General features: G+C 39.9%; 40 protein-coding genes, 1 pseudogene and 1 riboswitch (2 of these 42 only partly in view). Of the genes and pseudogenes, 20 read left to right on the forward strand and 21 right to left on the reverse strand.

The features are described from left to right. Positions 1-849, forward strand: partial view of a coiled-coil domain-containing protein gene (locus PALI_RS08405; RefSeq protein ID WP_193155559.1) — the end only. The gene continues 1926 nt to the left of window position 1, outside the view; only the last 849 of its 2775 coding nucleotides appear in the window; its start codon lies beyond the left edge, outside the window; its stop codon occupies positions 847-849. Positions 850-945: 96 nt separating this feature from the next. Continuing rightward, positions 946-1497, forward strand: coding sequence for a DUF4136 domain-containing protein (locus tag PALI_RS08410; protein WP_193155560.1), 552 nt, complete (start codon positions 946-948; stop codon positions 1495-1497). A gap of 355 nt (positions 1498-1852) precedes the next feature. On the opposite strand, the gene PALI_RS08415 is transcribed toward PALI_RS08410, so the two are convergent. After that, the gene (locus PALI_RS08415) at positions 1853-2341 is read right to left on the reverse strand and encodes a peptide-methionine (S)-S-oxide reductase (RefSeq protein ID WP_193155561.1); all 489 of its coding nucleotides are present in this window, start codon (positions 2339-2341) and stop codon (positions 1853-1855) included. A 176-nt stretch (positions 2342-2517) separates the two neighbouring features. Here PALI_RS08415 and PALI_RS08420 point away from each other — a divergent pair, with 176 nt between their 5' ends. Further along, positions 2518-4371: a TonB-dependent receptor plug domain-containing protein gene (locus tag PALI_RS08420; RefSeq protein ID WP_193155562.1), complete on the forward strand. Its 1854-nt coding sequence runs from the start codon at positions 2518-2520 to the stop codon at positions 4369-4371. A gap of 151 nt (positions 4372-4522) precedes the next feature. Here PALI_RS08420 and PALI_RS08425 read toward each other — a convergent pair whose 3' ends face one another. Continuing rightward, positions 4523-5044 (reverse strand): hypothetical protein, encoded by a 522-nt coding sequence (locus PALI_RS08425; RefSeq protein WP_193155563.1) that lies wholly within the window; start codon positions 5042-5044, stop codon positions 4523-4525. Between the two features lie 93 nt (positions 5045-5137). After that, the gene (locus PALI_RS08430; protein ID WP_077538164.1) at positions 5138-5401 is read right to left on the reverse strand and encodes a YkgJ family cysteine cluster protein; all 264 of its coding nucleotides are present in this window, start codon (positions 5399-5401) and stop codon (positions 5138-5140) included. Positions 5402-5569: 168 nt separating this feature from the next. Here PALI_RS08430 and PALI_RS08435 point away from each other — a divergent pair, with 168 nt between their 5' ends. Both PALI_RS08435 and PALI_RS08440 read left to right on the forward strand, forming a co-directional pair. Further along, entirely contained in the window at positions 5570-6748 is a 1179-nt protein-coding gene (locus PALI_RS08435; RefSeq protein WP_193155564.1) for an efflux RND transporter periplasmic adaptor subunit, read from the forward strand. Between the two features lie 2 nt (positions 6749-6750). Further along, on the forward strand, positions 6751-9900 hold the full coding sequence (locus PALI_RS08440) for an efflux RND transporter permease subunit (protein WP_193155565.1): 3150 nt from the start codon (positions 6751-6753) through the stop codon (positions 9898-9900). A 90-nt stretch (positions 9901-9990) separates the two neighbouring features. Here PALI_RS08440 and PALI_RS08445 read toward each other — a convergent pair whose 3' ends face one another. Continuing rightward, on the reverse strand, positions 9991-10335 hold the full coding sequence (locus PALI_RS08445; RefSeq protein ID WP_193155566.1) for a cupin domain-containing protein: 345 nt from the start codon (positions 10333-10335) through the stop codon (positions 9991-9993). Between the two features lie 15 nt (positions 10336-10350). Beyond that, a complete protein-coding gene (locus tag PALI_RS08450; RefSeq protein WP_193155567.1) occupies positions 10351-11286 on the reverse strand; it encodes a LysR family transcriptional regulator in 936 nt (311 codons plus the stop codon). A gap of 178 nt (positions 11287-11464) precedes the next feature. Here PALI_RS08450 and PALI_RS08455 point away from each other — a divergent pair, with 178 nt between their 5' ends. Then, on the forward strand, positions 11465-12118 hold the full coding sequence (locus tag PALI_RS08455) for a nitroreductase family protein (protein ID WP_193155568.1): 654 nt from the start codon (positions 11465-11467) through the stop codon (positions 12116-12118). Between the two features lie 346 nt (positions 12119-12464). Here the strand turns inward: PALI_RS08455 and ribB are convergent, their stop codons facing one another. From ribB to dapB, 6 genes are all read right to left on the reverse strand, one after another. Continuing rightward, entirely contained in the window at positions 12465-13118 is a 654-nt protein-coding gene (gene ribB / locus PALI_RS08460; RefSeq protein ID WP_193155903.1) for a 3,4-dihydroxy-2-butanone-4-phosphate synthase, read from the reverse strand. Positions 13119-13258: 140 nt separating this feature from the next. Beyond that, positions 13259-13431: riboswitch (FMN riboswitch) on the reverse strand. Positions 13432-13507: 76 nt separating this feature from the next. Beyond that, a complete protein-coding gene (locus PALI_RS08465; RefSeq protein WP_193155569.1) occupies positions 13508-14566 on the reverse strand; it encodes a S66 family peptidase in 1059 nt (352 codons plus the stop codon). A gap of 175 nt (positions 14567-14741) precedes the next feature. Beyond that, on the reverse strand, positions 14742-15218 hold the full coding sequence (gene greA / locus PALI_RS08470; RefSeq protein WP_007375825.1) for a transcription elongation factor GreA: 477 nt from the start codon (positions 15216-15218) through the stop codon (positions 14742-14744). 48 nt (positions 15219-15266) lie between these two features. Beyond that, a complete protein-coding gene (gene carB / locus PALI_RS08475; protein ID WP_077538186.1) occupies positions 15267-18485 on the reverse strand; it encodes a carbamoyl-phosphate synthase large subunit in 3219 nt (1072 codons plus the stop codon). Between the two features lie 16 nt (positions 18486-18501). Continuing rightward, on the reverse strand, positions 18502-19638 hold the full coding sequence (gene carA / locus PALI_RS08480; RefSeq protein ID WP_077538187.1) for a glutamine-hydrolyzing carbamoyl-phosphate synthase small subunit: 1137 nt from the start codon (positions 19636-19638) through the stop codon (positions 18502-18504). Positions 19639-19999: 361 nt separating this feature from the next. After that, positions 20000-20803 (reverse strand): 4-hydroxy-tetrahydrodipicolinate reductase, encoded by an 804-nt coding sequence (gene dapB / locus PALI_RS08485; protein WP_138585188.1) that lies wholly within the window; start codon positions 20801-20803, stop codon positions 20000-20002. Positions 20804-21175: 372 nt separating this feature from the next. On the opposite strand from dapB, the gene PALI_RS08490 reads away from it, so the two are divergent. After that, positions 21176-22489, forward strand: a complete 1314-nt coding sequence (locus PALI_RS08490) for a Na+/H+ antiporter NhaC family protein (RefSeq protein WP_077538189.1) — start codon at positions 21176-21178, stop codon at positions 22487-22489. A 133-nt stretch (positions 22490-22622) separates the two neighbouring features. Next, entirely contained in the window at positions 22623-23411 is a 789-nt protein-coding gene (locus tag PALI_RS08495; protein ID WP_193155570.1) for a nucleoside-binding protein, read from the forward strand. A gap of 127 nt (positions 23412-23538) precedes the next feature. Here the strand turns inward: PALI_RS08495 and PALI_RS08500 are convergent, their stop codons facing one another. Beyond that, positions 23539-24336 (reverse strand): M48 family metallopeptidase, encoded by a 798-nt coding sequence (locus PALI_RS08500; protein ID WP_193155571.1) that lies wholly within the window; start codon positions 24334-24336, stop codon positions 23539-23541. A 275-nt stretch (positions 24337-24611) separates the two neighbouring features. On the opposite strand from PALI_RS08500, the gene PALI_RS08505 reads away from it, so the two are divergent. Further along, on the forward strand, positions 24612-25814 hold the full coding sequence (locus tag PALI_RS08505; RefSeq protein WP_193155572.1) for a Bcr/CflA family efflux MFS transporter: 1203 nt from the start codon (positions 24612-24614) through the stop codon (positions 25812-25814). A 30-nt stretch (positions 25815-25844) separates the two neighbouring features. Here PALI_RS08505 and grpE read toward each other — a convergent pair whose 3' ends face one another. Together grpE and PALI_RS08515 are read right to left on the reverse strand one after the other, a co-directional pair. Beyond that, positions 25845-26456, reverse strand: a complete 612-nt coding sequence (gene grpE, locus PALI_RS08510; protein WP_182701091.1) for a nucleotide exchange factor GrpE — start codon at positions 26454-26456, stop codon at positions 25845-25847. A 58-nt stretch (positions 26457-26514) separates the two neighbouring features. Then, positions 26515-27480, reverse strand: a complete 966-nt coding sequence (locus PALI_RS08515) for an HrcA family transcriptional regulator (protein ID WP_193155573.1) — start codon at positions 27478-27480, stop codon at positions 26515-26517. 318 nt (positions 27481-27798) lie between these two features. Here PALI_RS08515 and nadK point away from each other — a divergent pair, with 318 nt between their 5' ends. The 4 genes from nadK (at position 27799) to PALI_RS08535 (ending at position 31495) form a co-directional block, all read left to right on the forward strand. Further along, positions 27799-28683, forward strand: a complete 885-nt coding sequence (gene nadK / locus PALI_RS08520) for an NAD(+) kinase (RefSeq protein ID WP_077538195.1) — start codon at positions 27799-27801, stop codon at positions 28681-28683. 73 nt (positions 28684-28756) lie between these two features. After that, positions 28757-29302 (forward strand): hypothetical protein, encoded by a 546-nt coding sequence (locus PALI_RS08525; RefSeq protein WP_077538196.1) that lies wholly within the window; start codon positions 28757-28759, stop codon positions 29300-29302. 75 nt (positions 29303-29377) lie between these two features. Then, a complete protein-coding gene (recN, locus tag PALI_RS08530; RefSeq protein ID WP_193155574.1) occupies positions 29378-31051 on the forward strand; it encodes a DNA repair protein RecN in 1674 nt (557 codons plus the stop codon). A gap of 132 nt (positions 31052-31183) precedes the next feature. Then, positions 31184-31495 (forward strand): hypothetical protein, encoded by a 312-nt coding sequence (locus PALI_RS08535; protein ID WP_193155575.1) that lies wholly within the window; start codon positions 31184-31186, stop codon positions 31493-31495. A gap of 19 nt (positions 31496-31514) precedes the next feature. Here PALI_RS08535 and PALI_RS08540 read toward each other — a convergent pair whose 3' ends face one another. The 4 genes and pseudogenes from PALI_RS08540 to gltB all read right to left on the reverse strand — a co-directional run bounded on the left by PALI_RS08540 (position 31515) and on the right by gltB (position 39575). Beyond that, positions 31515-32534 carry a GGDEF domain-containing protein gene (locus tag PALI_RS08540; RefSeq protein WP_226894522.1) on the reverse strand — a complete coding sequence of 340 codons (1020 nt, stop codon included), beginning with the start codon at positions 32532-32534 and terminating at the stop codon, positions 31515-31517. A gap of 620 nt (positions 32535-33154) precedes the next feature. Beyond that, positions 33155-33417, reverse strand: a pseudogene (locus tag PALI_RS20115) (transposase domain-containing protein); the annotation flags it as partial. Positions 33418-33692: 275 nt separating this feature from the next. Continuing rightward, the gene (locus PALI_RS08545) at positions 33693-35108 is read right to left on the reverse strand and encodes an FAD-dependent oxidoreductase (protein WP_193155576.1); all 1416 of its coding nucleotides are present in this window, start codon (positions 35106-35108) and stop codon (positions 33693-33695) included. 9 nt (positions 35109-35117) lie between these two features. Then, positions 35118-39575, reverse strand: coding sequence for a glutamate synthase large subunit (gltB, locus tag PALI_RS08550; RefSeq protein WP_193155577.1), 4458 nt, complete (start codon positions 39573-39575; stop codon positions 35118-35120). A gap of 1109 nt (positions 39576-40684) precedes the next feature. Between gltB and PALI_RS08555 the strand changes: the two genes are divergently transcribed. From PALI_RS08555 to PALI_RS08580, 6 genes are all read left to right on the forward strand, one after another. Beyond that, entirely contained in the window at positions 40685-41938 is a 1254-nt protein-coding gene (locus tag PALI_RS08555; RefSeq protein ID WP_193155905.1) for an efflux RND transporter periplasmic adaptor subunit, read from the forward strand. 50 nt (positions 41939-41988) lie between these two features. Beyond that, positions 41989-42699, forward strand: coding sequence for an ABC transporter ATP-binding protein (locus PALI_RS08560; protein WP_077538203.1), 711 nt, complete (start codon positions 41989-41991; stop codon positions 42697-42699). Positions 42700-42702: 3 nt separating this feature from the next. After that, on the forward strand, positions 42703-44016 hold the full coding sequence (locus PALI_RS08565; protein WP_182701098.1) for an ABC transporter permease: 1314 nt from the start codon (positions 42703-42705) through the stop codon (positions 44014-44016). Between the two features lie 11 nt (positions 44017-44027). Next, complete coding sequence (locus tag PALI_RS08570) at positions 44028-45236, forward strand: ABC transporter permease (RefSeq protein WP_193155578.1); 1209 nt, start codon at positions 44028-44030, stop codon at positions 45234-45236. Positions 45237-45307: 71 nt separating this feature from the next. Further along, positions 45308-46639 carry a sigma-54-dependent transcriptional regulator gene (locus PALI_RS08575; RefSeq protein WP_182701100.1) on the forward strand — a complete coding sequence of 444 codons (1332 nt, stop codon included), beginning with the start codon at positions 45308-45310 and terminating at the stop codon, positions 46637-46639. After that, entirely contained in the window at positions 46639-47952 is a 1314-nt protein-coding gene (locus PALI_RS08580; RefSeq protein WP_193155579.1) for a sensor histidine kinase, read from the forward strand. Before PALI_RS08575 ends, PALI_RS08580 begins: the two co-directional genes overlap by 1 nt. Before the next feature lie 77 nt (positions 47953-48029). On the opposite strand, the gene PALI_RS08585 is transcribed toward PALI_RS08580, so the two are convergent. Beyond that, positions 48030-48368 (reverse strand): Grx4 family monothiol glutaredoxin, encoded by a 339-nt coding sequence (locus PALI_RS08585; RefSeq protein WP_004335359.1) that lies wholly within the window; start codon positions 48366-48368, stop codon positions 48030-48032. Between the two features lie 265 nt (positions 48369-48633). On the opposite strand from PALI_RS08585, the gene PALI_RS08590 reads away from it, so the two are divergent. Continuing rightward, positions 48634-49215, forward strand: a complete 582-nt coding sequence (locus tag PALI_RS08590) for a superoxide dismutase (RefSeq protein ID WP_193155580.1) — start codon at positions 48634-48636, stop codon at positions 49213-49215. 382 nt (positions 49216-49597) lie between these two features. Here the strand turns inward: PALI_RS08590 and pbpC are convergent, their stop codons facing one another. Both pbpC and PALI_RS08600 read right to left on the reverse strand, forming a co-directional pair. Next, the gene (gene pbpC / locus PALI_RS08595; protein WP_226894523.1) at positions 49598-51931 is read right to left on the reverse strand and encodes a penicillin-binding protein 1C; all 2334 of its coding nucleotides are present in this window, start codon (positions 51929-51931) and stop codon (positions 49598-49600) included. 10 nt (positions 51932-51941) lie between these two features. After that, positions 51942-57671 carry the 3' portion of an alpha-2-macroglobulin family protein gene (locus PALI_RS08600; RefSeq protein WP_226894524.1) on the reverse strand. It continues 168 nt past the right edge of the window, so the window shows 5730 of its 5898 coding nt (coding positions 169-5898); its start codon lies off the right edge, out of view; the stop codon is at positions 51942-51944.

Raw genomic sequence — 57671 nt, forward strand, 5'->3', positions numbered from 1 at the left:
AATTTTGACATAAACGTGCGTAATACCTATCTGCATGTATATAACGCCGGTATTACTAAATTCGACAACGAAAACGACGAATATACTAAATACCAAAAGCTGATAAGCGCCTTTCATAATATTGATAACGAACGCGACGCAGTTGAGCGCCAAGCACGCGTTGCGCTTACCGAAGTGGCCGCAACTATAAAAGGCTTGCGAGAAGATTTAGACCGACTTCGCCGCGAAATGAACAGCTTTAACAAAGGCATAAGCCAGCACCGAATTTCAAACCTGCAAGCGTTTAAAATTAACGTCATACCGCGCAAAATGCTGGTTGATAGTATCGATACCATTATCAGCACCTCGCATCAGTTTGAGCAAGGTGACACGCTTGATTTACTGAGCCAAGAACCGTACAGCGAAAGTGCGGTAAACGAAGCAAAAGATCATTTAATTAAACTCGCCTCAGACAAAGCTGGCCTAACACTTACTGATTTATTTGATATTCGTTTTGAAGTAGTTAACCGCGCAGGTGAAACTGAGCACTTTGAAAAAATAGATTCGGCGGGTTCGAACGGCACACGTATTACGATTAAGTTATTGTGTGGCATGTTGTTTATTCGCTACTTATTAAGCGATCAGGAACAAAACCTATACCGTATACCTATTTATATAGATGAAGCAGCTGATATCGATCCACAAAATCAAAAAGCAATTATAGAAACCGCACTAAGTTTTGGCTTTGTGCCTATATTTGCCTCAGTTAAGCCACAAATAAGTTGTGACTATATCGTGCCTATTCGTTCAGTAAAAGACGGCGCACAAAACTGGGTAGATGAAAAAGATTGGATTGAAGTTGAACATTAAACAAAGTGATTAGACTAATATTTAGGACGTTTAAATAATACACATTTTTACTATGTGTGTTATTTTAAATTAATGCATTTTATTGGAGCAAACGTAATGAAAAACATACTTATTGTTGCAGCGCTAGCACTACTAACAGCCTGTACACAAACCCCAGATTGGGATTACGATAAATCGGCCAACTTTAGTAATTTTAAAACATTTGCTTGGGTAGAAAACGCCAGCCTAACCAAAGATACAAATAACTATCAAATTAATGGTCTAATGGAAAAACGTGTTCGCACTGCTGTTAATAAAGAGCTGAGCCAAACATTAGGTATGAGCTTAGTGGATGCAGCAAATGCTGATGTACTTGTTAACTATCATGCATCGGTAGATAAAGAGCTTGAAATAGATACCTTTAACGTAGGTTACCGCCACAACTGGGGTTACTGGGGCACTGGATTTGAACGCGATACAACCGCGCGTGAATACGAAGTGGGTACGTTGATTATTGATATTGTAGATCGTGAGTCAAACCAGCTAGTATGGCGCGGCGCAAAAGAAGGCCGTTTAAAGAAAAATCAATCGCCAGAACAGCGTGAAGCATCAATTAATAAAACAGTGAGCGAAATTTTAAGTAACTTCCCGCCACAAAAACAGCAGTAACTTTAAAGTTAGTTTGAAAAAGCTCACAGTATGTGAGTTTTTTTATGGGTGCTTGTTTTTGGGACTTTTGAAATAAAGCGCTCGTTACGTCAGCAAGCTGCACGTCTACAAAAAAAACATCGGATAAACTTTACCTGTAGGCGCTAAGCTTGCTTGCGCGAGAAGCGATAGCTTCTAATTACTTACCTTTACCTAACGCTATATTCAACCTTAAATTACGAGCTGCGCTCGTTACGTCAGCAAGCTGTACGTCTACAAAAACACCGAATTAAACTTTACCTGTAGGCACTAAGCTTGCTTGCGCGAGAAGCGACAGCTTCCAATTAGTTACCTAACTTTATTTCAAGTATCAAATTTACGATTTATACTTATTCAATAGCTCAAGCGGTATATGGCAATAGTCATCAGGATGATTAGTTAAACGGTCTTGATGCTCAGGATCGCTTGGTACGTAATTAGTTAGCGGCTCTACACCTACCACAACTTTATCGGCATCACTTCGCTGGCTTATATAATTGCTAGCAACCTTTAAATGATCTTGGCTTTTGCTATAAATGGCAGTGCGATATTTAGGGCCTACGTCATCCCCTTGTTTGTTAATACTATACGGGTCAATAATTTCAAAAAAGAAGCCAATCAGCTCGTTTAAGCTAACCACTTTTGTACTAAATATTACTTTTACACACTCAGCATAACCGTCGTATTCGCCCTGTGTATTATCATTTGTTCCATTAGCCCGCCCTGCTTCAGTACTTATTACACCAGGTAAGTGCTTTAAAAATTCTTGTACACCCCACAGGCAGCCACCAGCAAAGTAAATAGTATTTTGTTGTGTCGTATCCATTATAAATGTTACCCAATAAATAAAGTGTAAATGGTTATCAAATGCAGTTATTAACAAATTAATGTACAATCGCGCACAAAATGACTGCTGTTACATTTAGTTATTTTATCATGCTCAAATATAAGCTTTGAAATTAATTGTAACCGCAGCTACAAATAAAAAATGATGAGAAACACATGAATCGCACACCACACCTTATAATACCTGCAATATTATGCAGCGTTACTGCATTTGCTAATGCTAATACGCTATCTGATGAGTCGGCAATCGAGAAAATAACGGTTGAGGCCTCACCCACTGCAAATAAGTTGCCAGTAGGTACATTCGACTCGCCTATTTCTAATTTAGAATATGACCCCCGAGTTGACCTTCAATCGCGTAATATGGCTGAGGCGCAAGCTGATGTAACTATACGCGGCGGTATTTTCGAAAACACCGGTTTTAGAGTAGGAAGCGCTACCCTGCTTGACCCGCAATCTGGTCATTATTTTGCTGAAATCCCTATTGCACCGCAAATGCTGACAGGACCTTATATTTTAACAGGCGCCGATAACGCACTGCTCGGTATGAATAGCTCTGTAGGCACGGTTTCATTTGGCTGGAAACCAATTATTACAGGCGGCAGTATATCGCTTGGTACTGGCACAAATGACTTTAATCTTCAAAGCATTCATGCTGCTAAAAACACACAACTTGATAGTTTAACTAACTATACTCTGGGCTTTGAAGGTGAGTATTCTCACTCGCAAAGTGATGGAACCATTGATAATGGTGACCATGACTTTTCGCGCGCCTCAGCTCGCGTGCAATTAGCAAGCGAGGACAGCCAAACCGATTTATTTTATGGCTCGCAAGATAAGTTTTTTGGCTGGCCTAACTTGTACACCCCTTTTGGCGTTAACGAAACTGAAGATTTAGAAACCCGCCTTTGGATGCTTAATCACAAGCAAAGCTACGCTGATAACAGTAACTTTGAAGTATCGGCGTATTATCGTACCCATGACGATCACTATATTTACTCGCGCGAAAATCCTAGTGCATTTGAAGCTTTTCATAAAAGCGACGTTAAATCGCTTGGACTTTCGGGTCGCCATGCACAAAGCGATGCACTGGCAATAAATTACTCAGCACAATTTATTGATGACGCGATTGAATCAACAACACTTGAAAACAACTTTACCTCACGAAAGTATTATAAATTAAGCGTATTGCCTGAATACCAAATGGTGCTTGAGGATAATAAACAACTTACATTTCGTTTAGGTGCTGCGTTTGACGATACAAATAGAGACGACTCTGAACTGTCACTCATTGGTGATGTAACGCTAAATACACAAAACAGCGAAGGTTTTGAGCGCACGTTTTATTTATCTTATGCACAAGCAAGCCAAGTTGCAGGCTATACCGCCATTGGCGGCAGTGATTCTGGTGGATTATTTAGAAGTAATTACAACCTTAAGCGCGAAACCACTTCAAACTTGGAGCTAGGTTTATTACTTGAAGAACAAAGCTGGCAGTTAAACTCGGCTATTTTTTATCGCAAAGATAATAACTTAACCGATTGGACCTTTAACTTTGATTCAACTTCAGCGCGCTTTGCAAACCCAGTTGATATTGATACTGCAGGGGTTGAATTTTTAGCGACTAAGCACTTTGATACGGCAAAACTTATAGCAAGCTACACCTATTTACATAAATCAGAAAACTACGGCGTAGCCGATATTGATGCCAGTTTTTACGCATTAAACTTTCCTGATCACCGTTTAACACTTGGCGCTGTGTACAACCCAACTGATATTTTAGAATTTAGAATAGATAACGAATGGCGTACACAACACAAAAATGCACTTAGAAACGGCAATGACAACGCGTTATTTACCCAGCTAACGCTTAGAATAACTCCGCCACAGTTGAGTAATTTATTTATCACCTTAGCGGCAGATAACTTATGGGATGAGTCGTTTGAAGAAATACCTGGTACACCTGGGCGCGGTGAACAATACACGTTAAGTGCAACGTATAGCTGGTAACTAGTAACGTAAGCAAGCTTCACGTCTACACAAACACTCACACACCTCCACGTTGGCGGTAGACGTGGAGCTTGCTCATGTGAAAAGCGCAGCTTTTAATTACTTAAAAGTGTTCAAGTAAATTGGCATCAAACACACGGTTAAACTTCAATCAAAAGAATGATGCTAAAATAAAAGCAATGCTAGAGAAACCAAAAAGCCATGTATAAATTAGCTGTGCAACGGTAAACATAATAGGGTCTTCAGCAATATCTAAGTTGTCGTTTCCTCCATAAGTCCAGCCACTGTTAAATGAGTGAAATAGTAGCCCGCCTGACATGCTCATTAATAGCAAAGAAACAAACACATCAGAGCCATCGAGTGTATTGGGATCTATGGAAAATCCTACAGGAAAGCCAAAAATTAGGCCAAATAAGAACAAACCAAGGATACGCTCTGCTGTGCAGGTGGTTTTTAAAACAACTTGTTTTGCCGCTATCGCAGATTTAGCCTCACTTTTAAGCGTATTTATTTCAGTTTCTCTACGAGAAAACTCAATCATTAGCGCATTAAAATTCTCTGCGTATTTTACTTTATCAATACTCTTTTTTGCTTCGAGTAGTTCATCTAATGAATACTTTGAATAATCGACTTTGATACAATATTTCCTTATAAAGCTGAATAACTTCGGCAAATCCAGTTATCCAAGAGTTTCCCTACTAAATTAGTTAATTATTTTACAGTACACTTTTTTCATTTGTAAATGTATGTGTATTTTAATAGTTCACTAAGTGAGCTCTTCAAGCTCGGTAATAAGCGCTAGAGCTTGTGCATTTGTTGACCCGCACACATCAAGCGTGGCGCTAAAATCACTACATACTTTTGGGCGACTTTCATCACCAAATAACTTACATAAATTACGTTCATCTAGCTGAATGCAACGTTCTCCGGCTTTTTTGCCATTTGGCATACCTGGAATTGGCGAACTAATACTGGGTGCAATACAACATGCACCACAGCCTAGTCTACACTCCATCGATTCAGTTTTCATAATATCCTCTGTATAAAAAGTAACGTCTTTAATTCTTTTTCAGGAACCTAATTAGTCACACGCTTAGTTGTAATGTACATATGTAATGCTTTGTTACATCTTAAAACAGCTTGTAAACACTTTATTGCGTATTATTACTGTGTCACCACCAATAATGAGGAATGCCTTGTGGCTACTAAAAAACAAATAATACTCCCAATTGCAGTTTTAGCAGGTGGCATAGCATTAGCTATCGCTTTTATGGCTATGAAAAAGCCACCGGAAGAAAAGCCTGAGCAAGACATTCGCCCTTTAGTGGCAACCCAAAGCATACTATTAGATTCTATCACGCTCGATGTTAAATCGTACGGCATAGTAAAACCAAAAGACCGTACCGAGTTAATAGCGCAAGTAAGCGGGCAAGTTATTTCGGTATCAGATCAATTTGTCGAAGGTGCGTTTGTAAAGCAAGGCGATATTTTAGCACGAATTGATGCAAATGATTACGAGGCAGACTTTATTGAAGCGCAAGCGGGTTTAGCGCAAGCAAGTTCGGCACTTGAAATAGAGCGTGCGCAAGCGCATGTAGCAAAAGCAGAATGGGAACGTATTAAGTCAGATTCAAGCGAAGCTATTGCCTCAGAGCTTTATTTACGTAAACCGCAATTAGCTGAAAAACTAGCACGCTACCGCTCAGCTCAAGCCAGTGTAAAACGCGCTAGTCGTAATCTTGAACGTACTTATATTAAGGCCCCATACGATGCGATTATTAACGAGCGCACGATTAGCTTGGGCTCAGTAGTTAATCCAGGTAATAGTTTTGGCGCATTAAGTGCGACATCTGTTGCAGAGGTTCGTCTACCGGTTGCCGACCAAGAACTGCAATATTTAGAAAATGGTGGCGTCGGTTCAAACGTTACATTTAATGCAGAATACGCGGGCAAACAAACAATGTGGCAAGCCAAAGTAATTCGCACCGAAGGTGTGGTTGATCAAAAAAGCCGCATGAGCTACCTAGTAGCACAACTTGCCACACCGTATGGCGATAAAACACGCCCTCTTCGTTTTGGTTCATACATTAATGCGACAATTGAAGGCCGCCCACTTGATAACGCAATTGTTGTTGCGCACCATTTAGTTAAAGATAATAAAATTGTAATTTTAAATGACGATTTAACATTGTCCTTTAAAACCCTAAATATTATACGCGAACAAAACGGCATGATTATCGCCAGCCAAGGGTTAAAAAATGGCGAGCAAATTGTCACCTCAGCGCTTGAATATCCAACCGAAGGTATGACTGTAAAAATTGAAGACGTAGCACCTAATAACAGTGATATTACTCAACTTGCACTTAAGGAGGAGTAACCATGAACACTCGTGAAACAGGGCTAATAGCATGGTTTGCCCGTAATCCCGTTGCAGCTAACCTATTAATGATATTTATATTAGTGGGTGGTCTTTTAATGGCAATGACCATTCGCAAACAAATGTTCCCACAGTTTGAAAGTAACTGGATAAGCGTACAAGCGGTTTATCCGGGTGCTGCCCCGCAAGAGGTTGAAGAAGGAATAACGATAAAAGTTGAGGAAAATCTTGAAGGTCTTGAAGGTATTAAACGCCTCATTACCTATTCTAACCGAGGTTTTTCGCAAGCCTGGATTGAAATAGAAGAACAATATAATCCACAAGAAGTACTTGATGAAATTAAAGTACAGGTTGATTCAATAAACACCTTTCCTGCGGGAATGGAGCGTCCTGTTGTACGTCGTGATAAGTTTGAGCAAGAGGTAATGATACTCGCGCTTTACGGCGACATGAGTAACTACCAGCTCAAAGAGCTTGGCAACGATATAAAAGATGAACTCCAAGCCCTACCCCACGTTAACCTTGTTAATTTTAATGGCGGCTTAGAATACGAAATTGGTATAGAAGTCAGCCCCGATAAACTACGCGAATATGGCTTAACATTTAGAGATATTGCAGGCGCTGTGCAAAGCTTTTCAGCCAATATGTCGGCGGGGCAAATACGCTCTGAAAACGGTTATATTTCGATGCGTGTTGAAAAACAAGCCTACCGTGGCTTTGAGTTTGAAAAGCTGCCGCTTATTACCCTTGCTGATGGCGCACAAATTTATTTAGGCGATGTTGCTATCATTAATGATGGCTTTGAAGAAGGCCTACAGTATTCTAAATATAATGGTAAAAATTCACTCTCATTTGAAGTAAATGCATCAAAAGATCAAGACATTACCGATGTAGCAAAAGTCCTTAAAAGCTACATGGCAACTAAAGAGCCACTTTTACCAGCAGGCGTTAAGCTCTCCCCTATTGTTGATTTAACTTACTACCTTGAAGGTCGACTCGATATGATGGTCGATAACATGATTTGGGGTGGCTTGTTAGTAATGATAGTGCTGGCACTATTTTTACCGCTACGCTTGGCATTTTGGGTCATGATGGGTTTACCGGTGTCTTTTCTGGGTGCCTTTTTGTTTATGCCCATTGGCTTTTTAGATGTAACAATAAATCTAGCCTCGCTATTTGCCTTTATACTTGTACTCGGGATTGTTGTTGATGATGCTATTGTTGTCGGAGAATCTGCCAGTGCCGAAATAGAAAAATACGGCCATACACTTGATAACGTAGTTCGCGGCGTAAAACGTGTTGCCATGCCAGCAACCTTTGGTGTATTAACGACCATTGCTGCATTTTTACCACAAACACTCGCAACCGGCCCTGGCGCTGCTTTTTCTAAAGCAATTGGTGGCGTGATTATTTTATGTTTGATTTTTTCACTCATCGAATCAAAACTAATTTTACCTGCCCATATTGCAGCAATGAACCCGCGTAAACCAAACCCTAAAAACCTATTACATCGCTTACGCATGGTTATTGATAGTGGTTTAAAAGGCTTTGTGGATAACTATTACCTTCCTTTTGTTAGTCGCTGTATTCACTACCGCTATACCGTAATAGTTGGCTTTATGTGTTTGCTTATTGTAAGTGCAGGTATGTTTGCAGGTGGTTTAGTTAAGTTTGTACCCAACCCTAAAATACCGCACGACTTTCCACGTATTGATATTGAAATGAACCTTGCTTCATCTGAGCAAGCAACGCTTGAAACAGCGCGTAAAATAGAAAGCGTGTTATTAAAGGTCGATCAGCAACTACAAGAGCAATACGGTAAACCGATGATCCGCGATTTATCGGTAAGCTTACGTGGCCGTACTCAAGCGAATATTATGGCTATTTTAGTAGAGCCTGATTTACGCCCTATTGACACCTTTGCTCTAAGTGCATTATGGCGCGAGCAAATGCCCGCTCTACCTGGTATTAAAACCATGACCATTCAAGACAGCATAATGAATGGCGGTCGAGATGATGGCGATGTTAGCTTTAAACTTGAAGGCAAAAATGCTGACGAACTAAAAGAAGTAGCCGGTAAATTAAAAGCTAAATTACAAACAATGGAAGGTGTTGGCGACGTAAACGACTCAATGCAAAGTGCTACCGATGAAGTACAGCTTGATTTAAAACCACTGGCTTACAGTATGGGTTTAACGCTTGCTGATGTAGCATCGCAAGTAAGCTTTAGTTACTACGGCTTAGAAGCGCAGCGAATATTGCGTGAAGGCGAAGAAATTAAAGTCATGATCCGCTACCCAGAAGACGAACGTAACTCAATTAGCGACATAGCAAGTGTGCGTATTATTACGCCTTCTGGCGCTGAAGTACCACTGAGTGAAGTAGCCGAAGTTAAACTAGTTGACGGTGTAAACCGTATTCGCCGCGAAAACTCTAAACGTACTGTAAACGTATGGGCTGCGGTAAATACCGACCAAGCCGAACCATTTGCTATTGCAGAAGAAATTCGTGATGAATACTTACCAACACTACTTAAGAGCTACCCTGGCGTGACAAGTGATGTAGCTGGGCGCATTCAAGAAGAGATGGATAGTGCTTCAGAGCAGCTTCGTGACTTTGGTATATCAATGATGATTATATTTGCCTTGTTAGCGATTCCACTTCGCTCTTACTCGCAGCCACTTATTATAATGTCGGTTATTCCGTTTGGTGTAGTGGGCGCGATGTTTGGGCATATGATTTTAGGTATGACCATGAGCAGCTTATCTATGTTTGGCATTATTGCTGTAGCGGGTGTGGTCGTAAATGACTCCCTCGTTATGGTTGATTTTGTAAACAAAGCCCGCGCTGAAGGTGTTGCGATTAAAGATGCAGTAGTACAAGCCGGTGCTCGTCGCTTTAGAGCGATATTACTCACCTCAATCACAACCTTTATTGGTGTAATGCCGATTATTTTTGAAACGAGTTTACAAGCTAAAATTGTTATCCCAATGGCTGTATCACTTGCTTTTGGTGTGCTATTTGCCACAGTAATTACACTGATACTTATACCGTGTCAGTACGTTGCACTAGAAGATGCTAAGCGATTAGTACGTAAAATGCGTGGCAAGCCACCACACGTAGATGCCCAACCAGCGCCTATTGAAAGTTAAGTAAAGTAAAATCCCAACCAAAAAAGCTCAGCATACTATATGCTGAGCTTTTTATTTTTAGGGCGCGTTGATCTTTGGTGGTTGGATTTATCACTTGCAAAGTATTTTATCTCCATGACTTGGAGGCGTGGACGTTACTATAAAGACTAAGTCTTCATTTTGTTGATTACTAAGCGTGTGTTTTTTGGTAGCGGGGATATGAAGTCCTTGGTGCGTATGTAGCTTATGTATAACACCTTCACATTCTATTGTTGCAATGCCACTGAGAATATAAAAAAATTGCTCTGCATAGCGATGAAAATGCCTTACTTCACTCTCCCCCCTTGGTACACGTTCTTGAATCACACTTAAAGAAGCCGATTTAACTAGATGCCAACCATCACAATTATTACCCCATCTGTAGTGAGTTGTGCTGTTAGCACTTACTTTATCCATTTTATCTCCATACATTTAGTTTAAAACACACTTATCAATAATGCCTTTATTGACCAACTGCTTTAAAATAGCTTGGGATTTTGCTCTGCAAGCATCACGTAGTAAGCGCACCGCAGGGGTTATTGACTGCCTACTTGGGCAAATAAGCCAGAGTTCACCATCAATATGTTGGTATTTTGGCATCACAGTAATCACCCTATCATTGAGTAAATCATCGGCTATATCAAGTGCCGACTTTACAGCCAAACCTTTACCTGCAACGCACCAGCGCCTAACTAAATCACCATCGTTTGAAGCGCGCCTGCCATCCATTTTAACTTTATATTTTGCCTCACCATCGGTGAACTCCCACGTATTATTTATAATGTCCTGCAACTGATAAAACAAACCTTGATGCGACGCTAAATCGTCAGGATGCACGGGAGTTCCGTTTTGTAAGAGATATTCGTCAGTTGCACATAATAAGCGCGGTACGTTACAAATTTTAAAACCATAAATACTTGCATCATTAGGCGAGCCATAACGAATCGCAATATCAACTGAATCTCGATAAAAGTCGATATTACTATCACTTATATGTGTTCTTAAACTTAACTTTGGGTAATTGTCCATGAGTTCATCAATCCATGGGATCACTAAATTTCGCCCCAAATCAGATGAAAGCGCAACACGCAACTCCCCTTCAATTTCGTCGTGTTCACCTTTTAGATTTTGCTTTGCAAGCTCAAGTACTGCTAAAGCCTGTTCACATTGTGGAATGTAGCGCTCCCCTGCAGCCGATAACCTTAAATGACGGGTAGTACGAACAAACAATTCGCTACCAAGCGCCGATTCTACACGTTTAATAGCAGCGCTTGCTGTGGCTGTACGCATATCTAACTTAGCAGCTGCGAGCGTAATACTTCTAAACTCAGCGACTTTTAAAATAAGTTTTAAATCTTCTACGTTCATATTATCTATTTATATTTGATAATGATTCAATAATTATGCTATTTATTAAATGCAAAGCAAGCGCTATTATCGCAGCCATATGCAACACTGTTGTTTAAAACTGATTGGTCACTATTGAATCTTTTGAATTTGCACCAATTTACAATAATTCGCTCAACCTTATTTATTTGGAAAAATAATGACTCACCCAATTATTAGTGATTTAGAAAAACGTTACACGACTAAACGTTATACAACTAAGCGTATTGTTCAAGATGACCTAGACGTAGTTTTTGAAGCTATGCGTCTTTCACCTTCATCTATTAACTCGCAACCTTGGAAATTTATTGTTATTGAGTCTGACGAAGCTAAAGAACGTATGCATAATACCTTTGCTAATAAATTTCAATTTAATCAGCCTCATATTAAAACAGCGTCGCACGTTATTTTATTTGCTTACAACCCTAAATATACACGCGAAGATTACGCACAAGTCATTGATGCCGACATTAAAAATGGTCGTACAAAAGTAGAAAACCGCGAACAATCATTTGGCGCATTTGCCTTTGTAGATATGAATACCGATGAGCAAGGTAATAACGCAACATGGACTAAAGCGCAAACTTACATTGCGCTAGGTAACACCATGCATGCAGCAGCACGTTTAGGCATTGATTCAACCCCAATGGAAGGCGTAGACGCTGAACTTATTGGTGAAATCTTTGAAAAAGAGCTAGATGGTTATATTTGTGATGTAGCTTTAGTGCTTGGCTACCATGATGACTCTGAGGATTATAATGCTAAGTTACCTAAATCTCGCTTGGCTAAAGAGCAAGTTATTCAGGTTTTATAAGTAATACTTTATACACTTAAATGATAACAATATTAGGGCGTGTTGATCTTTATGGATTGAAATTTGTTCAATATAGGGTCGATTTAATCGCGGCGTGAGGTTTGTAACCTAGCGGGCTAAGTCAAAACCGAGCAACAAAGAGTTAATCGTCCCTAGAAAGAACCCAAAGGGCAGCGCATGTTTGGCATTTATGCTGCGTTATCGCCTATTTATGGGGAATAACCACACTACATAAACTCTGCCTTGCCTAAATACCAAACAATCTGCTGCAAATTCAACCACCAAAGATCAACACGCCCTAAAAAACCACTTATTTAAATAAGTGGTTTTTTTGCTTTGAAGTGCTTTAACTTACTTTGCGCTCTGCAGCTTGAATGTATTGCACTAAATCTTCAATAGAAACCACAGTCATATTATGTTTATTAGCATAATCACTTACCTCAGGTAAGCGCGCCATTGAACCATCTGGGTTGGTTAGTTCGCAAATTACGCCAAATGGTTTTAAGCCAGCAAGTTGCATTAAATCAACTGATGCTTCGGTATGACCACGACGCACTAATACGCCGCCCGTTTGTGCTTTTAAACCAAATACATGCCCAGGGCGCGATAAATCACTTGGTTTTGCGTTATCGGCTGTCGCTGCTTTTATAGTCGTTACTCTATCAGCAGCAGACACGCCTGTTGTAACGCCATGTTTAGCTTCAATAGTGACTGTATAAGCGGTATTATTTTGACTGGTGTTGTTGGTTACCATTTGCGGTAAGTCGAGCTGTTTAATACGCTCATCTCCCATACATAAGCACACAATACCGCTGCCTTCGAGGATCATTTCAGCCATTTGAGGGGTCGTTAAATGCTCAGCTGAAAATACAAAGTCACCTTCATTTTCACGGTTTTCGTCATCAACAACAAGTACGCCTTGCCCTTGCTGTAGTGCAAAAATTGCGTTTTGTACACGGATACGGCTTTCGCCGAATTGAGTTAGTAGAGACTGAATCATCATTATATTCCAAATAAAAAATAATAGATTCAGGACACTGAAAGGCATGGCAAAGCCATACAAATAAAATTGTATGAATTACACCAAAACAGCATTAAAAGTGCTCACCAAAAAGCTACGTTTTGGTGTACATAAATAAGCTATATTCTCTTTCATCCGGACTCTAACCGTCGGCTCTGGCATCTCACCAGATCTGCTTGACCTTTACTTAACCTAAAAATAAGTTAAATAAAGCGCTCGCGGGCTCGTCTGAGTTACAAGTAACATTAAACATACCGCCGGTGGGGAATTTCACCCCGCCCTGAGAATTTACAGTAAGTATTAGCACTTACTGCAGGCACATTATACGCCTGTATTTATTTGTTTTTCAAAACTAAATGCGATAAAAACTACGAAAGATGAATATTTAACGATGCACTGTTTACTATACCTTCATTTATATCAGCAATAAGCGTACACGTAGCGCCGTTAACTAAATTTAAGTTAGGTTGAACATGCCCTATATCAGCATCAAAAATGACTGGAAATAAACACCCACCCAGTGCTACATCAAGCGCATGTCGATAGTCAAAGGCATCATAATGACTTTGAGTAATTTCACTTCGCCCTAAAACCAAACCATTAATGTCGTCAAATATGCCAGCTAATTTTAATGACAGTAAAAATCGTGCAACGGTTGTAGGTGTAAGCTCTGAGTTTTCGAGGTATAAAATAAGTCCTTCGGGTGCACTGTCCTTTTTAAATTCATGTAGTGCTAAAAATGGTGAGTCGAGCAGTAAACCTACTGTATCTAAACATCCGCCAAATAAGCGACCTGACATTTCTATGGTGCGTTTATCTGTGTAGTTTAAACATTGCCACTTTGTTGGCTCACTAGGACTTAGTAATTCATTTGGGTTTTGCGCGTAGCTAGGCTTGTTTTTTTGATATAAAGAGGAAGGCCCCTGCTCAAATTTACTACCCGTTTCGTAGGTAAGGGTTTCAAATATTTGTAAGCTATACGGATTTTTTTCATCAGGATGCAACTGCATAAGGTTAGCACTGTGCAGTGTCGCCCATTGGCACTTAGCCGTTAATGCACAGGCAATAGTACTTACATCAGAAAAGCCAACTAACCATTTAGGCTTTGCTTCTTTAATTGCGTCAAAATCAAGTAGCGGCAGTATTTCCATTGCCAGCTCACCACCCATTGGCGGCATAATTGCGTCAATTTCTTCATCTAATAAAAAGCCCATTAATTGCTGAGCATGTGCTTTAGCATTAAGCTGTTCTCGCGGTTTGTTTTGACGTAAAAACTCGCCTTCAATAACATCATACCCTCGATTTTTTAATCCATTTATAACAATGTCTAAACGTGTATGGTATTTTGCTTTCACACCTGCTGAAAGCGAACAAATTGCTATTTTTGAGCCTACTTTTAAAGGCGCTGGGTAAAGTACATTAGCCATATTTTTCCTTGTTTAATAAGACGCTATAGATTTACCTACCATACCAACATAGAACAGGTTTATAGAATATGAATACTTGCGCGAGCATACTGAGTTTCATAAGTTAAATTACAGGCATAAAAAAACCGATGTAATTACATCGGTTTTTATTTAAAACGTTAAAGTGAGTTATACGTTAAAGATACTCAACTTCAATGATTTCGTACTCAACGATACCTTTTGGCGTTTCAATAGACACTGCATCGTCCATTTGTTTACCAATTAAGCCACGTGCAATCGGTGAATTGACAGAAATTAAATTATTTTTAATATCCGCTTCATCATCGCCTACAATACGGTATTTTACTTCAGCATCAGTATCTACATTGACTATAGTCACTGTGGTGCCAAAAATAACTTTGCCCGTATTTGGCATTTTAGTTACGTCGATTATCTGAACATTTGAAAGTTTAGCTTCAATTTCTTGAATACGACCTTCACAAAAACCCTGTTGCTCACGTGCAGCGTGGTACTCAGCGTTTTCTTTTAAGTCACCGTGTTCACGCGCAACTGCAATGTCGGCGATAATTTTTGGACGGGTAACTGTTTTTAATTCGTTAAGCTCTTTGCGCAGTAAATCTGCGCCACGAACTGTCATCGGAATTGATTGCATACTTTTCTCACTTAACACCAAGGCCCTAGTTGGCCTTGGCACATTTCCTTAGTTCAATCGCAGGTGTAGCTCTTGAACTGACGTCACTTTACTGCGGTCATCTGCTTTATTAGCAGTACAGTTAGCGAATGCCGCGTTCAAGGTTGTCGTATAATTGGTTTTATTTTGCAATGCACCACGACGTAACACCTTCGAATCTTCGATCGCTTGGCGACCTTCGGTGGTATTCACGATGTAGCTGTACTCTTTATTCTTTATAGAATCAAGAATATGCGGGCGGCCTTCATATACTTTGTTTACACGTCGTACTTCAATGCCAGCCTCTTCAAGAGCAGCAGCTGTGCCACCTGTTGCATCAAGTTCAAAACCTAAGTCGGTCATGATTTTAGCTAATTCAACAATACGGGGCTTATCGCTATTACGAACAGATAATAACGCGCGACCACCGCGTGGTAAAGTGTTGCTTGCACCTAATTGCGCTTTTGCGAATGCTTCGGCGAAAGTATCGCCAACACCCATCACTTCACCTGTTGAACGCATCTCAGGGCCACGGATTGGATCCACACCTTGAAACTTAGCAAATGGCAGTACAACTTCTTTGACGCTGTAGTAAGGAGGGATCACTTCTTTAGTGATACCTTGGCTTGCTAAAGACTGCCCTGCCATACAACGAGCAGCTACTTTTGCAAGCGCCACACCTGTTGCTTTAGAAACAAACGGTACAGTACGTGCAGCACGAGGGTTGACTTCAATTAAATACACTTTGCCGTCTTTTACTGCAAACTGTGTATTCATCAAACCTACAACACCAAGCTCAAGCGCCATGTCGGTTACTTGCTTGCGCATTACATCTTGCACTTCTTGTGATAAAGAATGCGCGGGTAATGAACACGCTGAGTCACCCGAGTGAACACCCGCTTGCTCAATATGCTCCATAATACCGCCGATGATTACTTGCTCGCCATCACAAATAGCGTCAACGTCAACTTCAATCGCATTATCTAAGAAACGATCCAGTAATACAGGCGCTTCGTTTGATGCTTGCACAGCTTCGGTCATGTAACGACGTAAATCGTCTTCGTCGTATACAATTTCCATTGCTCGGCCACCGAGTACATACGAAGGGCGTACAACCAATGGGAAGCCAATTTCAACCGATTTAAGTAATGCTTCTTCCGTTGATGTTACTGTTGCGTTTTCTGGCTGAAGTAAGTTTAAACGCTCAACAAGTTGTTGGAAGCGCTCGCGGTCTTCTGCACGGTCAATCGCATCAGGTGAAGTACCGATCACTGGCACACCGTTGGCTTCAAGCTCACGTGCTAGTTTAAGTGGTGTTTGACCACCATACTGCACGATAACGCCTTTAGGCTTTTCAACACGTACAATTTCAAGCACGTCTTCAAGTGTAATTGGTTCGAAGTATAAACGATCAGATGTGTCGTAATCGGTCGATACCGTTTCAGGGTTACAGTTAACCATAATGGTTTCATAACCGTCTTCGCGAAGCGCAAGCGAGGCGTGTACACAACAGTAATCAAATTCAATACCTTGACCGATACGGTTAGGTCCACCACCAATAACAATGATTTTGTCACGATCTGTTGGATTAGCTTCACACTCTTCGTCGTAAGTTGAATACATGTAAGCCGTATCTGAGCTAAACTCTGCGGCGCACGTATCAACTCGTTTATATACCGGCACGATATTTAATAAATGACGCTTTTTACGAATTTCAGCTTCAGATACACCCGCAATTTCGGCAATACGCGGATCAGCAAAACCTTTGCGTTTAAGTTTGCGAAGGAAATCAGCATTTAAGCCTGCCATCCCCACTTCCGCAATTTTAGCTTCGTCTTTTAAAATGTCTTCTATTTGCACTAAGAACCAGCGGTTAACTTTAGTCAGCTCGTAAACATCATCAACGCTCATACCATGGCGCATTGCATCGGCAATATACCAAATACGCTCAGCACCTGGCTCGCGTAGTTCACGGATGATTTTTTCTTTCGCTTTAGGGTCGTCAAGTGCAACTATCGGGTTAAAACCTGTTGCGCCCACTTCAAGACCACGTAATGCTTTATGTAATGATTCTTGTTGGTTACGACCAATCGCCATTACTTCGCCAACCGATTTCATTTGCGTGGTTAAACGATCGTTCGCACCAGCAAATTTTTCAAAGTTGAAACGAGGAATTTTTGTTACAACATAATCAATTGAAGGCTCAAACGACGCAGGTGTTTTACCGCCAGTAATGTCGTTTTGAAGTTCATCAAGCGTGTAACCGACAGCTAGTTTTGCTGCAATTTTAGCAATTGGAAAACCCGTTGCTTTTGAGGCAAGTGCCGATGAGCGTGATACACGTGGATTCATCTCAATGATAACCATACGGCCATCTTCAGGATTAATACCAAACTGCACGTTAGAACCGCCCGTTTCTACCCCAATTTCACGCAATACTGCCATAGAGGCATTACGCATAATTTGGTATTCTTTGTCGGTTAACGTTTGCGCAGGTGCAACAGTGATTGAATCGCCTGTATGCACACCCATAGGGTCAAAGTTTTCAATCGTACAAACAATAATACAGTTGTCGTTTTTATCACGTACAACTTCTGTTTCGTACTCTTTCCAACCAATCAGTGATTCATCAATTAGCAATTCGCTTGTTGGTGAAAGATCTAAACCGCGTTCACAAATTTCTTCAAACTCTTCCATATTATAAGCAACACCGCCGCCGGTGCCACCCATAGTAAAAGATGGACGAATAATACATGGCAGACCTATGCGGGTCATTGTGTCTTTAGCTTCTGCCATTGTGTGAGCAATCTCAGCACGAGGGCATTCTAGACCAATGTTTTTCATTGCAATGTCAAAGCGTTCACGGTTTTCTGCTTTATCGATTGCATCTGCCGTTGCACCAATAAGTTCAACGCCATGCTTGGCCAATACACCGTGCTTATCTAAATCAAGTGCACAGTTTAATGCCGTTTGGCCACCCATTGTAGGCAGTACCGCATCTGGCTTTTCTTTTTCAATAATTTTTTCTACCACTTCCCAATGAATTGGTTCGATGTACGTCGCATCGGCCATATCTGGGTCGGTCATGATAGTTGCAGGATTTGAGTTAACTAATATAACTCTGTAGCCTTCTTCTCTAAGTGCTTTACACGCTTGAGCACCAGAGTAATCAAATTCACACGCTTGACCAATTACAATTGGGCCTGCGCCTAAGATAAGAATGCTTTTTATGTCGGTACGTTTTGGCATTATTACTCCAGTTAAATTAGTGTTTACGCGCTTGCATCAAATCGATGAAGTGGTCAAATAATGGGGCTGCATCGTGCGGACCAGGGCTTGCTTCAGGGTGACCTTGAAAACTAAACGCAGGTTTATCTGTACGATGAATACCTTGCAGCGTGCCGTCAAATAACGATTTGTGCGTGGCACGAAGTGTACTTGGTAGGCTTGATTCTTGCGCAGCAAAACCATGGTTTTGTGCGGTGATCATTACTACATTGCGATCTAGGTCTTTAACTGGGTGGTTAGCGCCGTGGTGGCCAAATTTCATTTTTTCTGTTTTAGCACCTGAGGCAAGCGCTAATAACTGATGACCTAAACAGATACCAAAAATAGGTGTGTCGGTTTCTAAAAAGGTTTTAATTGCATCAATAGCGTAAGTACATGGCTCAGGATCGCCAGGGCCATTAGATAAAAAGATACCATCAGGGTTTAAAGCCAGTACATCAGCGGCAGAGGTTTGCGCGGGTACGACTGTAAGTTTACAGCCACGGTCTACAAGCATACGTAAAATATTACGCTTTACACCGAAGTCGTAGGCAACAACATGAAACTTTTCATCAGCAGCATCAAGGGTTTTAAATCCTTCGCCTAATGTCCAGCTTGATTCGCGCCACTCAAAATTTTCCTTGGTTGAGACAACTTTTGCTAAATCCATACCTTTTAAGCCTGGGAAGGCTTGCGCGGCTTGTAGCGCTTTATTTTCGTCTAGCTCGCTACCAGCAATAATACACCCGTTTTGTGCGCCTTTATCACGCAAAATTCGAGTTAACTTTCTGGTGTCGATGTCCGCAATACCTAAAATATTACGTTCTTTTAAGTAATCATCTAACGATTGCTCGTTACGAAAATTACTCGCTAGCAGTGGCAAATCACGGATCACTAGGCCTTTAGCCCAAATTTGATTCGCTTCTTCGTCTTCGCTGTTGGTACCCGTATTACCGATATGTGGGTACGTCAAAGTTACGATTTGTTCCGCGTATGATGGATCAGTCAAAATTTCTTGATAACCAGTCATAGACGTATTGAATACTACTTCACCGACTGACATACCGTCAGCGCCGATTGCAGTACCGCGAAACACTGTGCCGTCTTCTAGGACTAACAGAGCGGATTTAGTCAAGTTAAACCTCCTAACAGTAAAAAACGGGAGTAAGCAATTGCTTAACACCCCGCCAATACCCAGAGGGATCGTCAAAACCAGATTTCTGTGAGCTTAAATTGTTTTACGCAGTCTTAAATGAAGCCGATGTAAACCACTAAACCTTCAACATTTTTTCTTGCCTAAAACTATTTTCATTCCCACTGAACCCCAGGATTTACTAGCCACTTGGGTATAATTGGAAACACGCATTTAGTAATTTTTGGCAAATTGGCTGTATATTACATTAAGTTGTGATTTAGGTCTAACATTATTTGGTAAATTGTAACAAATAACTGGCTTCAGGTGAAAATGGCTCCAAACAGCTAAAAAAGTAACTAAACTACTTTAAATCTAACACATCTTGCATATCATAAAGTCCTGCAGGTTTATTTCTCAACCAACCTGCAGCTCTTATAGCGCCTAGTGCAAAGGTCATTCTTGAACTCGCTTTATGGGTTAATTCGAGCCTTTCGCCCATTGTAGCGAAATAGGTGGTATGTTCTCCTACTATATCGCCTCCTCTTAGTACCGAATAACCAATCTCATTTTGCGATTTAGCAGTTTCTACTTGGCTGCGGTCGTATACAGCAACTTCGTCGTGATCCCAGCCTTTAGCGTGTGCGATTGACTCGCCTATTGCGAGTGCTGTACCCGACGGCGCATCTACTTTGTACCGATGATGTGCTTCAAATATTTCAATATCTAAATCATCACCCAATTTAGTTGCAGCTGTTTGCACAAGGTTCAGTAATACATTGACGCCTACACTGTAATTTCGCGCAAATACAATAGGAATATACTTAGCTGCATCGTGTAATTGCGCCATATCATCGCTTGTTAAACCGGTTGTACCAATAACCATAGGAATTTTGTGTGCCAAAGCGATTTTTAAATGGTTTTTCATTCCAGCAGGAAGCGTAAAGTCGATTAAAACATCTACATTATCTATTGTGCTGTCATCGCTAAAGCTTATATTTTTATCGGCTGCACTATTTATCTGGTTTACATTAATGCCTAATAACGATGAACTGCTACGAACGTATGCACCTGTAAGTTGTGTTTGCTCTTTAATTGTCGCTGCTTCTAATAGAGCTAAGCCCATTCTGCCATTAGCACCAAAAACGCCTATTCGATTTGTAGTCATTGTTTTTACCTAATTTAAATTTGAATCCGTTTTTTACTAATCTGAGTATATATCCGGAGCATCGCAAATACGCGTTTGGGCATTTTTATGCAATTGGATAAATATTAATCGCTGAAAATCGCGTTACTTTGTAGATATTATCTAAAAGTCATGCAATAGTCAGGTAAGCCTTTAATTAAATAATAATAACAATACCAGTTTACTTTAGCCATCTATACATTTAAACTTCTCTTTCGCGTCGATTTGGTCTTTGGCTTGCGGGCGCTGCATTCCTCTAACTTTGTTATTGATTAACTCAGTTAGGCGGTTTGCTAAATTCAGCTAAAAGAGAAATTTTTGGCTGTTGTAAATTAACTGGTTTCGAGGATTATGATGCAGCCATCATTTAACAAAAACAAAGCAATACTTTCTTTACTCCCTCTTTTAACCTTTGTCGCTCTGTTTTTAGGCTCTGGTTTATATTTGCAATCACAAGGGGTTGATTACGCTTTTTATCAGCTTCCTGCTCCAGTGGCTATACTCCCCGCCATTATGCTGGCCTTTATTTTAAATAAAGGCACGGTTAATCAATGCGTCGAAACCTTTATAAAAGGCGCAGGCCACAACAATATTATTACCATGTGTTTAATTTACTTACTTGCTGGGGCATTTTCTGCCGTTGCAAGTGCAACAGGCGGTGTAGATGCCGTCGTTAATGCTGGCTTATCGCTTATTCCGCCAGCTTTATTGCTCCCTGGTTTGTTTTTAATTGCGGCCGTTGTTTCTACCGCAATGGGAACGTCAATGGGAACGATTGGTGCCATTGGTCCGATTGCCTATGCGGTATCAATTAAAACAGGTATCGATCCTGCTCTTATGGCCGGTACAATCGTATCAGGCGCCATGTTTGGTGACAATTTATCGATTATTTCAGACACGACTATTGCAGCCACACGTACACAGGGCTGTGAAATGAAAGACAAGTTTAAAGAAAATCTTAAAATTGCAGTCCCTGCTGCAATACTGACTATTGGCTTGTTGTTTTATTTAACACCTGCTGCTCAAGTTGTTGAAACCAAGGATTACGATATTTGGTTAGTACTTCCGTATGCCTTTATTTTAGTGTTAGCAGTTGCTGGCTTGAACGTATTTGTGGTGTTATTTAGTGGTATTATTTTCGCTGCACTTATGGGCTTTACAGGAAGTTATGAAGGCGCAAGCTTTGTAAAAGATATTTACAAAGGCTTTACTGATATGCAGGAGATATTTTTACTCTCTATGTTTATTGGTGGCTTATCTGAATTTATTCGTATTAATGGTGGCCTTGATTACATCGCTCAAAAAATTCAAGCAATTACAAAAATCATTGCCAAATGGCACCGCAAAGTGGCAGATCAATTAGGTATTGCAGCACTCGTTATGACAAGTAATGTGTGTATTGCTAATAATACAGTGTCGATTATTGTCGCGGGACCTATTGCCAAAAAGCTTGCTGATGACGGTGAAATAAGCGGTAAACGATCTGCGAGTTTACTGGATATATTTGCTTGTGTAACACAGGGCTCACTGCCTTATGGCGCGCAAGCACTTCTGTTAGGTGCTACGTTTAAAATTAGTCCGTGGGAAGTATCAACGTCCTCTTATTACTGTTTTATTCTAGCCTTTACTGCCATTGCTATTATTTGCTTGCGTCGTAATAAAGCGTAATATATTAACGAGTAATTATGTTGCAGCATTACCGATAGCTGCAACATATGTTAAATTAACACTCAACAAAACAATCACCTCTGCTATAATTGCCGCTTACACAGATAACCTAACATTATAGTTATAAATCATTATGAAATTTAAAACACTACTTCCTCTGCTTAGCGTGTGTTCGCTTGCATTAACATCGTCTGCTTTGGCTGCAAGTTGGAGCAGTACTGCATTACACGTTAATAATGGCGTTCAAAAAAACCCTTTTACTAAGAAAAAATCAAATACAACCGTTTACTCTATCCAGCATGCTTCTGGCTATGAGTTTGGTGATAATTTTTTCTTTATTGATTATAGTAACGACGTAAAGGACGATGGCTACCAAGATGATGACTTTTATGGCGAGGGATACTCAACCGTTAGTTTATCTGCGCTTTATGATGAAAGAGTAGGTACCGGTAGCTTGTTAGATGTTGGTTTAACGGCTGGAATTAATGTTGCGCACGATGCCAAAGTAGTTAAATACTTACCTGGTGTAAAACTAAGCTGGGATGTACCTGGATTTAATTTTTTATCTACACTTGTTACAGCCTATATTGATGACAGCGAGGGTGTTGCTAAAGGCGGCGCACCTATTGAAACAAATAGCTGGATGTTTGATGTCGCTTTTGAATACCCTTTCACTATTGGCTCTCATAAGTTTAGTTTTAAAGGGCATGCCGAATACATTGCAAAGCGTGAAGATGAGTTTGGTAACAACGTAGAAGCGTGGATACTCGCCCAGCCTATTTTGGTCTGGGATATGGGCCATGCCCTAGCAATGAAAGAGAATACCTTACTGCTTGGTATGGAGCTGCAATACTGGCACAACAAGCTAGGTACCGAAGTGACCGAGTCGGTTCCGCAAATACATGTAGAGTGGGCATTTTAAACGCCAACATTAAATATCAAGATTATTCAATACGTTAGAAAACCTCTTAACCAGAGTTCAGGTTAATCAAACTCATATAGAAAGCCCTGAATGTTATTGTATTCAGGGCTTTTTTGACCGTTTTATATTACAGCTTACATTGCGGGTTTTTACCCTGTTTTTTAGCTGTACTTTGCTCGCTAAGTGCTTTACTCATTTGCGCTTGTAAGTTTTTAATACGGTTACTTGGTGCTGGGTGAGTTGATAAAAACTCAGGTGTTGCACCACTGCCTGCTTTTCCCATGTTTTGCCACAGTGTTACTGACTCCTGAGGGTTAAAACCTGCTTGTGCCATTAAATCTAAACCAATTTCATCAGCTTCTGATTCATGAGAGCGACTAAACGGTAAAACAACACCGTACTGCGCACCTAAGCCTAAACCTTGCATAATTTCATTACGGTATTGTATGTTACCCATTTCAAGTGCTGCACTACCAAGCTGCATACCGGTTTGTAAAATAGAACTTTGTGAGACCCGTTCATTTGAATGCTCAGCAATAACGTGACCTACTTCGTGTCCGAGCACGGTTGCTAATTGATCTTGATTCGTGGCTATTTTTAATAGGCCTATGTGCACGCCAATGTAACCGCCAGGTAATGCAAACGCATTGGCTGACTCGTCTTCAAATACAACCACTTCCCAATTTTGAGATGCATACTCTTTAGGTAATACGGCGACTACTTTTTCAGCAATACAATTTACATAAGCATTTGTTTTTGAATCTTTATTGATTGGCTGATTTTTTTTCATATCAGCAAAACTCGCAGTGCCCATTTCACTCATTTGTTGATCTGAGTAAAGTGCTATTTGCGTGCGCCCTGTCGGTGATGTTTTACAGCCAGCTAAAACCGCCGTGGCGAGTACGGCAAGTACTAATTTTTTCATTGTATTTTTCCAACTCATTATTTTTTATTACTTGTAGAATAGCAAACGCAGTGCCCGTTTTAAATATTTGCTTTGTGCGAGGCTACATTAGGTTGTGTTTAGCTTTTAATAAATCATGTCTGTGTCAAATGTTCTTGCCCACAAACAAGCAATAACAACACATGAATACTGACAATATACGATGAAAGGATAAACTTAGCAGGCAAACTAAGTTTATCCAAATACAATGCCCTGTTACACTATAAGCCTTGTTTTAGTAATGATTGAGTTTATACATGGACGCCTCGGTCTCGTCTTTTAATACCCGTATTTTATTGCCTTTGTTAGCCAGTATTGTAGCAATTACCCCGCTGGCGATTGATATGTACTTACCAGCAATGTTGGTCATTGCAAACGATTTACAAACAAGCATGCCAAATGTGCAAATTTCTCTAAGTATCTATTTAGCAGGTTATTCATTAGGTATGCTCTTTTTTGGACCTATAGCCGATCAAATTGGTCGTCGTAAACTTGCTAAAATAGGCTTAACGTTATTTGGTGCAAGCTCACTTGCACTCGCATTTACCACCGAAATACACGCTTTTTGGATACTAAGAGCAGTACAAGCATTCACAGGTGCAGCCGCCACAGTGGTTGTGCCTGGTATTATTAGGCATATTTATCAAAAAAATACGGCTAAGGGCATGTCTTATGTGTCTATGATCATGATGATAGCGCCATTACTTGCGCCTTCTATTGGTTCATTAATTTTAGGGGTTTCTTTATGGTCGACTATTTTTTTAGTGCTAGCTGCATATAGCTTTATTATTTTAGCGTTTGTGCAAGTGTATTTAATCGATATTCCAATCCACACAAATGAAAAAAAAGGTTTAGCGCTTTTCTTCGATAGTTACAAAATAATATTAAGCAATAAAGAAGCTCGTGCAGATATTTTAAGCTCTATGTTTGTATCGTTCGGCTTTTTTTGCTTTTTAACTTCAGTGCCTTTTGTATACCTTGATTTATTTAAAGTATCGGAGCAATTATTTGGAGTATTGTTTGCTTTTAACGTAATGGCGCTTATGTTTGGTAACTTTTTGAACACGCGTATAGTGCCGCGTATTGGCTCGCGTAAAATGCTCTACTACGGCCTAATATGTGGATTGCTTTCAGGTGGTGCGTTGTTAACATTTAGCTTACTGCACATGCCGCTTTATTACATTGTGGCAAGCATTGCACCGCTAATGATGAGTTTAGGTATCACGGCAAGTAATGCCGACTCACTAATTTTAATGAAGTTTGAGAAAAATACAGGGACGGCTACAGCGGTTATCGGCACTCTGCGCTTTGGTAGTGGTGCCCTAGTTGGCCCACTACTGGCCATTATGCATGCAAAAAGTGCTGTGCCTTTTTCGAGCCTGATGTTCAGCGCAGTCGTTTTAACGGTTCTAGTGCAGTGGTTCCACTATTTGAAAGACAAAAAAAATGCCTCGTTATGAGGCATTTTCTAAACTCATTAAAGGGCTAAATTAAGCATCAGCCGCTTTAGAAACCATAACCATCGCAGGGCGTAATAAACGACCATTTAATGTGTAACCTTTTTGCATAACAGCAAGCACTGTATTTGGTGTCACATCATTACTTGGCTGAATAGACATTGCTTGATGAAAATCTGGATTAAACTGCTCACCTTGTGGGTTTACAATTTCAACACCAAATTTAGATACAGCGTCATTAAAGCTCTTAACTGTCATATCAATGCCTTCAAGCAACGGCTTTAACGTGTCGTTTTCTTTATCAGAAAATTCAATAGCACGCTCAAGGTTGTCAATTACAGGTAGTAATTCGTTAGCAAATTTTTCTAGTGCAAATTTATGCGCTTTTTCTACATCTTGTGCTGCACGACGACGAATATTATCTACGTCAGCGGCTGCGCGAACAACACCATCTTTTTGATCAGCAATAGTTTGCTTAGCGGCTTCAAGCTCTGCATACAGCATTGCAATCTCAGCTTCAGGGCTTTGCTCTTGCTCTGCATGTTGCTCGGCGGCTTCTACTGCAGCTTCTACATCAGCCTGCATTTTTGAGATTTCTTCGTTCAATTCTACTTCTTGTTCAGGGTTTTGTGTCTGCTCAGACATAAAATACGTGCTCCAATTCTTTTCATCTGCGGTAATTATGGGGATTGAATAAAAAGATTCAAGAGTTAGATGTCTCAATTAATTTAAATTCTTGAATTATTTCTTCAATTTGCGCTGATTTAGGGCAAATTATACAAAAGCGGCTTTGGTATTCTTGATTTTGAAAATACGGCACACTTATTACAATTAATTCATCGCACTCAGTAAAAGGTAATTTTTCGCTGTTAAGTACCGATAAGCCGTTTTTAAAAGCCAGCTTATCTTCAACATAATTTAAAAATGAAACGCCAACATTTAAGCTTTGTTCACAATCAATTTGTTTATAAAGATAGTTTTCGCCTACGACTATGCTGTTATCTGAACCTAGCTTTTGACTTAGCTGGCGTGTCCATTGATTAAGTGAATCATGACAATTACGGGGAGCCGTATTGGCCATAGCTTGCATACGATACAAGCCTTCCATTAAGGTTTGTTGGCTAAATACAGTATTCAGCCATGTTGCAAACTGAAAACGAACAGAGTCTGATGAATCGTGAGGTTTATCAATACAAATATTATGGCTCTGCCCTGCTCTGTCTATTAATAAAATTAGCCAATCGGTTGAATCAAAATCAAGTACTTCTACTCTAAATACATGCTGCGAGCTTGCTTGTGGTAAGCCAACACAACAACACACTTGATATTTTTGGCTTAACCCATGGGCAAGTTCAACAAGCTGGGCTTGCTCTGGCTGCCAATAATTAGCAATGTCGCCAAGGGTAAAAAACTCATCAAACCAATAGTCAAACCCTTCATTTGTAGGCACCCTGCCTGCGGATGTATGAGGTGAATACAGTAAGCCCACTTTTTCTAAACGAGCCATAGCGTTACGTACCGTAGCCGAACACACTGCCATCCCTTTAAGTTTGGCAATTTTTGTTGATGGTACGGGTAATCCCTCACCATTACAGTACATATTCATAACAGCTGAAAAAATTTGCTGATCTCGTGGATTTATTTTCATGTTATCTACATCTTGTTGCATGATTGATATATCGGGGCGTTTACTATTATTTCAAGTCTATAGCTTGCTGCAACCTAGTAACATAATTAAAAGCTTTACTCGGTTTTTACATTGATGTCAGCCATTAGAGAAACGCAGGAGCAGCTACCGAGCCCACTCGATTACAAACCTCGCGCCGCGATTAAATCTCCCCTAGATTAAACAAATTTCAATCCACAAAGATCAACACGCCCTAGTTAGCGGTGTAATTAAGTCATATTAATTTAGCTAAAATCTGTATTTTCAAACACTTCTCTTTTGGGTTACTCTACAAAGACTAAAACTTACCGTGTGTACATTATGGACTCTCCTTTTAAAACCATTGGCCTTATTGGCAAACCAAATCACCCAGGGGCTGCGGCAACACTACAACGCCTGCATACATTTTTACTTGCGCTTGGTTTTGCAGTTATTGTAGAAAAACGCACTGGCGGACAATTAGTGGATGTGCCTAATAATAAACTTGTTAAGTTAGTTGATTTAGGTGAGCAAGCTGATCTTGCTATTGTAGTAGGCGGCGATGGTAACATGCTAGGAGCAGCTCGCGTGCTGGCCCGTTTTGATGTCGCTGTAATTGGTGTAAATAGAGGGAATTTAGGCTTTTTAACTGATTTGAACCCTGAAGGCTTTGAACCCAGTTTAGAGCAGGTTTTAAGCGGTGATTTTATTGAAGAGAAACGCTTTTTATTAGAAGTAGAAGTATATCGTCATAATGAGTTAAAAAGTGCAAATTCAGCAGTAAACGAAGCCGTTTTACATGCCGACAAAGTCGCGCACATGATTGAGTTTGAAGCCTTTATTAATCATGACTTTGTATTTTCGCAGCGTTCAGATGGCTTAATTGTATCTACACCAACAGGCTCCACGGCTTATTCACTTTCAGGCGGTGGTCCAATTTTAACGCCTGAACTCAATGCTATTTCACTGGTACCTATGTTTCCACACACATTGTCGAGTAGACCGCTAGTTGTTGATGCCGATAACGAAGTACGTTTAAAGCTCAGCCTCGAAAATACAGATAGCTTACAAGTTAGTTGCGACAGTCACGTAGTACTTGCGGTATTACCTGGTGATGAAGTGGTAATTAAAAAAGCCGATAAAAAACTGCGTTTAATTCACCCAAAAAATTACTCTTACTATAACGTTTTGCGCACAAAATTAAATTGGGGTAGCCGTTTGTACTAATTTTATTGCCAAGCGTAATACTTTCGAGCAAAATATACTAAAATAATAAATTATCTTTTAGGAACTAGTAGTAATGACGTATGTTGTATTTTTTACATTCTTATTATTAATAACGCTACTTGGTAGCTACTTAGTCGTAGAAAAAAATCGTCGCATAGCAATTGAAGCTAAGAAAAAGCTTTTTAATGATCGAGTATCCAAAACAAGTCTACGTTTAAAACTCAAACTGAACGATTTATTAGAAGCAAAAGTGATCCGCCCTAAATATGTCCCTAAAATACAAGCCATTGTAAATAATTTTTTTGTGGTACAGGGTCATACAGACGAAAACTTGCAAAAATTAGAAAGTATCACCGATTTACTTATCAATATTTTGTCTCATGAATTGAGTAAAACCTACGAAACATCATCAAGCAGTACTTTCGCTGATAACATACAGTACTTTGTATCTGAGCTTCCACCACAAGGGATCTTATATAACAAAGTTTTTTACACTGAGACCCTCCCCTCATTAATTATTCTTCTTAGGACTGCTGAGCTTGCTGAACCCGCTGAAAATAACATGCCACAACAAATATCAAATGAAGAACAATCAGCTCAAGAAGCCAATGCTGCATAAATAATAAAAAATTAATTTGCAAAAAACCAAAACACTGTATAAATTAACAGTTAATTGACTGGATGGATAAACAGTATGTTAATTGGTTTAGAAGTTAAAAATTTTGCAATCGTAAGTAATTTAAGCACAGAGTGGCAAAGCGGCATGACCGCCATTACCGGAGAAACAGGTGCTGGTAAGTCTATTGCTATTGATGCGCTTTCTTTGTGCTTAGGTGAACGCGCAGAAGCCTCTGCGGTTCGCCCCAATACCGACAAAGCAGAAGTATGTGCTCAGTTTGATTTAAGTGACCTTCCGCTTGCACAAGCTTTTTTAGAACATCACATGTTAGCTAATGCCGATAACGAATGCTTGTTACGACGTGTGGTGTGTAAAAATGGTCGTAGTAAAAGCTACATTAATGGCAGTGCAGTCACTGCTGCTCAATTAAAAGAGCTTGGCCAATACCTTATTTCTATTCATGGGCAACATGCGCACCAGCACCTTTTGAAAGCCGAACATCAACTACAACTGCTTGATGCCTATGCAGGGCATCACCACCTCGTTAGTAGTGTTAGTCAAAACTATAAACAATTTGCGAGTTTACAAAAAGAATTTAAACATCTCGAGCAACAGCAACTACAGCAGGCAGCCCAAAAACAACTCCTAGAATACCAAGTTGCTGAACTCGACGAGTTTGCATTACAAGAAGGCGAGTTTGAACAAATAGAAGCAGAGCATTACAAACTCAGCAATAGCCAAACTATCTTAGAAGCCTGTCAGCGTGAACTACAACATTTATACGAAAGTGATGAACAAAATGCATGTTCGTTATTACAACACAGTGCTCAACAATTTACAGAGCTGGCTCAGTACGACGAAAGCTTAGCCAGTGTTGCTACCTTACTTGCTGAAGCAGCGGTTCAAGTAGAAGAAGCAAGCCGTGAAGTACGTAGTTACACTGAGCAAGCTGATTTAGATCCGGCTCGTTTAGTTGAAGTAGAAAATAGGCTAAGCGGTGCAATGGATTTAGCGCGTAAGCACCATATAAAACCACAAGCCCTTGTTGAGTTTCATCAATCTATTTCACAGGAGTTAGAATCAATTAGTAATAATAACTCTCGGTTGGAACAACTAGAATCTGAAATAGAAAATGCGCTAGTACACTATCAGCAAGCAAGTGAGCAACTAAGTCAAAGCCGTAAAGAGTATGCCAATACACTCAATACCTTGATCAGTGAAAGTATGGCAAATCTCTCAATGGAAAACGGTGTATTCGAGATAGCTTTAATTCAAGAAACAGATCGTGTGCCAAATAATTTAGGCTACGATAATGTATCTTTTTTAGTATCAACCAACCCTGGTCAGCCGCTCCAGCCTCTTGCAAAAGTAGCATCTGGTGGTGAACTTTCGCGTATCAGTCTTGCTATTCAAGTGATCATCGCGCAAAAAGTAACAACGCCAACACTCATTTTTGATGAAGTAGATGTGGGTATATCAGGTCCTACCGCATCGGCTGTAGGCAAACTTTTACGTCAATTGGGTAAGTCTACTCAAGTTATTTGTGTCACCCACTTACCGCAGGTCGCTAGTAGTGCGCACCAGCAATTTTTTGTAGCGAAAGAAATTGCACAAGGCGAAACGTTTACCAATATGTTGCCTTTAAATAAAGATGGTCGAGTAAATGAAATAGCGAGATTATTAGGAGGCGATAACGTAAGTAAAACAGCCAAAGCAAACGCAAAAGAATTAATAAAAGCGCACGCTTAAACCAACAAAATAATTACGGGGCACGCTGTTTAAGTTTTCCTATACATTTGTTCTGTATAAGAAATTTTTTCACGCAGTTACATCCCCTCAATTGATTAAGTATTATTACGGATTGGTATAAGGATAAGTGAAATGGCAAGTGATTTACTTTTTATGTGCGTTGTTGTGGGTTGGTTATTGCTAACATTAAGTATTTTTCTAACTCTCTTTAGTCGCTTTAAACACACTAAATTTAAACAACATTTATTCCGGTTTTTAAATGTTGTTTTATTACTACAAACAGCTGTATGGGTAATCTATGTGATGAATACTTCTGATAATAGCGTTATTGGCTACTGGAGCATTTTAGCTTCGCAAGTAATTTGTAACTTACTATGTTATATGAGCGTAAAGCGCCGTATAGCTAAAATAAAACCGTCTCTTGACTATTTTTCTATGGATTAAGCGACACCCAAAAATATGATCAAGAGCAAGTTCTGTTTTTTCCTTGCTCTTTTGCTGTATAAAGTAATTCATCAGCGTGCTTAATATCAAGATCGATAGAACGCGCCTCTAGACACTGAATAACACCTATACTAATTGTCAAATTGACACTTTCTGGCAGTTCACATATTGAGTTGTTTTTAAGCGAAGCATGTATTTTATTGGCAACCTCTACCCCTTTTTCTTTTACTGCGTTGGGTATTGCAATTAGAAACTCCTCCCCTCCCCAACGAGAAACAAGTGCTTTATCTGGTATATTTTGCTTTAACGTATTCGCTAAATGAGTAAGCGCTTCGTCACCAATATCGTGACCATACACATCATTAATTTTTTTAAAGTTATCGACATCACAAAGCATGATAACAAAAGGGGTTTGGTCTCGTGATAAAGCCAGCTTAAATTCTTCTAGCTTCTTCATTGTATACCGTCGATTCGGCAAGTTAGTTAATGGGTCTATTGTGGCTAACACCTCATTTTTTTGGCTTAAAGCAATAATCTTGTCATTATATTTTTCTCTTGTGTACTCATAAAAAGCACTTAACATCGCAACAATTATAAATGAAAACAGTACTCTATATGTATATTGATTAGGTTCGTAATTATAAATATCAAGGGCGTCAGCAAAATAAAACGCTAAAATTACCGCAATCAAAAATAAAACAATATCAAAAGTACCACGCTTTAATCCTCGAATAGAAAATGTGACTGGAGAAACAATAAATATCCAGATGGGTCCAGTCCCTTCAACACCCCCTGTGAGCACCAAATAAATCATTAAAACGTATAGATTATAAAGAATTGTATTTGCAGATTTTTCAACGTTTATATAACTAATAAATGCCCACATATAAATAAAAGATGAGCACAATAACATCATAAAAAGTAAATGTTCGCCATTAGTAAACGCAATGCAAGACATTGAAAATGTCGCTATAAAGCCTATTAATGAAAACAGTCTTACAATTAGTGTTCTTTCCGTTTTGTCTGAATATTCGTACATAGTTAAGAGAGTTTTCTTTTGTTAAATTATATATTTAGTTTTAGGGCCTGCTTACCTTTCGAGGTTAAATTTGCAGCAGACTGTTTGGTATTCAGGCAAGGCAGAGCCTATGGTAATCCCCCCATGAATAGGCGATAACGCAGCATAAATGCCAAACATGCGCAGCCCTTTGAGCTCGATCTAGGGACGATTAACTCTTTGTTGCTTAGTTTTACTTATTATTACAGGGATGTAAGCCATTAGAGTAGCGCAAGAGCAGTTACCGAGCCCACTAGGTTACAAACCTCGAGCCGCGATTAAATCGCCCCTAGATTGAACAAATTTCAATCCACAAAGGTCAACAGGTCCTAGATTAATGATCTATTCTCGCATCAGATAAACAGGTCAATTACAATATTGACTGCTGTACCTCATTGTTTCACTAATGATTTAGGTTTTACTGCTCAATTTTCACTCGCAAAATGCGTATATTTTTAATTTTGGACTCCCTCGCTTTTTAATTATAGAAATAAGCATAGTCAGTTAATGTATAAACATAAACAATTATGCCGTTATTACTATTTATTTCTTTATATTTATAAACATGGCGGCGTCACCAAGGTTTTTACGACGCTAAGTTAAGCGCTTGGCGCAATAAATCGCTTACCATCTAGGTCAACAACATCGAGCATGTTAACTACATCAGCTATGGATTTCCCATTATAAATAACCATAACTATCAAAAACTAAGCCTGTCCAGTGTTGGTTTTCTTTTTCGTAGTGTAACGGTTTAGCTCAGCGTATAAGCTTCTTAGGTAAGAGATAAAGGAAGTAAATCTGCGAGTGTTTCAACTTTATTAGGTTTTATGTTGTTAATAATATCGAGAGCATTAAAAAGTTGCATAAAAAATCCGAATTCTACAAAAAAATTCGGATTCTTATATACCTAGGACATGTTGATCTTTAGCATAAAAATAAATAACCTGATCTCTGGATAATAAATCTATCTCAAGCTGCTATTTTCAGCGTTAACTACGTTGAATTTACTTGCAATAGGCCAGCTATTGACGCGTAAGTTCGCCTTGTTTTCACTGAAAATCTCTGGCTAGAGAAAAATAAATTTAAATATCATTATGATTATTAGTAAATATCTTAACCAGTTCAGGTTAAATAACGTTATTACACTTTTAAATAATCCATAATACCTTCAGCTGCATTACGTCCTTCAAAAATAGCGGTGACAACCAAATCAGATCCTCTCACTATATCCCCACCTGCAAATATTTTCGGATTAGTGGTTTGATGTGTAAATTCACCGTGCTCTGGGGCGTTAATACCGCCCCAGTGGTTTATCTCTACATCGTACTTTTCTAACCAATCCATTTTGTGAGGTTGGAAACCAAACGCCATAATAACTTGGTCTGCTTCAATAATATGCTCTGAGCCAGGCACCTCTTCAGCGCGGCTTCTGCCTTTTTCGTCAGGTTCGCCTAATTTAGTTTTAACCATTTTAACGCCGGTTACTTTCCCTTTATCGTTCAGTACAATGCCTTTAGGCTGAACGTTATACGTAAATATCACGCCTTCTTCTTTCGCGTTTTTAACTTCGCGTTTAGAGCCCGGCATGTTTTCTTTATCACGACGATACGCACATGTTACTTTAGCTGCATTTTGACGAATAGATGTACGCACACAATCCATTGCCGTATCGCCACCACCTAGTACAACTACTTTTTGATTAGCCATATCTATACAAGATTGATTTGTCTCGTCGTAACCCATCACGCGGTTAGTGTTACCGATTAAGAATGGTAGAGCATCGTGTACACCAGCTGCATCTTCATTTTCAAGACCTGCACGCATACTTTGATACGTACCCACACCTACAAATACAGCGTCGTAATCAGCTAAAATTTGCTCAAGCGTAATATCAACACCTACTTCAATATTTAACTTAAATTCTACGCCCATTTCAGTGAATATTTCACGGCGTTTTTGCATTACTGATTTTTCAAGCTTGAAAGAAGGAATGCCAAAGGTGAGCAGTCCGCCAATTTCTGGATGACGATCAAACACCACTGGTTTAACGCCGTTACGCACTAAAATATCAGCACACCCTAAACCTGCTGGGCCCGCACCGATAATAGCCACTTTTTTGTCGGTCCAAGTTACATAAGACATATCAGGCTTCCAGCCCATTTTAAATGCCTCATCGGTAATATACTTCTCAATATTACCAATTGTTACAGCACCAAACTCTTCATCTAATGTACACGAGCCTTCACACAGTCTGTCTTGTGGGCAAACGCGACCACAAACCTCTGGCAAACTGTTTGTACGATGAGACAGCTCAGCTGCTTCTATAATGCGGCCCGTACGTATTAACTTTAACCATTGTGGGATGTAGTTATGCACTGGGCATTTCCACTCACAGTATGGGTTACCACAATCTAAACAACGGTCAGCTTGTGAGTTAACTTGATTTTCAGAAAAGGGTTCGTAAATTTCTACGAAAGACTTTTTACGTGACGAAATTGGTTTTTTGCGCGGGTCTACACGCTGCACGTCTATAAATTGATATACATTTTCGCTCATACGGCCCCCTTATTGCGCTTGAACACGTAGTTCAGCACTACTGCGGGCGCGGTGCCCGAGTAAACTTTTTACGTCACTGGATATTGGTTTTACTAATTTGAACATCGGTAAGTACAATTCAAAGTTAGCCAAAATGCTCTCTGCTCTGCACGAACCCGTAAGCTCTAAATGCTCAGCAATTAAGCCGCGTAAATGCTCTTGATGCGAGGTTAACTTTTCAAGTGTGACTATTTCTACTAGCTCTGGATTAATGCGTTTTTCAAAGTCATTACGTTCATCTAAAATGTACGCAAAGCCACCGGTCATGCCCGCACCAAAGTTAACGCCTACATTGCCAAGTACACATACAACGCCGCCAGTCATGTATTCACAACCGTTATCACCCACGCCTTCAACAACGGCTTGCACACCTGAGTTACGCACTGCAAAACGCTCGCCAGCACAACCTGCAGCAAACAGTTTGCCGCCTGTTGCACCGTATAAACACGTGTTGCCTGCAATGGTGGCTTTATGGCTTTCGAAAGACGAGCCTAGTGGTGGGCGAATAACTAACTTGCCGCCCGCCATCCCTTTACCTACGTAGTCGTTAGCGTCGCCAACCAGTGTCATTTCAAGGCCACCAGCATTCCATACACCAAATGATTGGCCCGCTGTGCCATGCAATTCAATGGTTACTGGATCTGCTGCCATGCCTTGGTTACCGTATTTATCAGCAATGTAGCCCGAAAGCATTGCACCGACCGATCTGTCGGTATTACAAATACGGCTCACCAGTGAAATACCGCTTGAAGCATCAATTGCCTCTTGCGCCTTAGCAAGTAGGCTCTCATTAAGCTTTCCTAAATAATGCGAGCTATTAGGTGCACTACAATACAGTGTTTCACCTGTTGGGTTATTCGGCTGAGCAATAACAGATGATAAATCGATTTTCTTCTGTTTTGCTGTTTTACCTTCAATTTCTTCTAGTAAATCTAGTCGACCAATTAGGTCTGTTAAATTTGCAACCCCTAAACTTGCCATAATCTCACGCGCTTCTTGCGCTATAAACTTAAAGTAGTTCATCGCCATTTCTGGTAAGCCATGGTAATGCTTTTGCCGAAGTGTTTCGTCTTGTGTTGCAACACCCGTTGCACAGTTATTTAAATGACAAATACGTAAGTATTTACAACCAAGCGCAACCATTGGACCTGTACCAAAGCCAAAGCTCTCGGCGCCTAAAATAGCGGCTTTAATAATATCTAAACCTGTTTTTAAGCCACCATCTGTTTGTAAGCGAATACGATGACGAAGGCCATTTTCAACAAGTGCCTGCTGCGTTTCAGCAAGACCAAGCTCCCAAGGGCTACCAGCATATTTAACAGAAGTAAGCGGACTTGCGCCTGTGCCGCCATCATAGCCAGAAATAGTAATTAAATCAGCATAGGCTTTAGCAACACCTGTTGCAATGGTCCCTACACCTGGTTCTGAAACCAGTTTTACAGAAATAAGTGCGTTTGGGTTTACTTGTTTTAAATCGAAAATCAGCTGAGCTAAATCTTCAATTGAATAAATATCGTGATGCGGTGGTGGCGAAATTAACGTAACACCTGGTACTGAATAACGAAGTTTTGCAATATACGGGGTTACTTTTTCACCTGGTAATTGCCCGCCTTCGCCAGGTTTTGCACCTTGCGCTACTTTAATTTGAATAACATCAGCACTGCGTAAGTAATGCGGCGTTACACCAAATCGACCCGATGCAACTTGTTTAATTCGAGAGTTTTTCTCTGTACCATAACGCAGTTTATCTTCGCCGCCTTCACCAGAGTTTGAACAACCGCCTAAGCGATTCATTGCAATTGCTAAAGCCTCATGTGCTTCTGGCGATAATGCACCAATACTCATTGCTGCTGAATCAAAACGCTTGTATAAGTTTTCTGCAGACTCAACTTCATCAATATTTATACCTTGCTCTGGTAATTTAAGTGCAAGCATGTCACGAAGCGTTGCTATTGGGCGGTTATTAACTAAATCGGCGTAAGCACTGTAATCTTTATAGTCACCTGAACGCACCGCTTTTTGAAGCGTTTGAATAACATCAGGGTTATATGCATGGTATTCACCACCGTGCACATATTTAAATAAACCACCGTGGCTTAATAATTTACGCTTACTTAAAGCAAGTTTGTGTAAACTTTGCTGATCGTCATCAAAGTCAGTAAAGCATGCACCTTGTATGCGACTTGCCACACCTTTAAAGCACATGTCAACAATGGCATCAGATAGACCCACTGCTTCAAACAACATTGAACAACGATAAGAAGCCACGGTACTTATGCCCATTTTAGACATAATTTTGTACAAGCCTTTATTAATGGCTTTACGGTAAGCAAGAGTAACCCCGCAGTACGATTTATTAATAATTTTGCTGTCGCTCATTGCAACTAACGACTCATATGCAAGGTACGGGTAAATTGCCGTTGCACCAAAACCTAATAACACAGCAAACTGGTGCGCATCACGCACGCTACCGGTTTCAATAATAATATTTGATTCACAGCGAAGATTATTATCAACGAGGCGATTTTGAACAGCGCCCACAGCCATAGCAGCTGGAATAGGTAAATTTATATCATCAAAGTTACGGTCCGTTAGTACCAGCATAATACAGCCAGACGCTGCTTTTTTCTGAGCAATATCACAAATTCGCGACACTGCTTTTTCTAGGCCTTCGTCAACTGTGTAGGTAATATCAATTTTACAGTAACTGTAATGCGCTTCATCGGCATTAAGTAATTGCTGCATGTCTGCGTACATTAAAATAGGAGTATCAAACTGTAGGCGCTTGGCATGACCGGTCGTCTCGTTAAATACGTTTTGTTCACTCCCAATACACGTTGCCAGCGACATTACATGATTTTCTCGAAGTGGGTCGATTGGTGGATTTGTTACTTGCGCAAATTTTTGGCGGAAGTAATCATACAGCGAGCGATGCCCTTCACTGAGTACAGCAAATGGCGTGTCATCCCCCATTGAGCCTGTGGCTTCTTGGCCGTTTTCACCCATTACGCGAATAACGCTATCAAGCTCTTCGTTGGTATAACCAAACATTTTTTGGTATTTAGCCAGTGTTTGATCATCAAACGAGCGATTACCCGCATCTTGCTCTGTAAGTTCTTCAAACGGAGTAAGGCGTTTAACATTTTCTTCAAGCCATGACTTATAAGGATGACGAGATTTCAAATCTTGATCGATTTCATCAGAGTGCCAAATTTTGCCAAGCTTAGTATCTATAACTAACAGTTCGCCTGGTCCTACGCGGCCTTTCTCTACCACTTCATCGGCTGTGTAATCCCAAATACCCACTTCTGATGCAAGGGTAATAAAGCCATCTTGTGTAATTACATAACGCGCGGGGCGCAGTCCATTTCGGTCTAAGTTACAGGCTGCAAAGCGGCCATCCGACATAACAATACCCGCAGGGCCATCCCATGGTTCCATGTGCATCGAGTTAAAATCATAAAATGCACGTAAATCGTCATCCATTGCACGGTTTTTCTGCCATGCAGGTGGCACGAGCATGCGCATAGCGCGAAATAAATCCATGCCACCAGCTAAAAATAGCTCAAGCATGTTATCTAGGCTTGATGAATCAGAACCAGTTTCGTTTACAAACGGCGCTGCGCTTTGTAAATCAGGAATAAGCGGTGACGCAAACTTGTATGAACGTGCGCGTGCCCACTGGCGGTTACCTTCAATAGTATTAATTTCACCATTGTGTGCTAAATAGCGAAAAGGTTGAGCTAAAGGCCAACGCGGCTGAGTATTAGTAGAAAAACGCTGATGAAAAACACAAATCGCACTGGTCATTCTAATATCAGCTAAATCTAGATAAAAATTAGGTAAATCTGCAGGCATCATTAAGCCTTTATAGATAGTTACCAAACCAGATAGACTTGCGATATAAAAAGCTTCGTCATCAACAATGCGCTTTTCAGCACGGCGGCGCGCTATGTATAAGCGACGCTCTAAATCTTTAGAGCGCCAACCTTCTGGCGCGCTAACAAAAATTTGTTCAAAACCAGGTAATTGCTGTACAGCAATAGGACCCAGCATTGATGGGTCGGTTGGTACTACACGCCAACCTAAAATATTTAGCGTTTCTTTTTCTAATTCTTCACTAAGTATTTTTTTTGCAGTCTGTGCTAAAACGGGATCTGAATTTAAAAAAATCATACCCACAGCATAATTCTTACCTAAATGCCAGTTGTGCTCACCAGCAATAGCACGAAAAAAACTGTCTGGCTTTTGCAATAATAAACCGCAGCCATCACCTGTTTTACCGTCAGCAGAAATACCGCCACGGTGCTGCATACGATCAAGCCCCGTAATCGCGGTGCGAATAAGCCGATGACTAGCCTGACCATTAACTTGGGCAATTAAGCCAAAACCACAATTTTCTTTTTCTAACTTTGAGTCATATAACATAGACCCCTCCCCTTGCTGCACTGTTAGCGTGAATGAACTGCTCGACGATTTGCTAACAGCCGGTCAAAACTAGCCTCTATCTTAAATAGAGTCAATAGCATTTTGAATACATATTCACATTCTTGAATATTTCTCACTTGATGGCAAGATTTCTTTTACATCTATTTTTTTAACATTTAGCTGTATTTTGGCGGTTTTTTTTTCATGACACTGGTGTCAAGTTTAACATTTTGTAAAAACAGGCAAACAAAAAGCGTCAGTTTACGTAAGCGTAAACCAGCCATTCAGTGAATAAATATTCAATATAACTTATCGAATACAATTAACATTTAGATAGTTTTGTGGTATTTGCATCACTTTACGACTTAACATCTCTCTTATTTACTTGTAATTAGTATAGTTAACCTGAACTCTGGATAATAAATCTATCTCAAGCAGCTATTTTCAGCGCTAACTGCGTTGAATTTACTGAAAATCACTGGCTAGAGAAAATAAATTTAAATATCACCATGATTCAATTCGTTAGTAAATCTCTTAACTAGAGCTCAGGTTAGTTATTAATTTGTGTGGCATTTTAGGGTCTGTTGATCTTTCAAGATTAAATTTGCAGCAGTCTGTTTGGTATTTAGGCAAGGCAGAGCCTATGGTGTGTGGTTATTCCCCATAAATGGGCGATAACGTAGCATTAATGACAAACAGGCGCTGCCCTTTGGGTTCTTTCTAGGGACGATTAACTCTTTGTTGCTCGGTTTTTACTTAGCCCACTAGGTTACAAACCTCGCGCCGCGATTAAATCGCCCCTAGATTGAACAAATTTCAATCTACAAAGGTCAACACGCCCTAGTCTTTTAATAGTGGATTTTTATTTACCAAACTGTCCGCAGCGGACACTATTTATGTCCGCGTACATATTAACAATCTCGTAAATAAAAAAATCTATTATATTTCAAGCTCTTAAATGTTGGCATATTACTGGTATAGAACACCATAGATTCGCTAATTGGAATAACTATGTTGACCCTCAGTTTATTTTTGGTATCACCTATCGCCGCTATATGCTGCGCGACGGTTGTGCTGCTTTGCGAAAAGTATACAAAATAGGATTTATGATGATTAAAGACACGAGTGCACAAGACGTCCAGGTAAAAGCAGCTATTAACTATAAAAAATACATCATTGCTAGTGTGATTAGCTTGCTAATCGGTTTTGTGTGTATTCAAACTCTAATGGCAGGCAACGGTGCAGACACATCAATTAGTCGCGCAAAATTACAAATTGCAGTGGTTCAAGTAAAAACGCTCATACGGGATATCGCTGCCAGCGGTAAAATTGTTGCAGCAAATGCCCCCCAAATGTATAGCCCTGAACGGGGATTTATAGATTTAAAAGTCAAAGCGGGCGATACCGTAAAAGAAGGTGACACACTTGCGCTACTTCAAAGTCCAGAGTTGACAAATGAATTAAAGCAACAAGAGTCTGTACTTAAAAGGCTCGAAGGTGAACAACAAAGACAACATCTGCAAGCAAGGCGCCAAACACTGGCATTAAATAAAACTCTTGATATGGCTGAGGTAGAACTAAACGCAGCCAAACGTGAAAATCGTCGAGCGCAGTTATCAATACAAAAGCACTTAATTAGCCAAATTGATCTTGAAAAAGCAGTTGATGATCTATCCCGAGCAAAACTCACCTATAAGCATGCACAACAAGAGGTATCACTTGCCAAAGATACACTCGCCTTCGAGTCACAAGCCGCTAAAAGTGATGTGACTCGTCAGCAGCTTATCGTTGATGATTTAAATCGAAAAGTAAGTAATTTATCAATTAAAGCTACCGTTACAGGGATCGTAGGTAACCTATTAGTGCAACAAAAAGCCGCCGTAACACAAAGCCAGCCACTAATGACACTCGTTGATTTAAGTAATTTTGAAGCAGAACTCCAAGTACCTGAAAGTTATGCCAACGAATTAGGACTCGGTATGGAAGTAGAGCTTAAACTAGGCAGTGAAACCGTGATGGGTGTTTTATCCGCTATATCACCCGAGGTAAATAACCGAGAAGTCACAGCGCGCGTTCGCTTTGATGGCGTTAGTAATAACATTCGTCAAAATCAGCGTTTAACAGCACGTATTTTACTCGATAACCGCCAAGACATAATGCAAGTAAAACGCGGCGCTTTTATGCAGCAAGGCGGAATTGTTGCTTATAAGGTAGAAGGCAACATTGCAAAACGCATACCTATTACTACAGGTGCCACCAGCATTAACGCGGTTGAACTTTTAAGCGGTGTTAAAGAAAACGATGAAATCATTATTTCTAGTTACAGCGACTTTAAACAAGCCGACACGATTTTATTAAACTAAACAGAATAAATAACGTTCTCAACCAACGTAAAAATAATTAGGGAATATCCATGTTACAAATGAACAACGTAAGTAAAGTATACCAAACTGAAATGGTACAAACTCATGCACTACGCGACTTTAATCTACAAGTAAATGAAGGTGAGTTTATTGCCGTAACAGGCCCGAGTGGTTCTGGTAAAACAACTTTTTTAAATATAGCAGGTATGCTGGAACCTTTTAACGAAGGTGAATACCTTCTTGACGGTGTTAACGTCGGTAGCTTAAATGACAACCAGCGTGCCGATTTACGTAATCAAAAAATTGGCTTTATATTCCAAGGTTTTAATTTAATCCCTGATTTAAATTTGTATGAAAACATAGAGGTCCCTCTTCGCTACAGAGGGATTAAAGCAAATGAGCGGAAACGTCGAATTGAGCAATGCCTTGAACAAGTTGGTTTAGCATCTCGCGCTAAACACTTACCTCAACAATTGTCGGGCGGTCAACAACAGCGTGTTGCAATAGCACGTGCACTTGCCGGAGAACCTCGTTTTTTACTTGCCGATGAGCCAACTGGTAATCTTGATAGCTTAATGGCTCGCCAAGTTATGGAGCTACTTGAGCAAATAAATCGCGATGGCGCCACTATTGTAATGGTGACGCACGACAGCGAGTTAGCGCGCCGAGCTCCGCGTAATATTCAAGTAGTCGATGGACAACTTGCCGATTTCACCCTTTATCAGGGTGCGCCAAATATTAGAACCGCATCAGGAGTTTAGCCAATGTTTATTCATTACTTAGATTTAAGTTGGCGCAGCTTTAAGCGCACCCCGCTGGTGAGTTTTTTAATGGTACTGGCAATTGCTATTGGCATTGGCATCACTATGACGAGCTTAAGTGTGTATCACATGATGTCGGCTGATCCTATTCCTGAAAAAAGCGACCAACTTTACAGCGTACAATTGCAAACAATGGACGACGGAAGTACATGGTGGACCGAAGATAACACACCACTACAACTGACCTACCAAGATGCCGTAAATTTAGTAAAGGCACCCAGTCCCGAGCGAAAAGTTGCCATGATGCGTACCGGTTTCTCAGTTTATTTAGATTCAGATAAAATAAAACCCTTTATTGGCAGTGCGCGGATGACAACGCCTGACTTTTTTAGCATGTTTAATTTGTCATTTTTGTACGGCGGGGCTTGGAGCAAAGAACAAGAAGACTCAGCCGCACCTGTGGTTGTTATTTCACAAGAACTAAACGATAAACTATTTGCAGGAAAAAACCCCATAGGTAAGCTTATCAATTTAGACGATGCCAGCTATCAAGTAGTTGGTGTGCTTAAGCATTGGCCACTTAACATTAAATATTATGACTTAAATAATGGCGCATTTAATAAAATAGAAGAATTATTTATGCCTTTTAGTTTAATTAAAGCGAAGGAGCTCGTTAGTTGGGGCAATAGTAATGGGTGGAAGCACGAAAACACGCCAACTTTTGCAGATAAACTGCAATCGGAGCAAGTATGGATCCAGTTTTGGGCAGAGCTCAATACACGAGAACAAAAACAAGCCTATCAAAATCATTTAGTAGCCTATATGCAAGAACAACAAAAACGTGGGCGATTTAACCGTAAAGAATTGGGGTATAAATTACGTGATGTAAATCAATGGATGCAATACAACAACGTCGTTACCGAGGACAACAAAATTTTAGTGGGCTTAAGTTTCATGTTTTTAGGTGTGTGCTTAGCCAATATTTTAGGATTACTTTTAGCTAAGTTTTTGCGCAGAGCACCAGAAGTAGGTGTAAGACGTGCATTAGGTGCCAGTAAAAGGCAAATATTTTTACAACACTTAGTTGAGGTCGCTGTACTTGGTTTTATCGGGGGCATGCTAGGGATTGTATTAGCGCAACTAGGTTTAATGGGCGTTGGGCAAAGCTACAACTACTATGAAAACTTGGCCACAATGGATTTAACCATGTTATTAAGTGCGCCATTGATTGCTATTACCACTTGTATTCTAGCTGGTTTGTACCCTGCTTGGCTGGTGTGCAAAACCAATCCTGCCATTTATCTAAAGAGCCAATAAGGAATGTCACAATGTTAGAAATAAAACCTATATTTAATGCCTTATGTCGCTCAAAAGTAGGCGCCGTATTGCTGCTAATTCAAATTGCAATTACCACCGCTATCGTCAGTAATGCAGCCTTTATTATTCAAGACAGAATTAGTTATTTAAACCAAGAAACGGGTTATCCTGAACAAGATATATTTAAGTTTAATGTAATGACTTTTGGTACAGATATTAACTTGAGTCAACAATTTGAGCTTGATGAAACCATGATCAGAGCAATGCCCGGCGTAGTCGATGCCGCACTAAGCAGCAGTATCCCGCTATCAGGCAGTGGCAGTGCCTCTAGCTTTAATTTAAAACCTGCTCCACAAGAAGGCTTAAGTGTCAGGGCCGCTTATATTTTTATAGACGATCATGCTATTAATACGTATGGCGTTAACTTAATTGCAGGGCGAAACTTTACCGACGATGAAGTGCTGGTTACCAACGAAATTACACAAAAGCGCACCAACGTCACTATCGTCACTAAAGCCCTACTTGATGAGCTTTACCCTGGGGGAGATGGTTTAGGTAAAATCGTTTATTTTGGCGACCTACCACTTAAAATTATTGGCGTGATCGGAAAAATGAAAGGCCCTTGGCTCAAAGACAGTAAACCCGATAATTTTGCGTTTATTCCTTATATTAAAGCAGAAAGTTATACACAAGTTGCCGTTCGTACAGAGCCTGGTCAGCGAGCAGCTGTAATGAAAGAAATAGAAAATGCCATGCTTGCAAATTACAGTAAGCGCGTTATTAATAACATTAGAGGGCTTGATGAACTAAAAAATGAGTACACCGCACAAGACCGCCTCATGATGCGTATGCTTATAGTATTAATCACTATTTTAGTACTTATAACCGCTCTTGGTATTTTTGGTTTAACCTTATTTAATATTAGTAAACGCACTAAACAAATTGGCACACGCAGAGCGCTTGGCGCAAGAAAATCAGCTATCGTTAGCTACTTTTTAGTAGAAAATGCATTAATTTGTAGCCTAGGGTTAGCCTTAGGCGTAGTAACAGCAATACTGCTTGGAAAAATGTTGATGCAGTATTTTTCTGTAGCAGCACTGCCGCCAAGTTATATAGCCGTTACCGCCATAGCCGTATTTTTAATGAGCTTACTTGCTGTATTAGCGCCGGCCAAACGCGCTGCTAATATTTCGCCAAGTATCGCAACTCGTACTATTTAATAATATGTAAATCACTATGCTACACTGCTTATAAAGTAGTGTAGCCATTTAAAAAATTATAAAAATAACCTATGACTCATAAAATACTCATTGTTGATGATAACCAAGCTGTACTCGACGCACTTTCATTGTTACTAGAAATTCACGATTTTTCGGTTGTTACGGCAACAAATCCATTTGATGCTTTGCAAATAGTGCGTTATCAACGAATTTCGCTTGTAATTCAAGATATGAACTTTACCAGCGACACAACCTCAGGCGAAGAAGGTAAAACCTTATTTTATGAACTACGAGAAATAAACCCGCACCTACCTATTATACTTATTACAGCGTGGACTGAGCTTGCTACCGCCATTGAGCTTGTAAAAGCCGGTGCTGCCGACTACCTACCAAAGCCATGGGACGATACAAAATTACTTATTTGTATTAATAACTTAATTGAACTTGGCCATGCTAAAGAAATCGTGGCGACACATAACCGCCATCAACAAGAACGTGAAGGTACATTTAAAAATGCAGATCTTGCTGGGTTAATATTTAAAAGCACCGCTATGGAGCGTTTGATCACGATGGCGCTGCAAGTGGCTAAATCTGATATATCAGCATTAATTACAGGCCCTAATGGCAGTGGTAAAGAGTGCATTGCACATATCATTCAAAAAAACTCCCCGCTTGTGTCGCAATCATTTATTAAGGTGAACGCCGGCGCTCTGCCACAAGAGCTTATAGAAGCCGAGCTTTTTGGCGCTGAAGCAGGTGCATATACAGGTATAACCAAACAACGCATTGGCCGCTTTGAAGCCGCAGACGGTGGCACTTTGTTTTTAGATGAGATTGGTAATTTACCGCTTTCTGGACAAATGAAATTACTACGCGTACTACAAACCGGCGAATTTGAACGTTTAGGCTCAACACAAACACGCAAAGTAAATGTACGCGTTATATCAGCAACTAACGAAAACTTACTACTAGCAATTCAACAAGGACGATTTAGAGAGGACTTATACTATCGCCTTAACGTAATTGAGCTCAATGTGCCTGCCCTGTGCGATAGGCAAGATGATATTTTGGCACTTATTAGTTACTTTTTACCGCACCGAGAACTTAATATAGATACAGAGCAGGCACTTAAACACTACAAATGGCCTGGTAATGTTCGCGAGTTGGAAAACGCCTGTAAACGTGTCGCAGTCCTAAAACCCAGCGGCACACTTACGGTCAATGACTTTGCGCTTCAGCCATCGATTAATGCGCATAAAGATATAAAAGCAGAGCCGACTAAACAAGAAATAGAAGATGCAATACGCGCTCATCAAGGTGTTATCGCAAAGGTTGCCCGTAAATTTGGTTTAAGCCGGCAAGCACTTTACAGGCGGTTGCAAAAAATGGGGATTGATTATTGATGCTAAACGTTATTAATAATTTGTCCCTAAGTAAAAAAGTCATACTAATTTGTGCACTTTGTAGCACCCTCCCTGTTGCTGCTATTGCTACATTGAGTAACTTTACGCTGGATCACACTGCACTTCTAATACTGCTAACATTATTCTTGAGCATATTACTTTCTAAGGTATTAACTAAATCAATAAAGCAGGGTATGCAATCGCTCGAAACTGGGCTACTTAATTTTAAAGACGGCGAACTATCTAGTTTACTCGCGTATAAAAATAACGATGAACTAGGAAAATTGTGCCAACTTTATAATCAAACGGCTAAACAGCTTCGCCAAGAAAAACAATGGATTTATCAACGCGAATTAATGCTCGACAAAGTATTGCAAAGCTCCCCGCAAGCGCTGCTACTGGTTAACGACAATAATATTGTGGTATTTAGTAATTTAATTAGCCGTAGCTTATTTAATAGCATAACTCGTCTTGAAGGCATGCAGCTCGGTAAGTTGCTCTCAACTTCACCACTGCAATTAAAAACCGCTGTTGAGCATGGTGTTGACGGCCTCTTTAATATAGAAATAGAGAATCAAGACTCGCAAACTTGGCATTTAGCCACAGGAGAGTTTTTACTCAACAATCAAAAGCACCATTTATATATATTTAAACAATTAACCCGTGAACTTAGTCGTCAAGAAGTAGCCGTTTGGAAAAAAGTAATACGTATTATTAGCCACGAATTAAATAATTCACTCGGTCCTATGTCATCCATGCTACACAGTGCGCAATTGCTCGCAAATAAAGTTGATGAGCCTCGCCTTGCCCGTGTATTTGCAACGATTGACGAACGCATCAGCCATTTAACTGAGTTTGTACAAGGCTACGGCAAATTTGCTAAGTTACCTCAACCACACAAAACGCGGGTTAACTGGCAAAACACACTCAATAATTTAAAAAATCATTGGCAATTTAGCTACGAAATAAAAAATTCACACCATGAGTTACAAGCAGATCAAGCACAGCTTGAGCAGCTGCTCATAAACTTATTAAAAAATGCGCATGAGTCAGGCTCTAACATCACCGAAATACATATTCAGGTTGAATGCGTTACACAAGCGTGTGTTATTAATGTCAGTGACTGCGGTAAAGGAATGAGCGAACAAGTAATGGCAAATGCTTTAGTGCCTTTTTATTCAACAAAAAGCACGGGGAGCGGTTTGGGGCTTGCCCTGTGCAGAGAAATTGCAGAAGCGCATCAAGGGCATATCAGTTTGCATAACAAAATAGAGGGCGGCTTAAATGTGCAGATAAGCCTTCCCTATTCATAAATTCACGAAAATTAAAAACAACAAAGCCACTTAAAAAGTGGCTTTGTGTTTAGAGAAGCTTAATAACCTTTAATCGATTATTCTGCGTCAGCTTCTTTATATTTAGCGGCAGTTTCTGTAATTAACGGCTGTAATTCACCGCGTTGAAACATTTCGATAATAATGTCACAACCACCAACTAATTCACCATCTACCCAAAGCTGTGGGAATGTTGGCCAATTAGCATATGCTGGAAGCTCAGCACGAATGTCTGGATTAAGTAAAATATCAACGTATGCAAATGGTTCACCACATGACATTAACGCTTGTGATGCTTGTGAAGAAAAACCACAATTTGGTAATTTAGGTGACCCTTTCATGAAAAGGATTATTGGGTTTTCTGAAATTTGCTGTTTAATTTTATCAATGGTTTCCATCTACAACCTCAAAGTAACGATAGCTAAATACACTTAGGTCTTGAAAATAACACATCGTGACCATAAATATATAACTTAAATGGGCAAATAAAGCCGCAATTGAAATAGTCTTTCGCAATAGCATTGCTGTTTGCTTAAACTTGAGTAAAATACTCAACAATTATAGTAACACTATATTACCGCTTGGTATAGATAAGTGCTCTGTTTCAACAGGCATTACGTATTACCAAATGGACTATCAACCAAAGAAAACGGAGATAAAAAAATGGCATTTGAACTACCGTCACTACCATATGCAATCGACGCACTTGAGCCACATATTTCAAAAGAAACACTAGAGTTTCACCATGGCAAACACCACAACACATACGTGGTTAAGCTTAACGGTTTGATCCCTGGTACTGAGTTTGAAAACAAATCTCTAGAAGAGATCGTATGTTCATCAGAAGGCGGCGTATTTAACAACGCAGCACAAATCTGGAACCATACCTTTTACTGGAACAGCTTATCTCCAAACGGCGGCGGCGAGCCTACTGGCGCAGTTGCTGATGCAATTAACGCTAAATGGGGTTCTTTTGATGCGTTTAAAACTGCATTAAACGACAAAGCAGTAAATAACTTTGGTTCAAGCTGGACGTGGTTAGTTAAGCTTGCTGATGGTTCACTAGACATCGTTAATACATCTAACGCTGCTACACCATTAACAGATGATGGCGTTACTCCAATCCTTACTGTGGATTTATGGGAACACGCTTACTACATTGATTACCGTAACGTGCGTCCAGATTACCTTAAAGGTTTTTGGTCACTTGTTAACTGGGAATTCGCGAACACTAACTTCGCTTAATTAGCCTTTAAACGCTAATTTAAAAAAGACGCTTCAGCGTCTTTTTTTGTCTCTAATTGCCCACCTGCCATTTTTATATTCGCGTAATTCGCTATCTAAGCCAACAGGAATAAGTAACCTGAACTCTGGATAATAAATCTATCTCAAGCAGCTATTTTCAGCGCTAACTGCGTTGAATTTACTTGCAATAGGCCCGCTATTGACGCGCAAATTCGCCTTGTTTTCACTAAAAATCTCTGGCTAGAGAAAATAAATTTAAATATCACCATGATTCAATAGGTTAGTAAATTTCTTAACCAGAGTTCAGGTTAAGTAATAAATCATTGCTCTTAGCTAATAGAGCGTTTTAATGCTTTGCTTTTTGAGCAACAATCATTTTATTTTACTGAACCAGTTTTACGCGCAGTGTTGTTGAAGAGCTTCGCCCTAAGTTATCAACAACTTTCACCTCAAATATTCCGATTTTTGGCTGCCAGAAAAACGCCGTATCGCGTTCTACTTTACCTACAAAGCTATTGTTTACAAACCAATATAAAGCACTTGAGTCTGTGTCGGTAGTTGCTGTAAATGGTAAACTTTCTTGTGTTAATTTACTGGCTCTTAAGGTGTAACTGATCAAGTTGCTTGGAGATGTAATTGTCGGCGCTGAGCCCAAAGTGCTCGTATCATTAATTGCACAAGAAGCAAGGTAAGCTGGAGGTTGGCGTTTTACGATGCCTGCTTGTTTAAATAATCTAATTAAGTCTGATGGCCAAAACTCATACACGGCTTTTGTTGTTGTCGATTCGTCAAAGCGGCATGCTCTTGCCCCCGATGCTTTATCGATAAAAATTTCTCGATGCACATCAGAGATTTTAATCGGTGATTTACCAGGAATAAAAAGCCCTTTTTGAGTTTTAGGGCAATGAACATTAGGCAAATCACCTGTTGTTGAGCAAATATCTACTTTTTCGATATTTAAGCCGCCCCGCTTTATATCGCCTTTTATTAATCCGTAGCTTTCTAATGAGCGAATTATTTCAAAAAATAAAGGGGCTGCGGCTTGTCGGCCAATAAAAGAAGGATGCCCTTCGCCTGAAAAATTACCGACCCAGGTTGCTAACACATAAGGGCCTACAATACCGACTGACCATGCATCACGAAAAGCAAATGAAGTGCCTGTTTTCCAATAAATAGGGTACATTTTCCGGCTCTGCTGTTGAAAAGATATTTCATCAACTGCGTTGTTTTTACTTAACATCTGTAGCGTTAAATAAGCGGCTTCGGGGCTAAGTAAACGTTTCTTGGTATTATTTTTAAGATCGCGCTCAGGCTCTTGTTGTAAAATAATCTCGTTTTGATACATCCCTAAGTTAGCTAACATAGCGTATAGTTTGACCAGCTCTAACATCGTGACTTCGTTGCCACCTAATGCCAAAGCCAACCCATAAAACTCTTTAGGCTGTAACTTTTTTATATCAGCCGCAACAAGTAAGTCATAGAGTCCCACTTTTTTTAAACGATACATTAGATTGACGGCAGGCACGTTTCGACTTAGCACTAAGGAATCAGTCGCCGATATAGGTCCTAAAAACTGCTGATCGTAGTTTTCTGGGGTATAGCCACCAAAGCGTTTAGGAGCATCTTTAACCAGCGATAATGGATGAATTAATCCTTCGTCTATTGCCAGAGCATAAATAAAAGGTTTAAGAGTAGAGCCTGGCGAACGTTTTGCGCGCGTACCGTTTACTTGTCCACTGATTGTATTATTAAAAAAATCAACTGAGCCTAATTCAGCGACTATTTCCATCGTTTGATAATTCAATAAAATAGCAGATGTGTTAGTGATCCCTTCTCTTTCGCGTCTCTTTATATAACTTTTTCCATGACGCTCCAACAGCTTTTGCAAGCTTAAATTTATTGTTGTTTTATACTCTGTGGGCTCAAGGTGCGGGAATTCACTTTGCAGGTTATTAATAAAGTGTGGCGCTTCAAAAGGCAGCTCGGAGGATGAATGAACGCTAATGGGCAGCTGCATTGTAGCACTCCAGTTTTTATCACTAGGGTGCGCTTCAAGCCACCGAGAAAATAGTGTTTGTCTTGCATCTAATAGTATTGCTTTAGCTGATTGCTTAATTGGGTTTCGTTTGCTTGGATTTTGCGGCACTAGACTCAGTAATAATGATTCAGGTAAGTTGAGCTCAAATGCTGGTTTTTTAAAATAAATTAAACTTGCAGCCCCAATACCTTCTATATTTGAGCCATAAGGCGCTAAATTAAAATACGCTTCTAATATCTGTTTTTTATTGTAGTGACGCTCTATTTGTAAGGCACGAAAAATCTGTTCTATTTTCCCCAAAACAACATGTGTATTCATACCAAAATGCAACCGAGCGACTTGCATTGTTATTGTTGATGCCCCAACGCGGCGACTTCTTTTAATATAGCTGGTGTAAAATGCTTTTGCTAAAGCAATAAAATCTATGCCAATATGCTGATAAAAATATTGATCTTCATACAACAAAGTCGCTTGTTGAACGCTTAAAGGAATTTTTTCGATGGGCGTCCATAATCTATACCGATCATCGGTGGCTAAATTTAAGCGTAATAACTTACCGCTGCTGTCGTAAAATGCCGTTGAGTAAGTGGTTGATTGAGTTATGTCTGGCTTTGGAACAAAGACATACCACAGCACTGCAAGCAATGCTGTGGTCAATAAAAATAACTTGATCCGCACGCTGTATTTCTTATTTAGCGGCAGTAACATCAACATGGCCAGACTGAGAGTGCGCTTTTACACTGAGATCATACATAGACTCTGCATAAACCGGCGGCACTACAAAGCGACCTGCCGCAGTCACTTTCACTTTATACGTTAGCTCGGTCATCATATCGCCAAAGTCACCATAAAATATCACTCGATCTTCGCGAATATCGGTATATTCAGACTGCCAATGATTGTATTTATTACGCACGCTGTCTCTTAGTATTTCAAAGCCACCTGGGAGCAAATCAATAATGGCAACATCCGAGATATTTTTACCCGTTGTGCTACGCACACGTAATACAACATTAAGCTCTGCACCTTGGACAACACTCGATACATTTTTGCCGCTGTCATCTTGATATTCTCGAGTCACTTCTAAACCATTGCTTAAGGCTTGTTGAGGTAAATGTGTATCAAATCCAGCTTGACTCATCATATAAAACGAACGAGGCGCAGCCAAAATATCGAGTTGCTCTACGTCGGTTAAAAATGATGCTTTTGGATAAGGTGCATGAGTTACTGTTAATGTTTCGGTTGTGCCTTTTTGAGTTGTCGCTTTGATTTTAACATCATCAGATTGCGTTGCTAAAAGCACAACGTTTGAATAAGCGCTCATTGCTAATACTGACCAAGCAGATGACAAGGTGTTGTAACGTCCTTCAAAAATAGGTTTAACCACATTCAATAAGTCATCTTTTGTTAGTTGCTTTAAACGCTCTGGAAAATGTTTTGATAACAAATAAATATATTGCCCGTCATGTGCAAGGCGTGAATCATAAGGACCCCAAGTCACTGACTGAGTATCATCGCCTATTTTGTAGCCATCAATGAGTGCGTGTGCTTTATCGCTGGCGCGCATTAGCTGATAAGTCGCTCCCATAAATGCTGACGATATATCTTGCTGCCATGCTTTAGTGCTATCAGCATTAAAGCTTTTTTCTAGATCAGATAAATAATTTGTGGTTACTTCACCTTGGCGAGTTAACAAATAGATAGCGTAAGCGCGGTTTCTGTTATTAGTTGCCAACAAGCCGCTCGCTATATTGCGGACACCTTCAAACCCCATACCCCACATGTCATTTGGGATGGCTACACCAGCTTCTTTGGCATCCAACAAAAAGTGCATAACGTAAAGAGAAGAATAAATTGATGCGCTCGTATTACCAGGCCACAGCATAAATCGCCCATCGGGTAATTGACGTTTACGAAGTGTATCGATTAAGTTATTTATACGACTGTGTTTTTCAGCCACATTACCCATATAGCTCGGGTGTTCTAAATAATCGAGCACCGGAAATACACTGCTGACCACTTGCTCAGTGCACATATGAGGGAAGTTATCTAAGTAGCTTATCAGCCCATCGACCAAAGCTAACGGACTTTTCGATGCCGTTATATTTCCTTGCGCCAAGCTAGAGTATAGCTTTCTGGGCACTGTGAGGTGTTGTTTACCTGACTCGGTAAAGCCACTGTCAAAGCTGCTAACAAAAGCAACTGCAGGGCGAATACTCAACGTCGCTGTTCGCTGGCTCACGTGCTCACCCGATGCAGCTGTAAAAGTAATTGAGGCAGCGCCTAATTTATCGAGTACTCTAACCCGAAAGGTCAATGTGTCTTCTGCGTTTTCATCAATGTTTAACGTTAATTGCGCATCGCTTAGTATTTCAAGATTATCAGATTCAAGGGCTTTCACCGCAATTGAAAGCTGCTTACCTGAATCTTCAACAGTATTAGCAACACCTAGTGTAATATCAAATTCATCTCCAGGCGCTGCTGTAGCTAATACATTTGGCGTTAATACAAACGGCCCTTTTACAAGCGTTGTACTTTGTTTAACACCTACGCCATTGTCATTAACCGCAACAGCCATAACACGTAACTGACCTGCAAATGTATCAGGAATAGTAAAGGTCAGTTCCTTGCTTTTAGTGTCTGGCGTTAAAATACCTGACCAAAATGCGACTGGTTTTTCTACTTTTCGAGAAAATGGATTTAGCTGTTTACTCTCAAAGCTTGACGCCATAAGCCCAGCATAACCGCCACCTGCGGAGGCAAGCTCTCGCACTAATTGAAAGTCAGGTAAAATAAGATCAACAATTTGCATTGTGCCTACTTCTAATGCACGCTTTTGTAAAAAATGGTTTAACGGCTTTGGTGTTTGGTACTGAGCAACTTGTAAAATCCCTTCGTCTATTGCAAATATAAGCATACGCGATGGCTTACTTGCACTGTATGAAATAACTAAATCGTCACCAGGTTTTACTTTGTCAGGTATGTTTACATCCAGTTTTATTTCTCGTTTACTGCGATCAATAACAAACGGCTTTACGGCATAGCTCAATGGGCTGGTAAATATTTCTCGAGACTCAAGGCTTCGCACAAAAGACACATTAATATAAGCATTACCTTCGATACCTTTAGGTAGCGTTATTGTTTGTATGCTGCTTGTTGTTTTACTACTAAACCATTTAAAAGCATGTACTTTATTGGTTTCAATTGTAATTAAGCCTGAGCCGGTATAAGGCGCGACGATGCTCATTTCTATTGTTTCGCCAGGCTTGTAATCTTTTTTGTTTAATTGAAGTTGTAGCTCAGCATTTTTTTCAAGTTTACCCGCTAAATTACCTGTACCGGTTACCGTAAACGACACTCTACTGACCGTATTGCCTTGGCTATCAACCAACTCGGCTAAATAATCACCTGGTTCATCGGTTGGTAGAATAAAATCTGTTCCATCCTCACTAATATAAAATGCATCTGTTGTGAGTTGCTTATTTTTTTGTACCGATTGGTATTTATACGTTCCATTACTTTGCTGAACCAATGTGGATACATATTGTTGTTCAATTAAATTTAACGATAACCCATCGCGGGCAACAAGTTCAGCGTCTGAGTTAATGTTAATAAATCGAACGACTCGTTTGGATTTTTTAGATATGTAACTTAAATCGCCGTCGGTTTTATAGCCAACTAATTGTTTAACCGGTGACACAAGCATCGCACTATTAGCACGAACACTTCTGCCTCCACCTTCTTCGTATCCTTGAACCGCAAAATTTAACTGATACGTTCCTGCTTCATAACGTGTTAAATCAATATTAAACTCAGCCTTGCCTTCATTGTCTGTTTTGGTTTCATCTAACGATTCATTTGTTTGTCTAATATTTTGATCCCCACTGTTGGGATCAGAAAACACATAATCTTTATGTTCGCTAAAGTAAAAGCCTGCTGGTGTTAAACGTAAATCAGCGGTTATGCGTCTATTTTGAGCCGGTGTACCAAATAGATTTTCAAGGCTTACTAATGCTTTAAATTCTGCCGCACTCACCCACCCTTTGGTAGATGACACTGAAAATTTACTGTTGATTTTTAGTCTATCTGGCACAAATTCTTCTACTTTAAAGCTCGTACTGCCTAATTGATCACGTCGATTATTTTTAACCAATTGCACAGACACATAATATGTTCCGGTCGCTGAGCTATGCTCAGTTGCAAAGTTAAAATCAAGTAAGCCATATTTATTTAAACGCACACGTTTATTAAAAACCGTGGCGCCTTTAGGATCTGTAATTTCTAATTCTAACGGTATATCCCCTAATTTTGAAAAATCTGATTGCTTAACAATGGTCGCTAAATTGACCGTATCACCAGGGCGATAAATGCCACGATCTGAAAATACAAACGCATCTATTTGATTATTTCCTTGATAGCCAGAGCTCACTCCGCCAGTATCAAAACGCGAATAGTTAATCATACGAGCATGGCGGTTATAAGGAATAAAAGACGCGTCAGATTTTGTCTCTACCACAAAAGCAACGGGGGTCTGCTCTTGTGTAAACCATGTTGTAATTGGGAACGATGCATGCCCTTTCGCATCGGTTTTACTATCTAAAACAACGAGTCCATTTTTACCCAGTAATGAGACTGTTGCATGCACTACAGGATTGCCTGTTTCGATAGACTGCACAAACACATCATGAGAGCCATCTGCATTATTTTTTACCAATAAACCTAAGTCTGTTATAAGAATAAGTCGTTTCTCATTAGGCCCGTAGACATAATTGTCTTGTGTGTTAAGGGCTTGGGCATCAACAAAAAACAACCCCAACCCTAGTGAATCATTATAGTTATCACTTAAATCAAGTGACGAATACACCGCCTTTTTTGGATGTTCCGTTTTTAGCTTAATTTGTCGTGTAGAAACCGTACTTATATTTTCTTCTGTAAAGTAATAACTGTTAAATTCGGGGTTAGTAATATCACCCCTGGTTTGACTCACGAGGTGATTAATTTGATCTGCGTGTACTTTACCAACCTTAACGTGAATTGCTTTTACGCCTCGGGTTAAAAATGACAGTTTGTGATCACCATTTTTTGATAAAAGCGCACCGTCAGACATTATTTTTACTTCGGTGGGGTACATAGGTGTATTTAAAATGCTGTCGTAGGCGTTAGTCATAATAAAATCACTGGCCGATTTTAGCCCAGCGTCAATATGTACATAAACCTGTCTATTTTCTGGTGCGTCAAATACAAAGCTGTGCAATTTAGCCGAATCTTGCGCTGCTGGGATCATAGTTAGCTTAATTTTTTGCGATTTTTCGAGCACTGCATGCGTCACTTCTCGCGGGCTACTCCAGTATTTATCTTCCCCATTAGCAGTTGTTTTTGGTAAAACATAAGCCGTGGTTTTGCTAATCACATCTTGCACGGCAATAGCAGCAGTAAAATCTAAAATAAGTGTTTGTTCAGGCTCGTCTTCGGTATTTCTTACCAGCAACATATTAGCAGTGTTAACTCTAAAAAAACTATTAACACTTGGGATCAAAACAGACTCTTCAATGCTGGTTACCGTTTTTGATGATCCCGCAACCGGCTTTACGCCACCGTCGAGTGTGAGGTACATATAACTTTCGGTATCTTGAATACGTACCGGCTCTGACGTAATGTAAATTTCTCGTTGATGTTTGTCATAAGTGACATCAAATTTGTATTCAGCCACCGAACTTTTACTGTTTTTAGTTAGTGATTGAGTGAGCTTTAATTTACTTTTTATACTGTCTATATTTGTCGGATGGCTTGCTTTTAACGTCGCGATAACTTTGTGACTTTTAGTTTTAGGGTCTTGATAAAACGCCAGTGAACTTAGGGTTAAATTAAAGCGTGGCGTTTTAAATACGTGTTCATCGTCGCTCAATTTTATATCCGTTTTAAAAATAGCGGTATCAAAACTAACGCTATATTCTTGCCCCGCTGGCCAATCTTGCTTTGGCGTAAACTTAAGCTGATTTTCGCTATACCACGTCCATTCACCAATAAGCTCTGGAGTTACTTTTATACCTTTAGTAAGCTGTTTACCGACCAAATCTAGCTTAGCAACGGAATAAGACACTGTGCTGGTGTTCTCTACCCCTTCTAAAATGGGCGTAAAATCAATATATAGTGGTTCAGCAATAAGTGCATCAGATGGAGTAGTAAGCAACGGTCCTGAATGACTGGCCTTATAGCTAACTGGCTGTGGAAGGGAGAGAAAAATACAGTAACTAATAACAATTAAACACAACACTGAAAAACAGCTAATAAATAGTTTTTTTCGCTGTTGAGCATAAGTAACTAACCTGTTTAAATTCGACGTTAGCCACGTAGGTTGCTGCCATACAATAATGCCAAAAGCGTTTAAAACAACAAAAAACACACTGAGTAAGGCACT

The organism is Pseudoalteromonas aliena SW19, assembly GCF_014905615.1.
Taxonomy (GTDB): Bacteria; Pseudomonadota; Gammaproteobacteria; order Enterobacterales; family Alteromonadaceae; genus Pseudoalteromonas; species Pseudoalteromonas aliena.

What these genes read in the sequence shown, in the direction of transcription:
- PALI_RS08505 (WP_193155572.1), top strand. Translation starts at nt 24,612, where the DNA reads ATGGACGCCTCGGTCTCGTCTTTTAATACCCGTATTTTATTGCCTTTG.
- PALI_RS08515 (WP_193155573.1), bottom strand. Translation starts at nt 27,480, where the DNA reads ATGCAACAAGATGTAGATAACATGAAAATAAATCCACGAGATCAGCAA.
- PALI_RS08555 (WP_193155905.1), top strand. Translation starts at nt 40,685, where the DNA reads ATGATTAAAGACACGAGTGCACAAGACGTCCAGGTAAAAGCAGCTATT.
- gltB (WP_193155577.1), bottom strand. Translation starts at nt 39,575, where the DNA reads ATGTTATATGACTCAAAGTTAGAAAAAGAAAATTGTGGTTTTGGCTTA.
- PALI_RS08525 (WP_077538196.1), top strand. Translation starts at nt 28,757, where the DNA reads ATGACGTATGTTGTATTTTTTACATTCTTATTATTAATAACGCTACTT.
- PALI_RS08590 (WP_193155580.1), top strand. Translation starts at nt 48,634, where the DNA reads ATGGCATTTGAACTACCGTCACTACCATATGCAATCGACGCACTTGAG.
- PALI_RS08420 (WP_193155562.1), top strand. Translation starts at nt 2,518, where the DNA reads ATGAATCGCACACCACACCTTATAATACCTGCAATATTATGCAGCGTT.
- PALI_RS08490 (WP_077538189.1), top strand. Translation starts at nt 21,176, where the DNA reads ATGCAGCCATCATTTAACAAAAACAAAGCAATACTTTCTTTACTCCCT.
- PALI_RS08430 (WP_077538164.1), bottom strand. Translation starts at nt 5,401, where the DNA reads ATGAAAACTGAATCGATGGAGTGTAGACTAGGCTGTGGTGCATGTTGT.
- PALI_RS08450 (WP_193155567.1), bottom strand. Translation starts at nt 11,286, where the DNA reads ATGAACGTAGAAGATTTAAAACTTATTTTAAAAGTCGCTGAGTTTAGA.
- nadK (WP_077538195.1), top strand. Translation starts at nt 27,799, where the DNA reads ATGGACTCTCCTTTTAAAACCATTGGCCTTATTGGCAAACCAAATCAC.
- recN (WP_193155574.1), top strand. Translation starts at nt 29,378, where the DNA reads ATGTTAATTGGTTTAGAAGTTAAAAATTTTGCAATCGTAAGTAATTTA.
- PALI_RS08575 (WP_182701100.1), top strand. Translation starts at nt 45,308, where the DNA reads ATGACTCATAAAATACTCATTGTTGATGATAACCAAGCTGTACTCGAC.
- PALI_RS08570 (WP_193155578.1), top strand. Translation starts at nt 44,028, where the DNA reads ATGTTAGAAATAAAACCTATATTTAATGCCTTATGTCGCTCAAAAGTA.
- PALI_RS08415 (WP_193155561.1), bottom strand. Translation starts at nt 2,341, where the DNA reads ATGGATACGACACAACAAAATACTATTTACTTTGCTGGTGGCTGCCTG.
- PALI_RS08535 (WP_193155575.1), top strand. Translation starts at nt 31,184, where the DNA reads ATGGCAAGTGATTTACTTTTTATGTGCGTTGTTGTGGGTTGGTTATTG.
- carB (WP_077538186.1), bottom strand. Translation starts at nt 18,485, where the DNA reads ATGCCAAAACGTACCGACATAAAAAGCATTCTTATCTTAGGCGCAGGC.
- dapB (WP_138585188.1), bottom strand. Translation starts at nt 20,803, where the DNA reads ATGACTACAAATCGAATAGGCGTTTTTGGTGCTAATGGCAGAATGGGC.
- PALI_RS08580 (WP_193155579.1), top strand. Translation starts at nt 46,639, where the DNA reads ATGCTAAACGTTATTAATAATTTGTCCCTAAGTAAAAAAGTCATACTA.
- PALI_RS08455 (WP_193155568.1), top strand. Translation starts at nt 11,465, where the DNA reads ATGACTCACCCAATTATTAGTGATTTAGAAAAACGTTACACGACTAAA.
- PALI_RS08495 (WP_193155570.1), top strand. Translation starts at nt 22,623, where the DNA reads ATGAAATTTAAAACACTACTTCCTCTGCTTAGCGTGTGTTCGCTTGCA.
- PALI_RS08500 (WP_193155571.1), bottom strand. Translation starts at nt 24,336, where the DNA reads ATGAAAAAATTAGTACTTGCCGTACTCGCCACGGCGGTTTTAGCTGGC.
- PALI_RS08440 (WP_193155565.1), top strand. Translation starts at nt 6,751, where the DNA reads ATGAACACTCGTGAAACAGGGCTAATAGCATGGTTTGCCCGTAATCCC.
- PALI_RS08410 (WP_193155560.1), top strand. Translation starts at nt 946, where the DNA reads ATGAAAAACATACTTATTGTTGCAGCGCTAGCACTACTAACAGCCTGT.
- PALI_RS08445 (WP_193155566.1), bottom strand. Translation starts at nt 10,335, where the DNA reads ATGGATAAAGTAAGTGCTAACAGCACAACTCACTACAGATGGGGTAAT.
- grpE (WP_182701091.1), bottom strand. Translation starts at nt 26,456, where the DNA reads ATGTCTGAGCAGACACAAAACCCTGAACAAGAAGTAGAATTGAACGAA.
- PALI_RS08545 (WP_193155576.1), bottom strand. Translation starts at nt 35,108, where the DNA reads ATGAGCGAAAATGTATATCAATTTATAGACGTGCAGCGTGTAGACCCG.
- PALI_RS08585 (WP_004335359.1), bottom strand. Translation starts at nt 48,368, where the DNA reads ATGGAAACCATTGATAAAATTAAACAGCAAATTTCAGAAAACCCAATA.
- PALI_RS08560 (WP_077538203.1), top strand. Translation starts at nt 41,989, where the DNA reads ATGTTACAAATGAACAACGTAAGTAAAGTATACCAAACTGAAATGGTA.
- ribB (WP_193155903.1), bottom strand. Translation starts at nt 13,118, where the DNA reads ATGATTCAGTCTCTACTAACTCAATTCGGCGAAAGCCGTATCCGTGTA.
- greA (WP_007375825.1), bottom strand. Translation starts at nt 15,218, where the DNA reads ATGCAATCAATTCCGATGACAGTTCGTGGCGCAGATTTACTGCGCAAA.
- PALI_RS08465 (WP_193155569.1), bottom strand. Translation starts at nt 14,566, where the DNA reads ATGGCTAATGTACTTTACCCAGCGCCTTTAAAAGTAGGCTCAAAAATA.
- PALI_RS08540 (WP_226894522.1), bottom strand. Translation starts at nt 32,534, where the DNA reads ATGTACGAATATTCAGACAAAACGGAAAGAACACTAATTGTAAGACTG.
- PALI_RS08565 (WP_182701098.1), top strand. Translation starts at nt 42,703, where the DNA reads ATGTTTATTCATTACTTAGATTTAAGTTGGCGCAGCTTTAAGCGCACC.